The sequence below is a fragment of the Phocaeicola sp. HCN-40430 genome (genome assembly GCF_037890285.1).
GTDB lineage: Bacteria > Bacteroidota > Bacteroidia > Bacteroidales > Bacteroidaceae > Phocaeicola > Phocaeicola acetigenes.
Genome location: NZ_JBBKBS010000022.1, coordinates 1 through 57,671 on the forward strand (window position 1 = coordinate 1; position 57,671 = coordinate 57,671).

Annotated in this window: 56 protein-coding genes, 3 tRNA genes and 1 pseudogene (1 of these 60 running past the window's edge); 9 read left to right on the forward strand and 51 right to left on the reverse strand. The window is 41.6% G+C overall.

Going from position 1 to position 57,671, the window contains the following annotated elements; genetic code table 11:
• Positions 1-12: 12 nt before the first annotated feature.
• The 17 genes from WKU26_RS09795 to WKU26_RS09875 form a co-directional block, all read right to left on the reverse strand.
• Entirely contained in the window at positions 13-2,322 is a 2,310-nt protein-coding gene (locus tag WKU26_RS09795) for a type IV secretory system conjugative DNA transfer family protein (protein ID WP_340321854.1), read from the reverse strand.
• A gap of 24 nt (positions 2,323-2,346) precedes the next feature.
• The gene (locus WKU26_RS09800; protein WP_340321855.1) at positions 2,347-2,820 is read right to left on the reverse strand and encodes a hypothetical protein; all 474 of its coding nucleotides are present in this window, start codon (positions 2,818-2,820) and stop codon (positions 2,347-2,349) included.
• 3 nt (positions 2,821-2,823) lie between these two features.
• Complete coding sequence (gene traN, locus WKU26_RS09805; RefSeq protein WP_340321857.1) at positions 2,824-3,711, reverse strand: conjugative transposon protein TraN; 888 nt, start codon at positions 3,709-3,711, stop codon at positions 2,824-2,826.
• A gap of 50 nt (positions 3,712-3,761) precedes the next feature.
• Complete coding sequence (traM, locus tag WKU26_RS09810) at positions 3,762-4,973, reverse strand: conjugative transposon protein TraM (protein ID WP_340321858.1); 1,212 nt, start codon at positions 4,971-4,973, stop codon at positions 3,762-3,764.
• On the reverse strand, positions 4,970-5,458 hold the full coding sequence (locus WKU26_RS09815) for a hypothetical protein (RefSeq protein ID WP_340321859.1): 489 nt from the start codon (positions 5,456-5,458) through the stop codon (positions 4,970-4,972). The genes traM and WKU26_RS09815 overlap by 4 nt, the downstream gene beginning before the upstream one ends.
• Positions 5,459-5,470: 12 nt before the next feature.
• On the reverse strand, positions 5,471-6,067 hold the full coding sequence (gene traK / locus WKU26_RS09820; protein ID WP_005649285.1) for a conjugative transposon protein TraK: 597 nt from the start codon (positions 6,065-6,067) through the stop codon (positions 5,471-5,473).
• Positions 6,068-6,086: 19 nt separating this feature from the next.
• Positions 6,087-7,214, reverse strand: coding sequence for a hypothetical protein (locus tag WKU26_RS09825; protein WP_340321860.1), 1,128 nt, complete (start codon positions 7,212-7,214; stop codon positions 6,087-6,089).
• Between the two features lie 32 nt (positions 7,215-7,246).
• Positions 7,247-7,933 (reverse strand): DUF5045 domain-containing protein, encoded by a 687-nt coding sequence (locus tag WKU26_RS09830; RefSeq protein WP_117695355.1) that lies wholly within the window; start codon positions 7,931-7,933, stop codon positions 7,247-7,249.
• Positions 7,923-8,576, reverse strand: coding sequence for a hypothetical protein (locus WKU26_RS09835; protein WP_340321904.1), 654 nt, complete (start codon positions 8,574-8,576; stop codon positions 7,923-7,925). Before WKU26_RS09835 ends, WKU26_RS09830 begins: the two co-directional genes overlap by 11 nt.
• A gap of 61 nt (positions 8,577-8,637) precedes the next feature.
• Complete coding sequence (locus WKU26_RS09840) at positions 8,638-9,384, reverse strand: hypothetical protein (protein ID WP_340321861.1); 747 nt, start codon at positions 9,382-9,384, stop codon at positions 8,638-8,640.
• Positions 9,378-12,212, reverse strand: coding sequence for a TraG family conjugative transposon ATPase (locus WKU26_RS09845; RefSeq protein WP_340321862.1), 2,835 nt, complete (start codon positions 12,210-12,212; stop codon positions 9,378-9,380). The genes WKU26_RS09840 and WKU26_RS09845 overlap by 7 nt, the downstream gene beginning before the upstream one ends.
• Positions 12,213-12,227: 15 nt before the next feature.
• Complete coding sequence (locus tag WKU26_RS09850) at positions 12,228-12,518, reverse strand: DUF4133 domain-containing protein (protein WP_272718882.1); 291 nt, start codon at positions 12,516-12,518, stop codon at positions 12,228-12,230.
• A 12-nt stretch (positions 12,519-12,530) separates the two neighbouring features.
• A complete protein-coding gene (locus WKU26_RS09855) occupies positions 12,531-12,887 on the reverse strand; it encodes a DUF4134 domain-containing protein (RefSeq protein ID WP_270653920.1) in 357 nt (118 codons plus the stop codon).
• Between the two features lie 66 nt (positions 12,888-12,953).
• Entirely contained in the window at positions 12,954-13,388 is a 435-nt protein-coding gene (locus tag WKU26_RS09860; protein WP_340321864.1) for a hypothetical protein, read from the reverse strand.
• Entirely contained in the window at positions 13,370-13,987 is a 618-nt protein-coding gene (locus WKU26_RS09865; protein ID WP_340321865.1) for a MarR family transcriptional regulator, read from the reverse strand. Before WKU26_RS09865 ends, WKU26_RS09860 begins: the two co-directional genes overlap by 19 nt.
• Before the next feature lie 3 nt (positions 13,988-13,990).
• Positions 13,991-14,389, reverse strand: a complete 399-nt coding sequence (locus tag WKU26_RS09870) for a hypothetical protein (protein WP_340321866.1) — start codon at positions 14,387-14,389, stop codon at positions 13,991-13,993.
• A 27-nt stretch (positions 14,390-14,416) separates the two neighbouring features.
• Positions 14,417-15,277, reverse strand: a complete 861-nt coding sequence (locus WKU26_RS09875; protein WP_340321867.1) for a ParA family protein — start codon at positions 15,275-15,277, stop codon at positions 14,417-14,419.
• 343 nt (positions 15,278-15,620) lie between these two features.
• Between WKU26_RS09875 and WKU26_RS09880 the strand changes: the two genes are divergently transcribed.
• Both WKU26_RS09880 and WKU26_RS09885 read left to right on the forward strand, forming a co-directional pair.
• Positions 15,621-15,773 carry a hypothetical protein gene (locus WKU26_RS09880; protein ID WP_153816365.1) on the forward strand — a complete coding sequence of 51 codons (153 nt, stop codon included), beginning with the start codon at positions 15,621-15,623 and terminating at the stop codon, positions 15,771-15,773.
• 14 nt (positions 15,774-15,787) lie between these two features.
• Positions 15,788-18,175, forward strand: a complete 2,388-nt coding sequence (locus WKU26_RS09885; protein ID WP_340321868.1) for a HesA/MoeB/ThiF family protein — start codon at positions 15,788-15,790, stop codon at positions 18,173-18,175.
• Here the strand turns inward: WKU26_RS09885 and WKU26_RS09890 are convergent.
• The 4 genes from WKU26_RS09890 to WKU26_RS09905 form a co-directional block, all read right to left on the reverse strand.
• Positions 18,172-20,814 carry a preprotein translocase subunit SecA gene (locus WKU26_RS09890; protein ID WP_340321869.1) on the reverse strand — a complete coding sequence of 881 codons (2,643 nt, stop codon included), beginning with the start codon at positions 20,812-20,814 and terminating at the stop codon, positions 18,172-18,174. The two genes, WKU26_RS09885 and WKU26_RS09890, sit on opposite strands and share 4 nt — an antisense overlap.
• Complete coding sequence (locus WKU26_RS09895) at positions 20,807-21,769, reverse strand: phospholipase D-like domain-containing protein (RefSeq protein WP_340321870.1); 963 nt, start codon at positions 21,767-21,769, stop codon at positions 20,807-20,809. The genes WKU26_RS09890 and WKU26_RS09895 overlap by 8 nt, the downstream gene beginning before the upstream one ends.
• A 204-nt stretch (positions 21,770-21,973) precedes the next feature.
• Positions 21,974-23,548, reverse strand: coding sequence for a relaxase/mobilization nuclease domain-containing protein (locus WKU26_RS09900; protein WP_340321871.1), 1,575 nt, complete (start codon positions 23,546-23,548; stop codon positions 21,974-21,976).
• A gap of 118 nt (positions 23,549-23,666) precedes the next feature.
• Positions 23,667-24,053, reverse strand: coding sequence for a plasmid mobilization protein (locus WKU26_RS09905; RefSeq protein ID WP_340321872.1), 387 nt, complete (start codon positions 24,051-24,053; stop codon positions 23,667-23,669).
• 876 nt (positions 24,054-24,929) lie between these two features.
• On the opposite strand from WKU26_RS09905, the gene WKU26_RS09910 reads away from it, so the two are divergent.
• On the forward strand, positions 24,930-25,142 hold the full coding sequence (locus tag WKU26_RS09910; RefSeq protein ID WP_340321873.1) for a hypothetical protein: 213 nt from the start codon (positions 24,930-24,932) through the stop codon (positions 25,140-25,142).
• Positions 25,143-25,214: 72 nt separating this feature from the next.
• On the opposite strand, the gene WKU26_RS09915 is transcribed toward WKU26_RS09910, so the two are convergent.
• Positions 25,215-26,711, reverse strand: coding sequence for a phage integrase SAM-like domain-containing protein (locus WKU26_RS09915; protein ID WP_340321874.1), 1,497 nt, complete (start codon positions 26,709-26,711; stop codon positions 25,215-25,217).
• Between the two features lie 213 nt (positions 26,712-26,924).
• Positions 26,925-29,645 (reverse strand): pyruvate, phosphate dikinase, encoded by a 2,721-nt coding sequence (ppdK, locus tag WKU26_RS09920; protein WP_340321875.1) that lies wholly within the window; start codon positions 29,643-29,645, stop codon positions 26,925-26,927.
• Between the two features lie 187 nt (positions 29,646-29,832).
• On the opposite strand from ppdK, the gene rlmD reads away from it, so the two are divergent.
• From rlmD to WKU26_RS09935, 3 genes and pseudogenes are all read left to right on the forward strand, one after another.
• Positions 29,833-31,251 (forward strand): 23S rRNA (uracil(1939)-C(5))-methyltransferase RlmD, encoded by a 1,419-nt coding sequence (gene rlmD / locus WKU26_RS09925; RefSeq protein WP_340321876.1) that lies wholly within the window; start codon positions 29,833-29,835, stop codon positions 31,249-31,251.
• A 21-nt stretch (positions 31,252-31,272) separates the two neighbouring features.
• Positions 31,273-32,196 (forward strand): RluA family pseudouridine synthase, encoded by a 924-nt coding sequence (locus WKU26_RS09930; protein WP_178265524.1) that lies wholly within the window; start codon positions 31,273-31,275, stop codon positions 32,194-32,196.
• A gap of 220 nt (positions 32,197-32,416) precedes the next feature.
• Positions 32,417-33,041 (forward strand): annotated as a pseudogene (locus WKU26_RS09935) (IS982 family transposase).
• 148 nt (positions 33,042-33,189) lie between these two features.
• On the opposite strand, the gene WKU26_RS09940 reads toward WKU26_RS09935, so the two are convergent.
• The 14 genes from WKU26_RS09940 to WKU26_RS10000 form a co-directional block, all read right to left on the reverse strand.
• A complete protein-coding gene (locus WKU26_RS09940) occupies positions 33,190-35,037 on the reverse strand; it encodes a fimbrillin family protein (protein ID WP_340321878.1) in 1,848 nt (615 codons plus the stop codon).
• Between the two features lie 135 nt (positions 35,038-35,172).
• Complete coding sequence (locus tag WKU26_RS09945; RefSeq protein WP_340321879.1) at positions 35,173-35,331, reverse strand: hypothetical protein; 159 nt, start codon at positions 35,329-35,331, stop codon at positions 35,173-35,175.
• 342 nt (positions 35,332-35,673) lie between these two features.
• Positions 35,674-36,552 (reverse strand): type I restriction endonuclease subunit R, EcoR124 family, encoded by an 879-nt coding sequence (locus WKU26_RS09950; protein ID WP_340321880.1) that lies wholly within the window; start codon positions 36,550-36,552, stop codon positions 35,674-35,676.
• Positions 36,500-37,150: a type I restriction enzyme subunit R domain-containing protein gene (locus tag WKU26_RS09955; protein ID WP_340321881.1), complete on the reverse strand. Its 651-nt coding sequence runs from the start codon at positions 37,148-37,150 to the stop codon at positions 36,500-36,502. The genes WKU26_RS09950 and WKU26_RS09955 overlap by 53 nt, the downstream gene beginning before the upstream one ends.
• Positions 37,063-37,251 carry a DEAD/DEAH box helicase family protein gene (locus WKU26_RS12755; RefSeq protein ID WP_445323236.1) on the reverse strand — a complete coding sequence of 63 codons (189 nt, stop codon included), beginning with the start codon at positions 37,249-37,251 and terminating at the stop codon, positions 37,063-37,065. The genes WKU26_RS09955 and WKU26_RS12755 overlap by 88 nt, the downstream gene beginning before the upstream one ends.
• Positions 37,252-37,355: 104 nt before the next feature.
• Complete coding sequence (locus WKU26_RS09960; protein WP_340321882.1) at positions 37,356-37,928, reverse strand: type I restriction endonuclease; 573 nt, start codon at positions 37,926-37,928, stop codon at positions 37,356-37,358.
• A 25-nt stretch (positions 37,929-37,953) separates the two neighbouring features.
• The gene (locus tag WKU26_RS09965) at positions 37,954-38,187 is read right to left on the reverse strand and encodes a DUF3791 domain-containing protein (RefSeq protein ID WP_340321883.1); all 234 of its coding nucleotides are present in this window, start codon (positions 38,185-38,187) and stop codon (positions 37,954-37,956) included.
• Positions 38,184-38,654 (reverse strand): DUF3990 domain-containing protein, encoded by a 471-nt coding sequence (locus tag WKU26_RS09970; protein ID WP_235339599.1) that lies wholly within the window; start codon positions 38,652-38,654, stop codon positions 38,184-38,186. Before WKU26_RS09970 ends, WKU26_RS09965 begins: the two co-directional genes overlap by 4 nt.
• A gap of 2 nt (positions 38,655-38,656) precedes the next feature.
• Positions 38,657-38,869, reverse strand: coding sequence for a DUF3791 domain-containing protein (locus WKU26_RS09975; protein ID WP_340321884.1), 213 nt, complete (start codon positions 38,867-38,869; stop codon positions 38,657-38,659).
• A 440-nt stretch (positions 38,870-39,309) separates the two neighbouring features.
• The gene (locus WKU26_RS09980; RefSeq protein ID WP_340321885.1) at positions 39,310-39,564 is read right to left on the reverse strand and encodes a hypothetical protein; all 255 of its coding nucleotides are present in this window, start codon (positions 39,562-39,564) and stop codon (positions 39,310-39,312) included.
• Between the two features lie 153 nt (positions 39,565-39,717).
• A complete protein-coding gene (locus WKU26_RS09985; protein WP_340321886.1) occupies positions 39,718-40,599 on the reverse strand; it encodes a DNA-methyltransferase in 882 nt (293 codons plus the stop codon).
• Complete coding sequence (locus tag WKU26_RS09990) at positions 40,600-41,457, reverse strand: type II restriction endonuclease (protein WP_340321887.1); 858 nt, start codon at positions 41,455-41,457, stop codon at positions 40,600-40,602.
• Entirely contained in the window at positions 41,444-42,370 is a 927-nt protein-coding gene (locus WKU26_RS09995) for a DNA adenine methylase (protein WP_340321888.1), read from the reverse strand. Before WKU26_RS09995 ends, WKU26_RS09990 begins: the two co-directional genes overlap by 14 nt.
• A gap of 516 nt (positions 42,371-42,886) precedes the next feature.
• On the reverse strand, positions 42,887-43,459 hold the full coding sequence (locus tag WKU26_RS10000) for a hypothetical protein (RefSeq protein ID WP_340321889.1): 573 nt from the start codon (positions 43,457-43,459) through the stop codon (positions 42,887-42,889).
• A gap of 288 nt (positions 43,460-43,747) precedes the next feature.
• On the opposite strand from WKU26_RS10000, the gene WKU26_RS10005 reads away from it, so the two are divergent.
• The 3 genes from WKU26_RS10005 (at position 43,748) to WKU26_RS10015 (ending at position 44,038) form a co-directional block, all read left to right on the forward strand.
• A tRNA-Pro gene (locus WKU26_RS10005) sits at positions 43,748-43,822 on the forward strand.
• A 31-nt stretch (positions 43,823-43,853) separates the two neighbouring features.
• Positions 43,854-43,928 (forward strand) — tRNA-Pro (locus WKU26_RS10010).
• Positions 43,929-43,963: 35 nt separating this feature from the next.
• Positions 43,964-44,038, forward strand: a tRNA-Pro gene (locus WKU26_RS10015).
• 572 nt (positions 44,039-44,610) lie between these two features.
• Here WKU26_RS10015 and WKU26_RS10020 read toward each other — a convergent pair.
• The 14 genes from WKU26_RS10020 to WKU26_RS10085 form a co-directional block, all read right to left on the reverse strand.
• Positions 44,611-45,492, reverse strand: coding sequence for a F0F1 ATP synthase subunit gamma (locus tag WKU26_RS10020; protein WP_269876462.1), 882 nt, complete (start codon positions 45,490-45,492; stop codon positions 44,611-44,613).
• 5 nt (positions 45,493-45,497) lie between these two features.
• On the reverse strand, positions 45,498-47,090 hold the full coding sequence (atpA, locus tag WKU26_RS10025; protein WP_340321890.1) for a F0F1 ATP synthase subunit alpha: 1,593 nt from the start codon (positions 47,088-47,090) through the stop codon (positions 45,498-45,500).
• Between the two features lie 24 nt (positions 47,091-47,114).
• On the reverse strand, positions 47,115-47,669 hold the full coding sequence (locus WKU26_RS10030; RefSeq protein WP_340321891.1) for a F0F1 ATP synthase subunit delta: 555 nt from the start codon (positions 47,667-47,669) through the stop codon (positions 47,115-47,117).
• Between the two features lie 5 nt (positions 47,670-47,674).
• The gene (gene atpF, locus WKU26_RS10035) at positions 47,675-48,178 is read right to left on the reverse strand and encodes a F0F1 ATP synthase subunit B (RefSeq protein ID WP_340321892.1); all 504 of its coding nucleotides are present in this window, start codon (positions 48,176-48,178) and stop codon (positions 47,675-47,677) included.
• A gap of 102 nt (positions 48,179-48,280) precedes the next feature.
• On the reverse strand, positions 48,281-48,535 hold the full coding sequence (gene atpE / locus WKU26_RS10040; protein WP_178266650.1) for an ATP synthase F0 subunit C: 255 nt from the start codon (positions 48,533-48,535) through the stop codon (positions 48,281-48,283).
• A 46-nt stretch (positions 48,536-48,581) separates the two neighbouring features.
• A complete protein-coding gene (gene atpB, locus WKU26_RS10045; protein ID WP_445323237.1) occupies positions 48,582-49,613 on the reverse strand; it encodes a F0F1 ATP synthase subunit A in 1,032 nt (343 codons plus the stop codon).
• 1 nt (position 49,614) lies between these two features.
• Positions 49,615-50,067: a hypothetical protein gene (locus tag WKU26_RS10050; RefSeq protein WP_340321894.1), complete on the reverse strand. Its 453-nt coding sequence runs from the start codon at positions 50,065-50,067 to the stop codon at positions 49,615-49,617.
• 68 nt (positions 50,068-50,135) lie between these two features.
• Positions 50,136-50,381: an ATP synthase F1 subunit epsilon gene (gene atpC, locus WKU26_RS10055; RefSeq protein WP_340321895.1), complete on the reverse strand. Its 246-nt coding sequence runs from the start codon at positions 50,379-50,381 to the stop codon at positions 50,136-50,138.
• 43 nt (positions 50,382-50,424) lie between these two features.
• On the reverse strand, positions 50,425-51,951 hold the full coding sequence (atpD, locus tag WKU26_RS10060) for a F0F1 ATP synthase subunit beta (RefSeq protein WP_178266654.1): 1,527 nt from the start codon (positions 51,949-51,951) through the stop codon (positions 50,425-50,427).
• Positions 51,952-52,308: 357 nt separating this feature from the next.
• Positions 52,309-53,496 carry an ABC transporter permease gene (locus tag WKU26_RS10065; protein ID WP_340321896.1) on the reverse strand — a complete coding sequence of 396 codons (1,188 nt, stop codon included), beginning with the start codon at positions 53,494-53,496 and terminating at the stop codon, positions 52,309-52,311.
• Positions 53,497-53,546: 50 nt separating this feature from the next.
• Complete coding sequence (locus WKU26_RS10070; RefSeq protein ID WP_340321897.1) at positions 53,547-54,191, reverse strand: ATP-binding cassette domain-containing protein; 645 nt, start codon at positions 54,189-54,191, stop codon at positions 53,547-53,549.
• A 10-nt stretch (positions 54,192-54,201) separates the two neighbouring features.
• A complete protein-coding gene (locus WKU26_RS10075; RefSeq protein ID WP_340321898.1) occupies positions 54,202-55,752 on the reverse strand; it encodes a DUF4836 family protein in 1,551 nt (516 codons plus the stop codon).
• A 4-nt stretch (positions 55,753-55,756) separates the two neighbouring features.
• Entirely contained in the window at positions 55,757-56,455 is a 699-nt protein-coding gene (locus WKU26_RS10080) for a 16S rRNA (uracil(1498)-N(3))-methyltransferase (protein WP_340321899.1), read from the reverse strand.
• A 394-nt stretch (positions 56,456-56,849) separates the two neighbouring features.
• Positions 56,850-57,671 carry the 3' portion of a DUF4836 family protein gene (locus WKU26_RS10085; protein ID WP_340321900.1) on the reverse strand. It continues 732 nt past the right edge of the window, so 822 of the gene's 1,554 nt are visible here — the last part of the coding sequence; its start codon lies beyond the right edge, outside the window; it ends in the stop codon at positions 56,850-56,852.

Below are 57,671 nucleotides of genomic sequence, written 5' to 3' on the forward strand. Positions count from 1 at the left end.
TAGGCTATATGTTTAGCTGATACCGAGAAGTTCCTTTACCATATCCTCCACTTCCTGGTTCACACGCTTGAAGTTACGGTTGAGCAGGATTTCCTTCTCTTTATCATTCCTGAACTCATATATTTTAGGAAGAGGAACATAGTGCTTTTCCTCGTCCTTAATCTTCTTCATGTCAAAGTGCGTCTTGCAGAAATACTTGGTGGTCTTGAACTCTTCCGACTGCTCGATGTCAAAATGGTCAAGCATACTGTCATCGGTAGCCGTAAAGTCACGTGCCGCCTGTCCGGCCAGCCAGCCTGTTGCCATATCCGCAATCTTGGCTGCAGGAACCAGAAAGTCCATCTTCTCAGAGATTGTGGTTGATACCTTGTGGTCATTGATGGAAATGGAGCGTGAAGTTTGCTTTGCCTTTCCGAATACATCATTCTGTGCCCACTCCAGTGTCTCCTTGTTACGTGCCGCACCCATGAAGATATTACCGCAGGTGGTGATAATCTTCTGCATACCGACCTTGCCGTAGTCTGCTTCCAGCTGTGGAAGCTCCTGGAAACCTAAAGTCACGGCAACCTTATTGGAACGAGCCGTACCGATAAGACGGTCTATCTTGTGAAAATACAGCGTCGGAAGCTCATCCACGATAATGCTCACCGGGATATTGCCCTTTGAGTTCACCCTTGTAATCAGTCGGTTCAGAACCAGCGCATTAAGAGAACCGATAACCTGTTCCTTTTCCGGGTCATTGGCTATTACCAGATAGCTCGGATTAGCTTTGTCAGAAATCTTCAGGTCGAAATCATCCCCGGTGAATACCCAGTATGCTTCCGGAGACACAAGACGTGCGGCGTTCACACGAAGCGTACCGACCATACCTTCCAGCTGGTCATTCGCCTTGTTTTCATAAGCACTCTTGAAAGGAGCCATCAGCGAAGCAATCCTGTCATCCTGCATCAGGATATTGAATACCTGGTCGTATGGTCTTCCAAGAAATGAAAGCACATGCGGCATGTCCGAGAACTCGCCGGTTACGGTATCCGGTTCCACTTCATTGCCATGCTCGTCCTCATACCAGCACCTTTGAATCAGAATCTTCCTGCCGGTCCTGTCCTTATAGCTGTATCCGTTCAGGTCCACAAACATACGGTCCTCGTCAGTCGATACGTCATTACCGTTCTCATCCACGAAGTCAAGCACCACATTGCCGTCCTTGTCTATGGCATTGAAGTCATCCCAGTTGCGTATGACAATCTCCAGCTTCTTTCCCTCCAGTGATATGAAACGCTTCAGTTTCCTGCCGTTCCTGAATCCGACCGGATGGAAGTTTACAAAGAAATAGATGATGGCAGCCAGGAAGTTTTCCGCAGAGTTGGTGAAGAATGCTTCCGAACCGCCCTTCTTGTCTCCACCTCCCTTGTTGAGTGAGGCCAGCAGGGTAGCCGCCGTTTCAGAAGCTGCAGCCAGATCCGGAATATATTTCCGCTGAATCGGATTGATGCGGTTGGAGTATTCCACATCGGTAAAGTTGATGGTACGGAATCCGCAGTTCTGTGGTAGTTTCCCTGCCTTCCTGTTCTTGCAGTACTGGTAGAAAAGCGTCTTGGCCAGTGTCGGATATTTGAAATCATATACCATCATGGCAAAACCCTTTGCTGAATGCTGCCTGATGAACGGGTCAATGATACCGAAAGACTTACCGGAACCCGGTGTACCCAGAACAATCGTACCACGGAAAGGATTGATGATATTGATCCATCCTTTGTGCATTTTCTTCTTCCAGTAGTATATCATCGGAATGTTCACCGAATAATCATTGCTGACCAGCGTTTCCGACTGCTGGAACGATTCGTTCTCAAAATTGAAACGGTCCTCACCGACCTTGTAGTTGTAATACTTGGCAATACCGTCCAGTCCCTGATGTACCAGCATGGTACCCACCACCGAACATACCGCATACAGAAGACGGTTGGCAGGAAATCCCAGCCAGCTGAATCCGAAACTCATGCCATGAAATACAAAACAAAGTCCCACAAGTGTCAGACCGGCCAGTACCGGATAGATGACCATTGTCCTTACATTGAACTTCAGGGACTTTTCTGCTTTTGTGCCGATACAGACAATACAGATGCATATCAGTTCGGCCACCTTGCATCCCGATACGGAATTGAAAACCCTGAACCGTGCCAGCAGGTCGAGTACGAACTGCGTAACCCTGTTGTCAGCCGTAACTGGCAGGTTCATGATAATTTCAATAATCAGAAAGATATAGATGCAGCTCCTGAAGTAGTTGTATATCTGCTGCTGTTCCCTTGTCTCCTCAAATGCCATACGCTCTAACTGTATATGAATTTACTAAAATGGAACCTTTATACCCAACAGCAGACCGTTGCGGAAGGTATCCCCATGCAGGAAGTTCACATTGTTCTTCTGGATTATTGAAAACTCCAGTCCGCTGCGGAACACATAGCTGTATTCAAATCCGGCCTCCAGCCCGAAGAAGAACTTCTTCTGTACCGCACCGAACTGAGACCCAAGACGAAGGCGCATCATGCCGTTCTTGTACCGTGCCAGACGGTGCTTGTAAACCATACCTCCATCCCAGAAATATCCTTTCCGGAAATTGTGACATACCGGCTTCTGCCAGTGATTCCCGACCTCACCATATACTTCGACCGCATTTCCGTATGAAAGCGGATACTCATAACCCAAAGTGGCATTCAGCGTACTTGGAAAAAGGAATCCGGCATTGACGGAAACCTTTCCGGTCTGTGCCGATGCACCGATGAATGCAACCGGGCAAAACAGAATGAACAGAATCTTCTTCATGGCCTATTTTTTTATGGAATGATCAATATAATAGTAGGGGTAATAGTCTGCACCGTCCAGAATATCCGAGTCGAAGCCGTCTGCATTGAGAATGTCCTCATACTCGATGGTGAGTACCACCACACGTCCGCTTATCTGGTTCTCGGAAATCTCCAGACGAAGCTCCTTCTCTTCAGGGAAAGTGAGCTTCGGAATCACAAGCACGTTCCTGTAGTCCTTCCTGAACTTACGGGTGTTGTTCATGGAAAATACAGGGGTAAGCTCTATGGTCTGTGAATTGGTTGCCTTTGTCTCCTTTTTGTCAGTAAGTTTTACCCTGATTTCCTCTATATCGTATGCAATCCTTGTCTTGTTCTTCAGTGTATAGTCCAGAAAGAAATAGTCACCGATGGAATAGATATTGTTGATGTATGCCCTGATTCCATTTTTGTTTGATACAATCTGGTTGAATTTTCTTCTGCTTCCATAGACAGCCCAAGCATATCGTGCAATCTCAGCCATCGGCATGGAAACCTCCGGATTGATATAGGACTGTGTCTCATTGTAGGATACATTGTAGATGGTAGAAGCATATTTGGGTGATTCGGTATAGAGGATGTCATACTGTGCGATATGACGCTCACCGATAATGGTGAGTGTACCCAGCAGTTCGTTTTCCCTGTAACCTTCAGATGATATGGAATCATTCTCCAGATAAGGTTTGATACGGACGATATTGTCTGTACACTGGTTGCCTATAATTTTAGTAGTGGAAATATCCACCATTTTGATGTTCTCGGGCATGACAATGTGCGTAGTCACTTCCCGGTTGATGTATATCTTCTCATTGGCCGACAGATGTACGGCTATGCCTGTGATAAGGCATATTATCAGAATAATTCTGGTTTTCATATTGAAATATTAAAATGTTACTATAATTTTCTTTGCTGTATTCAGATATATCAGCGTGCATCCTCCGAGTTTATCAGATAAACAATGGTATTGTACTTGATTTTCGCCTTGTTCTTTCTGATATTGGAAGATATGGCAGACGTGGCAGAGTTATACATATTCTGCAGTGACTGGAGGGCAATGGCCTCCGTAGAAATACCGGTACCGTAACCGTCACTGGATTCAAAACTGATATTCTGCTGTACCGTATTGGAACCTGCATCCTTCATAAAATCACGGAATGCCGATTCAGGAACATAGAAACCTTCCATACCGTCATTGTCAAATACAGAAAGCTTGACCTTGATGAACCTGTCGCCGATAAGGATACTGGTTATGGAAGCCCTGACACGCTGCTGTCCGAAACCTGTTACCGTTCCATAGAGGTAAGTTCCCTTTTTTAGCCTTGTACCGCTTACCGTCACATCGTCCAGAAGCTTGAACCGCAGACGTGTGCCTTCATGCGCCTTTGTAGTCTGGTCAATCATGGCACGTATCAGCTTGTTCTCGGCAAATTCATCCGGAGCAGTAACTGTATTGAACCTGTCAGCATTGGTGTCATCAGACTTGATTACCAGACTCGGACGGTTGCGTTCCCTTTCCTCCTGACGTACTTTAGCTATGGAATCAGCCCTGTGCTTTCTTTCAGCTTCCTCTGCTTCCGGGTCTTTGATACCCAGTCCGCTTTCAATAGCTTTCTGCCGTTCATAGCTCCTTCGCTGAATCTCTTCAAGGTCACGTGCAAACTCGTCCTGTGAGGAATATCCCATACCTCCGTAACCCGTTTCACTGTTTTCCGAAGGAGCGTTTCCGTAAGCATATGCATTGATATGCTTTCTTGATTCGGCAAGGGAACGTTCCAGTTCTTCAAGTTCCCTCTGCTGCCGCTGTCTTTCAGCTTCAGCAGCATCCAGACGGTTCAGTTCCTCCTCGCTGTAGCCGTGTTCCAGTTCCTCCTTCTTCTGTTCTTCCTCCCCGATACCGCTGACGGCTGTGAAGGCATCCTCGTCGCCGAAACGTCTGGACATCTCATACATCTTGTCTCCGGCTTCCTCGGCATTGGCCTGGGGAAGCTCCATGTTGATACGGTCTGTAGCTACCGTTCCGGCAGTCTCCTCACCGCCGGAGAAAGTCTGCATCACAAAGTATACCAGTGCGCACAGCGGAACGAATATGACCAGCGGAAAGATATACTTGGGCTGTTTGAAATTAATCTTAATCATGGGTTATCATTGTTTTTAATGGATTTGACTATATTTTCCAGCTGCCGGTATTTGAGGATGATCCGCAAGGAATCCTCACGGCTCTTTACAGGTATGGCAATCATGGAGTCCAGTTCATGACGCAGTAACTGTCCCTTCACCGTCATGTCCGTCAATACACTGCGGTGAATGTCCTTGTTTGCCTGGATGGTACGGAATCCCTGAAACACCGGTTCCATACCGGCAATCGAACTGACATCCGGTTCACTCTGTTTTCCGTTGCCGGAATCTATGGCAACAGTACTGACAAGTAGCAGAAGCAGTGTCCCTGCCACACCTGCGAATGTCGTTTTCGGATGCTTTGCCGCCCATCTGTTGGCCAGTCTGATTCTTGCGGCCAGACGGTATCTTGCTCTGATGACACCCAGTTTGGGCTGCAACCACGACCTGACAAGCAGATGCGTTTTCAGACGGCTTTCCCGTATCTTTTTTCTGAATGATTTCATAATATCAGTATATCAATAGTCCAAATCCCTGTTTTCAAGAGTCCTCCAGCCGGTAATGAGCAGACCGTGGGGATTGTTCCTTGTCCTCGGTACGGACTCGATGTAACCTGTTGTCACCATCGAGCGTCTGATGTCCCTGGTCCTGCGCTTGATAAGCTGCGTACCGTAATAGGTAAACTTCCGTTCATGTTCGTCAAACTGAATGGAGTCGCACATGATGGTGCAGACAGCCGAAGAGGAAATGATGTCCGAGTAGAAACCGTTCTCGTCCATGGCCTGTTTCTGTTTCAGCGCAGTCCCGTCAGCCATATACATCGCTTTCCCTACCGTCCATTTGATATAGTCGTTGTCGGGCGGCAGGTTGAAGAAATACTGGTGGAACAGCTGTATGTGCGCCTTGGCCTCCATGGTGAAGTTGGCTTCCAGCCGTGCACGCTCGGCAAGAAACGGAATGTCTCCGTCAAGTACATAAATCTGCTGCCTTTCCTCGTTGACAAGTGAAATGCAGCACCAGACCGTAAAGGCACAGATGACGGTGCAGCCTCCGATTACCGCAAATACTGTCATCATTGCCAGTCTGGTTTTCTGTGCAAGGGATTCAATAAGCATATTGTAAAAAGATTTGAAGTTATTTGACTAATGATTTGACAACCGAACCCGTTCCTTTCATGGCAGAACTGGCCATACTTCCGGCCATACCACCTGCAGCCGAAGTGATGCCCATTGCAGCCGAACCGGCAACTGAACCCGTACCCGAACTTACACCTCCCGGAATCAGCCATGAAGCCACTTCAGGAACGAAGCGTATAATATAGGCACCCACGAGCATACCCATGGCGTACATACAGTTGGAGCCTATTCCCTGCAGTCCCAGTGCACCAATCTGTTCCCATGAGTTGACCGAGCCATGAAGCAGATGGTCGTATGCCACCAGATCCTGCTGCAGGTTATAAAGAAGGATGAAGTCTATATAATAGATGCACATATAGGTCACGAATCCCCATAACGAGAGGGAAAGGAACTTGGACATCCACTGGCTCCAGGCTGAGTTCCATGGCGGTGCCAGCGAGAGAGCAAACATTATCGGACAGAATATCATCATGATGGCCATGAAAATCCTCTGTGCCACGAGCATCCCGTAATACGACATCTGGAAAATCAGTTCCCCGACAAAGCGTATTACATCGTTTATCCATTCACTGACCTTCGTCTCAGCCGCCACGGCAGCCCTCTGTGCGTAGTTGTTGATGGTCGAGCCCAGATTCTCCACATTATATATCAGTTTGTCCCACCAGGCAGCATCCTGACCGATTTCGGCCACCTGCTTTGCCGTGGCAATGGAGTCCTGCACGGTTCTCAGCCTGTCGAGATATTCACTCTGTTTCTGTGCAACCTTCAGCTCAAAGGCCGCCACTTCCTTATTCTTGGCCTTGGCCATAGCCCATGTAGCGGATTCCAGACTCTTTCCCGGAACCTGCAGAGCCGAGCATATCCATGAAGAGGATGAAATACACAGGGAAATGCCGATGATGCGCAACAGCTTCATGACATCTATACCACGCCTTCCGAGCATCATCATCCAGCATTCGTATGAACCGACACACAGGGCCAGGCACAGACCGAGAGCCTTTGCCATTGAAACGGCATCACCGAGAACGGCCACATTGGGAAATGTCTCCATGGCCGTCAGCAGCTTTTCCAGACTTTCGTCAATGGCCGGAAGTCCTATTGTCAGCGGAATAAACAATAAATCCATATCTTAAAATGTTATTTGTTTTTACTTGTTTTTCAATAATGCGTAGCGGCAACGGCACAAAGGTGTGCAGTCCTGTTGACCAGTTCTGCCATCCTGGATTTGGCTTCCTCATATGCCTTCTGCCGCTTGGCGTTCTCCAGTCCATAGCCGACACCGGTTTTGTGTATATAGGCTATATCCGCACAGAGTATTTCGTTCTGACGGCTCAGCTCGTCCACCTGATAGCGGAGCTTGCCGTCACTCTTCTGCATACAGTAGAGCAGTCCGTCCGTGATACAGTCCTGCATACGGTTGAATTCGTCCTTGTATGTGGCATACATCAGATCAACGTTCCTGTCAGCCTCCCTTGCCAGTTCTTCCTTATACAGTTCCTCGATATATTTGCGCTCACTCTCCACTTTCTTGATTTTCTGCCTCTGCGTCTCTTCGGCAGTCACACGCACCGGCATGATACGCTTCACATCAGACTTTGGTTCCTTGAAACGGACACGGAATCCGGAGTTGAACCAGTCCCATTTCCAGTACATTTCCGCACCGGAATATTTCTTATGCAGGAAAAAGTAATACCAGTCCGGAGCAAAATCCCACGGACCGTTTTCCATAGACTTCCACTGCTTCTGCTTTTCACTGTCACTGACTATGCTTTGGGCATTGGATGTAAATATGATACATGATACTGCCAGACACATGATTATTGTAAATATTCTTCTAACCTGCATATCCCTGATTCCATTTATTGATTACACGCTCAGCTATCTCATTCTTCACATTGGAGTTCAGTATCTCCCAGATATAGTCCGGCTTCCATCCGCAGTCCGTGACAAGGAAACAATACAGATTAGCATTGTCTATTATGTACCTTGCCCTGTCGATGGAAGCCTTCAGTGTCATTACCAGATTCAGCTTCTCATCCATGGAAGCCTTCATCAGGTTTATACCCGAAGCGGCCACGGATGCATACAGTCTGTAGCAGTGCTGTATCTCCCTTGATATTGCCACGTTGGCATCGGCATAATACCAGGCCACGAAAGGCTTCTTTGATACATGACTGAAAGTATTACCGGTAAAGTCCTTGTATTCCGTTACCAGCTGATACAGTGAGTTGGCCATTGAAGAAATGGCACCGGCCAGTACCAGATACGAATAGGCATTGTTCAGCCTTGTATCCAGAGTGGTCCGGACATCATTGAACTTTTCCGCACCCTTCTCAATGAGCGACTGCTCGCCATAGCTTGTGGCCACTCTTGTAAGAGCCTTGTCCTCGTCCTTCTTTATGGCCTTGTGCAGGGCAATGAGTGCCTCGATGGTCGGCAGGTCTTTGGGTATTATGAAAGCGGAAGCCTTTACAGGCAGCAACAGCATTATAATACAGGCTGATATGATACTTATATTTCTGATTTTCATGACAGAGATATATGAAAGGTTAATAATTTGAAGCAACCAGTCCGTTCCAGTCCTGTACAAGATTCCCCACATGATTCTTCATGGTCACCACATTTGCCCATCCTTCCGGGTCTATGGCAAAGAAGAGGTCGTTTGCAGTGGCGTACTGTGCCATCAGAACCATCCCTTCCACCTTATAGCGTATCCTGTTCAGGTCAGTATAGATGCTATTTGCCAGTGTCAGCCTTTCATACCTGTCCAGCAAGTTGTAGCCGTCATTCTTTTTCTCGGCAGTTGCCTGTCCCTGCAACGGATTGGGAATTTTTGCATTGTTCACGATATTGACGAAGTTGCCGACCAGCTGCTGGGTTTCCGCTACAAGGTTGCCGAGTTCGTTCAGACAGAGCAGCCTGTTTGAAAATTTGGCCCTGTTTACCGTACTGACAAGTACCGGAACATTTCGCAGAATATCCAAAGCGCACAGACCTATTTCCTTGTAATAAAGACTTTCAGTCCCGAAACCGGATATGTTCTCCATGCTCAGCTTGTAGAGTTCCTTCATGGTAGCCATACTCACCGTATAGAGTTCCACCTTCTGTTTCTTGGCTGCAATGGTATCCACACGCTGGTTGTGCTGTTCCTCGATAAGCTTCTGTGAAGCGGTATTGGCCATGACAATCTTCAGACAGTTGCGGTCGAATACGATTCTCCAAGCAGCATGTGCATTAATACAGACAAATGCAGAAAGCATTATAACCGATATGATTCTTAATACTGTTCTTACCATAGTGACATAACTTTTTGATGTTGGTTGACTTTTCTTGCAAACTCCAGATACAGAAGCCCTCCATCCGCCTTGCGGTCTTCCTCAATACGGGTGATGGCCTCCTGCAGCGTACCGTACCGGGCAAGATAAATTTTCAGTGCCTCCTTTTCGGTACGTTCTGTAGTGTATGCCCAGTAGCATTCAGGTGCTTCCTCCACGCCGTACACATCCGAGTGCTGTCCCCGGCAAATCCACACCTCCTTGAAGTAGCTTCTTCCCTCATGGTTGTTCAGCGCATTGATGGTGAAAATCTGCTGACGCTGTATGTCAGTGAGTCCCAGAATGGCAGCAATATCCTCATACCTGTCCTTGAACTTGGTCTGGTCAAGCAGAATCTTCACGTCCGAGTTGTTGATGATGGCCTCCTTCACAATAGGGGAATCAATCACGTCATTAAGTTCCTGTGTGACCACACCGGCAATGCCGTGGAACTTCCTGACGGTCTTATACAAATACTTTATATATTCTGCCATGGTAGGTGATGCTATTGCCTTCCATGCCTCTTCGATGATAAGAGCCTTCCGTCCCTTCTTGATACGCATCTTCTGCAGGAACACGTCCATGATAATCAGCACCACAATCGGAAAAAGCACCGGATCATCCTTTATTTTATCTATTTCGAACACAATGAACCGCTCGTCAAACAGGTTGATGTCCAGGTCGGAGTTCAGTGTCATCTCCAGCTCGCCGCCACGGTAGAACTGTTTCAGTATGGCTGCAAAGTCATGTATATTGAAACTGATTTTCTCCAGCTGCGTAATTTGCGGTATGCGTTCCAGGGCAAACTCATAATAGGAATTGAACGAGAGTTCCTGAACCTTCAGCCTGCGCTTCTGTTCCTCCATGTGGTCAATCTGCCTGTCTATCTTAATCAGCATGGAATTGTTATAAAGTTCCCTTTTGTATTTTTCTATGATGGCAAGTGCACGTTCCTTTTCCGATTCTGTGGCCGCTTCATCATTGATCAGGGCGGTCAGTGAACGGCACTGTCGTATCAGCTTCAGACGGCGTACTTCTGAAGGCAGCAGCAGTGCACGGTTTTCCGGCTTTTCCTGCGCCTCTTCCGCATTTATCTGCCTGTCGATGTCCTCCATGCTGTGCGTGAACTGTTCATAGTCATCCTCCATCTTGGCGGCTACCAGCAGTTTCTGTCTCAATGCCTCACGCTCACTGTCGCTGAACCCTTCAAAAGGATTGAAATAGGCTTCGTAATATTCCACGATGGTCTGGTTTATCAGCATGTCCTCAATCTTTGTAGGAAATGCGTTACCCTTGAATATCAGGAATATCAGTGATTTGAGGAAATTCTTCTTCTCACCGAAATTAAGTTCATACTCCTCCTTCGTGACCTTGAACGGATTCATGGAAATGGGTTTCTCCTTCGAGTAGGCTATGTATGTACCCTTGTAATATCCGCATATGCCTTCGTAGGAATCACCCGTGTCCACCATGACCACATCCGTATTCTGTTCCAGCAGCTGACGTACCACACTGTTCATGTGGAAGGACTTGCCGGAACCTGAAGGACCGATACAGAAGAAGTTGACATTGTCTGTCATTTTCTTCTTGCCTTCCTTGCCGGTAATGTCAATGCATACAGGCAGTCCCTGACGGTCGGTGTAGTATGTAGTCAGCGGTGTATTCTCAGATTCTTTCATGTGTTCCTTGAAGAAAAAGCAAAGTGCAGCATCCGAAAGCGTCAGGAACAGGTCATAGTCCGGGTTGAAGGCATAGCCGTTACCGGGAAAACAGTCCATGAAAAGCTCCAGCTGGTTGTAGGCCGTTCTTGACGGCATGATACCGCACTCGTACAGCTTCGTTTCCAGAAATGAAGTTACCGGAGTTACTTTGTCAGGGGGACAGCTCACCAGAATGTTGAAGTTGCAGTACACAAGCATGGTACTGTCAATGGCCAGCCTGTCCAGCACTTCCTCAATGTCGGCCTTGGCAATACGGTTGCTCGGGTCCGGCATGGAACCGTGACGCTTCGCCTTGGCCTGTAGCTTGCGCAGCAGCTTCCTCTGTCCCGGTATCTGAATGACCTGGTTGAACACCACACAGTCTGAGTAGGGGACGCCGGTAAGGAAAGAAAGCAGGTCGGTTGCGATACCGTAGCCGTTGATGTTCATCTGCGTGTACGGCTTTATCATGGAAGGCAGATTAATCTCGTCAATATCCACCAGCGGATAGGAACGGATAATCCGGTCACCTGTCCTGAGATATTCGTCCGAAGCCTTGAAGTTGGTCATCGAGAACGGTCCGTGCCGGAACTGGAATGCCATGAAACGGTGGCAGTATTCGCTGACTTCCTCCTTGCCGAGCTTTCTGTGCCGGATATGCTTTTCCGTCAGAATATCATCCGTCTTTGATACCTTGGAATGGAAATCGAGCCATCTCTTCGGGTCATACTGGATGAACTGGCTTCTCTGAGCCTCCTGGGTGAGGATAAGAAAAGTCCTTATCTCTGTGAACTCCCTTCCCTCGAAGTATCTGAAATAGCTCCTTGTCAGGAACTCCGCATCATCCGGCACGTCATGGTGATATGCCTGTCTGCACAGAATATCCTGCTTCTGCAGTGCATATCCCTCACCGATGGTCTGAAGGATATTGGACAGCACGTCATGAAACAGCATGTACTGCTGCGCATCCGTACAGAGCTGCTGGACCGGATTGGTTATCTCGAAGATAACTGACGGCTCGCCCCTGGCCGAGAACAGCACGACATTGCCGTCCGTCTCCTCCAGCTGCGCATAGAGTCCGTCAAATATTCTTTTCCTTTTGTGTGCCATACTGTATAAAGTGATTTACTGTTCTTTTCTCAGGCTTCTGTAGATATAGATGCCTTTTGCCCTTTTCTTGTTGTGTAGTCCACCACGCTGCTTGATGTAGATGGTTATCAGTCCCGCCAGTGCCATGACCATCATGGCTATGAATCCTGCAACCTTTCCCAAAGCGATTGAGAAACCGATGAAGCCTACGAATGATACGCCTATGGCTGCCGCTGCCAGAGTAAGGAAACGGCCACGTATGCCCATAAACTCCAGCGGTTTCTGCAATCCCTTGAACACAGGGTAACCTTCCTGATTCATTGTCATGCCGGAAAAGGATTACTGGAAGAACAGCGGAAGAGCTTCCGAAAGTGCGATGAATGCGATACAGCCTCCGATGGTAAGCATGATGGTCTTCTTCACGTCCTGGTCTCCGTTCTGCATCTTGAAATAGACGTTGAAGGCACCGACCAGAACGATAACGGCAGCAATGGCCTTCATCAGGTTCGATACCGGAGTCTGGTAGGAACTGACTTCCTGGGTGGCCTTGGTAAAACCAGCTGCACCCTTGCTTCCTGCCATTACGTTTGATGTGGAAATAACGAGTGCAATGGCCGCCACCACACACTTCTGTCCAAAACTTGAACCGATGAAACGCTCCGTAAGATTCCGGGCATTTTTCTTTATTATCTGCATTTCTGAATAATGTTAAAGGATTTCATCGCCAAAGAAACAGATGTCACTAAAGGAACGGTATATATATCAGGCATTCTCACAGCTGAAGATAACGGCACCGAGGTCACTGGTACCGGTCTCTGCCAGCCGGTTTATTTCCTGAATGATATTCTCAACCAGAATGCCGTCAGTCATGATGGCCTCCCGGTAAACGTGTCTGGAAGATTCTGATTGGGATGCAGATTTCTCTGTACCGTCAGAATCAGTTTTGTCATTTTCAGGTTCGGGATTCTCAGTATTATTCTGTTCTGAACTTTCTTCTTTGGATTCAGGTTCATTCCGGTTTATTCTTATCGGCCTGAAGCTTCGTGCTTCTTCCGATATGTCAATGTCCTCTTCTTTTTGGCTGTCCTGTTCGGCATTCTGTGCGGCCTTTGCCCTCTGGAAGTCCATGAAAATCATTGCCGCATAGTAGAATACCATTGCCACGAAGAGAAGGAATACTATCTGTCCGTACTGCATGGCTGTTGTAATATGATATTGGATGAAAGAGCGGAACTGTCCTCCGGAAGCGGAAGGATATGCAGTCCCAGTCTGATGCCCCAGCTTTCCAGACGTTCCCTGCGTTCCGTACTGCCGGTATAATAAATCACGTTGTGTTCCTCACTGATGATGTATCCGTTTGACTTCATGTTTGAGCGTACCCTTACCTTTGCTCTGTTTGAAATGACACGGATACCGGTTATGGGTTCCAGTCCGAAGACGATACGCCGTCTTTCCCTCTTTACCATCTGGGTACGGATACGTGAGGAAATCTGGTGTTTCTCTTCACTGCTGCGTTTCAGTCCGAGTGCAGCGGCTATGCGTCCGACACTCATCCGGGTAATGCCGAGAGCTTTCCCTATCTCAGAGAATGAACACTCCTGAAAGTGGTTTCTGATATAGTCGGCACGCTCCATCCATCTGGATTTGGCCATTTTAACAAGTCCAAGCTCACGGGCTTTCAACTTGACGGTCGATTCGCTCAGATTGAGAACGGCAGCTGTATAGGCCGTGGTTTCTACCGGATACAGTTCGATAAGAGCGGCAAGCATCCTGTCAGTCCAGTCAGTCTTTTTCATAACCTACAGATTGTAACTGTTAAACAATGATTTCTTTTCCCTTCTGTATTCTGCCAGACGTGGCAGGTAGGACTTGAAGAATGCCCTTACAATGGCATTCACCAGGTCAGAGCGGCACCTGCCATGTATATCGCAGTCGTCCAGTGAATCCGCAAGGTCACGGTCAAGCTTGCAGACAGGCCTTTCTGTTTTGTCCGTTCCGGAACTGTCCGATTGAAGGATTTCCATGAAGTCATCCCAGCATCCTGTATCCGAAAGGGAAACAGAAATATCCTTTTCCTGTGCTTCATTATTATTTTCTTTTTGCTCAACCTGTGTTCCTGCGGTATCTTGCGTCAATATAAGTTCTGAATCATTGATGCCTCTTGTCAGGTCATCTATTTCCGGTATATCCTTACTCATAATGCTATGGTTATTGAAGTTTACTGATTATTCTGGTTCTTTATTCTGATTGCTGTTGCCATTTTCTGAAGGTTGGGTTTCTGATTGGTTGGTAATGTCCTGTGAAGCTTCATCAGACGGCTGTGCCTTCTTTTTCTTCTTAGGCTTGGGATTCAGATTTTCCGTCAGCTGTATGCCTTTGAGTTCTTTTTCCCTTATCGGTTGAAGTGTATCGAAGATACTCTGATAGACCTTGTCAAAGACCGGTGTAACGATAGCGGCCTGCATATCCAATGCCGCCATGGTGCTGAACCGTTCCATATCAGCACGTTTTGGAATCTTCGCAGTGACGTATCCATAGTTGGAGAAGGTATCCCTTGCATTGTCCCAGATAAGCAGTTCGGAACGCTTGCCGATTCTTCCGTCATTCAAATTGGGAATGATGAAGAGTCTGGCTTTCATCCTTTCACCGACAGCCTTTTTCAGCCGGTCAACAAACATGAGGAAACTTGCTGTGGACGGAACGGTTACCAGGTCATAATGAAATGGAACAATAATGATATCCGAGTTGACGAACATGGGTATCAGCCCTTCCGCTTTCAGACTGCCGGGAGAGTCCATAAGCACAACGTCAATTTCAGGATCGTTGTGCAGTTTCTCCATAAGGGAAGTCATCATTGCCTTGTCATTGGCTTCATATGCCCATACCTCGTAGGGCATTTCCTGTTCGCCGTATTTCCTGATGTCGGCCTTTCGACATTTCATGATGGAGTGCTGGAAGTCGCAGTCTATCACCACAACTCTTGCACCCTTTGTCACCAGATAGTTAGCAAAGGTGACGTAAAGGGTAGTCTTTCCAACGCCTCCCTTCTGATTGGCAAATGTCACTATAACCGGAGTTTGTATCATTTCAAGTATTGATTGATTTTGTGACAAATGTATTAACCAAGATTTTCAGGTAAGAAATGCACAACAGTTTTATAATATTGGTTGGATTAACCGGAATATTCAGAGAAATTTTATTAGGTTAATCGGGGTGTTTAGACTAAAAAAGTTACAGATAAATCTATTTCTATTCTACGGAGTAGTAACTTAATTAGAATAGATATGTAGATTATTGTATGAGTTTGCCTTCAAAGAAATATCCTATTCAACAAATCTTTTTTAAAGTTGTAATGCATTTATAATCAAAGAAAGAACTAATACATAAAAAAGAATACCTATATTTGTAGAAACAATAAATAAGATAATTATGGAAAATAAACCTTCATTCAACGGAATTGGTTCTTCTAAGAAAATCACATTACGTACAACACCAAATAAGCCAGAAATAAAAAAACAAGAAACTACCGTTTCAACACAACGTCCAACAACAACAATTCCTTCACCAAGAGGACATGCTTAATTTCTTCTAATATTATGTTTGACTATAAAGATGCTTTATTTTTTACCTCATACTTTCAAAATCATCCTGACTTTAATTTAGTTGAGGTATTTAAGGAGTCTGATGATGAGGACGAAAAAAATATATATGTTGGTTTGGTAGAAGTTAAGAATACGATTCATCCTCTTATCATAAGAGTAGAAATACCCTTTACTTTTCCACATAGTAAATTAACATTTAGAACTAAGTCTTTAAGTGGTTATCCTCATTTAATTCATAATGGAAAAATAAAATATGGTGATTGGTTTTGTTTAAATACTCCTTTCGCTGAGAGTGTAGTTGAACAGCTTAATCAAGAAATATCGCGTCTTAAAGAATGGATAACTAGACAGATGCGTGCTGATCTTCCTGCCGTAATAGAAGATCCTTCTGTTCGTAGTGCTTTAGCATTAGCTAATGCATATGAATGGGAGAATCCTGATGAAGTAAAAGAATTCAGGTCGAATGCAACTTTTACTTTTGTGGGAGATTTTGAAAAGAATGCTGATAATTTCCCCGATAAACTAGGTTATCTACACTGCATTAAGACTCCGGATAATCGGTTTTATGCATTCAATGGTAAACAATCTTTTACAAACTATAAGTTACCATACATTATTGTTGATGAATTTCCTAAATCATTTGATGTATTAGATGACTTTCTTAAACTAAAAGAGAATTATGCTTGGAACAATGAAATTTGTATGCATATTCTAAAAGATTTTGAAACAAGTGGTGCATGGAAAATTATAGATAATTCAAGATGGCATGGTATTAGTCTTTCAAAGGATGAAGCATTGCGAAAAATTAATGAGATTCGTGAGGAACTTGATAAAGAAGTATCTTATATAGGAAGTGCTTGTGATAATAAGAGTAAAACAAGGGTTTTTCCTATTCATAAGAACTTAATTTTATCTTATTTAGATAAAATAGAACCGTCTATCCATAATAACAATGGTGTGAAAATAGAACCAATGAAAGTTGGTGATTGTTATGATGATGAAGAAGAGAACATAAATGAGTCATATCGGTTTAAGCACTTTGCTTTTGGATTTAAAGATGGTAATGAGATTAAATGGCTTGTCTTCTACACTAATTATATTGCAGTTAAGGCAGAGTCTATAGATTATAATTTAGGGGTAAGACATATTTCAGTTAGTCGTGATGTCAGAATACCTCTTAGATATATGAGTGTACAATCGATAGACTCATATATGTTTTTTGGTCGTGGCTGCTTATGTAATAATTTAAGAGAAAAACGTATAGCCATTGTTGGTCTTGGAGCAATTGGCTCAATGGTCGCCGAAAGTCTTGTTCATAGCGGAATAAATAAAATTGGGCTATGGGATAGTGATATTATTGAACCAGGAAATATATGTCGTAGCACATACTCTTTGGCTGATTTAGGTGAAAGTAAAGTTCAAGCAATAGCAAAAAAGATAAGATCTATTAACCCTTTTATTGAAGCCAAAGAAATTAAAGCACATGGTTATTGGTTTATGCATAATGTCAATTATAATGAATATGTAGAAGGCTCATTTTATGATAATGTAAACTATAAAAGTCAAGAAGAATCCTTAAAGGAAATTCAAGACTTTGATATGATTATAGATTGTACTGGAAGTAATGAAATGCTACATTTTCTAAGTTATGCAGTTCCTGAAAAAGAACTTATAAGTTTATGCATCACAAATCATGCAAATGAACTGGTATGTACCACAAACGCTGATGGAAATGCTTTTGAACTGAGAAAAGCTTATTTGTCACGTATTGAACAGGATACAAAAAACTTTTATGTTGAAGGTAGCGGATGTTATTCTCCTACATTCTTAGCTAAATATTTTGATATTGCATCTCTTGTCAACTGTTGTATCAGGAGATTGGATAGTACCATTAATGATGGAAAAATTATGCATAGTTATGTTCTTAGTCATTGTAATAATGGAATACTCATTGATTATATCCATACATACAAACTGAAAGATTACAATATATATTTGAATATTCCGGAAGAAACTATTTTGGATACCAAAGAAATGACTAAGACAGATGGTAGTTATTTGGGTTATGTTTTAGGGTGCTATAGCGCTGACGGTAAACAAATTATGATTACCCACATAGTAGAATATTCATCTGCTAAGGAAAAATTGAATGATGCTTACAGTACCTCCAAAGGCATTATCGACTACATAGGAGATTATGCATATTCTGATTATGAAAATGATTCATATTCATCGGATTTGTTTGACTCAATAGCTGCAAAATCAGCTGATGATGAAATCAACACAAATAATCCGTTATTGATAATAAAGAAAAAAGATGGTTCTCTATCTTTTTTACTATTTATCAATAACGAATTAGTTCCGTTTGAAGAGATGAATTAAATTCTACGTCTTCTGATATTGCGAATGTTGCCTCCGTGACATTCGCAATATTTTTTCCCACTTCCACATGGGCATGGAGAGTCTTTGGTGATAGCCATATTCTTCAGCTGCTCAGTATTTACCTGATTGGAATTAATAATAGCTGAAGGAATTGGGGTTTCCTCAATAAAATTAAAGACTATTGAAGAAGATTGTAATCTGCTGATAATATTTTGATGTACATTTTTTATCATACGGACATAATCTCCGTCAAGTTCGTCTATTTCTTTTTGGTCAAGGTCTTGCATCATATGTAATACCAGTTCTTTCCAAGACTCGTCATATATTTGTAGTATACTCTGTCGTTTAAACTCACTCATAAAATATTGCAAACTTGTTTGTATTAAGTTTACATCATATTTAATCGTAAACGGATGCTGGTTATCAGAAAATGGTATTAATATTTGCTGTCGGTTAGAATTGTTTCTTCTAGCTCTTAGTGTCAGTTCCTTTGCCTTATCATATAGTGACAAAAGATGTTTCTCAATTTCATTAATCTTGATATTGTATTCAGTGATAATATCATTAATAAGTTCATCTGCATAGATTGCATCAAACAAGACCTTATTACGTTGTTTGTAAAATTTTGACCTATGAGGAGCAATAATATCATCTTTTCTTGCTTGTTTTGCTCTTTTAATCTTAAATATATTTTCTCTGTTGGTTTGTGCCAGCTTAAAATAATATCTTACATTATCGTATGATAAATCATCGCTATTAATATTTGAAATAATATCATCCAATTCTTTTCTTTCTTCTGTAGAAAGATATTTTAATATATGATCTTCAAGCGAAGCAAAAAACATTGAAGAACCCGGATCCCCTTGTCTACCTGTCCTACCTTTTAATTGGAGGTCAGTTCGTATGGATGTAAAAAGATCTGTACCAATAACACAGAGACCACCATTAATAAGAGCGTCATGCGACGGTTTTATATCCGTACCTCTTCCTGCTACACTTGTTGAAAGAGTGATGGTATTTCCTATTCCAGCTTTTGAAACAGTTAATGATTCATCTTTAGTTGTCTTTGCATCAAGTCTATTAAAGTTCAACTTTCTTTGCGACAACAACTTTTCAATAGCATCAGCTCTTTTTATAGATAGACTTCCAATAAGTGTTGGCCTTCCTTTATGAACATTCTCTACTACCTTATTTAAAATGGCTTCGTCTTTTTGAATAGAAGTACGGAATATATATAGAGGATTGTCTATTCTTATTATAGGATTGTGCGTAGGGATTTGTGAACAGTCCAAATTATACATTTCCCTTAATTCATCTTTTGCAGTCATTATCGTTCCTGACATTCCTGCAATCTTATTATATAGTTTGAAGAAATTCTTTAAAGAAATAACAGCAATGCCATCAGAATCATCCTGAACTTTTACTTTTTCTTTAATTTCAATAGCCGTATGTAATCCGTGTTCCCATCTGTGAGTTTCTTTGATTCTACCAGTATATGGATCTACAATCTTTACAGCTTCATTTTGAATAACGTAGTCAACATCTTTTTCAAATACAGTATATGCCCTTAAAAGTTGGTGCAATACATTCTGAAGATAGATATTATTCATGATTTGCTTTCTCTGTTCTTCAGAAAGCAAATTATAATTCTTTAATTCATACTTTTTCCTTATTTTAAATAAATCCTTATTATTTAATCTATTGGAAATGTAAGATTCTCCTTCCGATGTAAAGGCTGCATCTTTGTTAAGAAGATCAATAGTATAATATTTTTTCGAGCTGTCTTTAATAATATCCTCTATTAGAGATAAATGCTTTTTATAAATATCTTCATTATTGTAATACATTCCACCAGACACTATATGAGGAGTGTCAGCTTCATCAATAAGAATGGAGTCAAGCTCATCTATAATTGCAAAATTATGATGCTCTTGTACACATTCCTTTGGATCTGTTGCCAAATGGTCGAATAGATAATCGAAAACAAAGCCTGAATTAGTACCAAATGTAATATCGCAATTATAGGCATATTTTCGTCTTTCATCGTAACGCTCATATTGTTCAATGCATTCAACGGTTAATCCATGAAAAGCATAAATAGGATGAGTAAGATGATAATCCCGTTTTGATAAATAATCATTAACTGTCATCAGATGAACCCCCTGATGTGTCAAGGCATTTAAAAAAACTGGTAGTGTCGCTACAAGTGTTTTCCCCTCACCGGTAGCCATCTCAATGGCATAGCCATAATGTAATAAAATACCACCTAATAATTGTTCGTCATAATGAACCATGTTCCATTCAAATGGAACACCACCTGCATCCCACTTATTATGGTATATTGCCTTATTCCCATTTATTTCTACAAAATCATAATTAGAAGCAAGCCAGATGTCATATTTATTTGCCATAACAACAACTTGTCCTAATGAAAACCTCCGTGCAGTTTCTTTTACCAAAGCATAGACTTCTGGTAAGGCTTTGTTTAGAGTCTCGTTCTTATCAGAAGAATTACTAACTGTTATTTTTATTTGAATTCCTTTTTCTCTCAGTTCATCATTTGTCAAGTTCTCATATGAGTGAAATATCTCATTAATATGGGAAATTTGACGTTTGAAAATTTCTATAGAATCATTCATATCGTACTAAATTTTTATCCAAAGTACTAATGGTCATATATTGCCCTGAAATTTCACATGAAACATCAACTCTTAAGCTTCCATTGTCATCCAACCTCATTGAAAATCTTATTGGAAGATTAGGATTGTTTGTACCTTTGGCAATTCTCAATATATCTTCCTCTTTTACAAGGCTGGCATTGTTTCCGTCATATTTAATGATTTTACAGGGACATTCATGTTCCGAATGACTGTCAAAATACATTGTTACAGTATTTGTAATAGGCAACTTACTGCCAGCTTTAATAAAAACTTCGGCATCAAGACTAACTTCATCATCAGAGTTTAATATCCCAATATTATATTTAGAGACAGGAGAACTTTTTATCTCATTCATTATCACCTGTGTATGAGTCTCGAAGATACGTTTTACCGGTCTATTTTGTACTCGACAGATATTTTCAATTTCATTATTAAGTTCATGGAAATCAATATTGTCAAGAGCTTCAATATCAGTCATAGCAAGACGTGGTGAAGATTTTGCCATGCTAATTAGTCCAGCTAAATGATTAAATTCCTCTTGATAAGCAGATATTACAGAAGAATCATCTGTAAAAAAAACATTCTCCAAATTACGGCTTTCAGCGTAATATGTCCAATTATATGATCCACTAACTATTATTTTATTATCAACTATGCAGAACTTATGATGCATAAACCCAATATTAGCAGATGCTATATATAAATTTCCACCACATTCTATCAATCTGTTAAAATCAGGAGCATATTCCATGAAATTTATAGGGTTATCAAGTAATATCAGGCGAACTTTTACGCCTCTTCTAATACACTCTTCTAAAGTATAAAATAAATCAGCATTTGTAAACCATGCCATTGCTATATCTACGGTATTATTAGCCTTGGTTAATAGTTCCTTCAGTTTGTTGCATATATTTTTAAAATGTGCTTCTTGCATATCTGTATGATTTTTGTTTTATAATAGTTCTTGAAAAGCTTATTATAGAGCATCTTTATTGCAATATGCTAACAAAAGTAAAGAATTTAAATTAGTTCTTGAAGTCTTTAAGTATAAAAAGCAAAATATATTATGCAACCATATATTTGATATTGTTTCATTGCATGATCATGATGATGTCCTTAGAAAACTTTATAACTTGATTTATCTTTTAATTGAACATTCATCATCAACATTATCATAGTTTCCTTTCTGACCTACTTCCCACTCACGTTTCTCCCCATGACTGCCACCGCCAAAATCACTCAATTTACCTTTGCTAGAGAAAAGTGCAGTAGATTTCTTTCTTTGCAGGCGTTTTAGTTGATCCAATTGCTTGACAGGCTGCTTTATTGGTTTTCTTAACAGTTCAAGATTGAAGTCCTTTTCTGAAAGATTTATAATGATATGCTGCTTGAAATTTATAGCATAAGTTACATCTTCTTCCTGACGGATGGTGAATCCCTCTTCATGCAATCTGCTTCTGACAGAGGAAACATTTTCGTCATTGAATATCTCACGCAGACGGTTCACTGCATCTGTGTAGTAGTGAGTTCTTTCCGGAGATATATCTACTAAATCTTTCCGGGATACCTTGAAGATTTTGCAGAGCAGATCACGTTCAGCCTCAGTAGCCGGATTGAACATTTCTACCATAGCTATACGGTTGTTACGGTCAATAGCTTCTGCCATAAAAGGTTTTAACGGGCGGCTTTGGCCATCAAAATAGATGATACCTTTCTTGATATAGGCACGCTGCTTCCTGATTTTACTGTATATTTCACCCTGGGTAATCTTCGGATTGAGTGTCAGTAACCGGTCAATATAGTCCTCAATCCGATTGAACCGTTCTTCAGGAGTAGCGAAGTCCAGAAGTTCCTCTGCAGCCAGAACTCTTGCACCATGAATGACGGTCTTGTTTGCATGATCAACCAGCATATATCCGTATGGTGCATCCTTCTTGCCGAAGAACACAATGTCAATACCGAACTTCGTTTTCAGTTCCTTCTGTAGTTCCTCCTTGTTGGAACTTACATCACGGTATTTCTTTAATATGCTTCTTAGCTGACGGCAACGTGTCCTTTCCCGATAACCGCTCTTGAAAAGACTTTCTATTTCAGAAAAAGGGATTTCCTTCTGAACCTTTCCACCATGCTTGACGAATACATTCTCATCTTTCTGATAGACCTCATATCCCATGGAAACCATGATTGCCTTGAACTGGGCAAAGGAAGAGAATGTATATTGTTTGGCAGCATCAATATCATTTTCTGTTTTCTTTTTCCTGTCATTCCCAAGAATATGGTCAATGACTTCTTGAGAACGTCTGCGTTCATGGCTGTGCTGAATCTTTCTTCCATCAGGTGCCACTCTCGAAGTAATAATATGAAGATGGGTATTCTCCGTGTCATAATGGGAGTAAACAAGCAACGGCTGACGGGATTCTCCGTATCCCATTTTCTTGAGATACTGGTGAGCAAAATCCAACAACTCATCTTCCGACATTTCATGTCCCTTACATGATATGGCTACATGAAACTGCGGTTTCCTGATTCTGCTGTTCTGTGAACTGTACTTCTGGAGATAACCGACCAATTCACTTGGGGTAGGTTTGTGAAATGTTCCGAGTGAACCGAAATTCTGAATCTCGATAAGCCGTGCAACACCTTTCGAGACTTTATGTTCATTGTAACCGACAGCATGGAAGTTCGTACTTCCCGGTAATATGGTTGCTATCATATTGAATCTTTATTTATCAAGGTTTAAGTGACTGAGTAACCGAAATACTTCAAGCTCATTAATCTACGGTTACACAATAATTATATCTGAAATGATTGAATACCGTGTAACTAATAACTCAGATTCTGATAGCTTTCTGTGTCAGAAAATCAAGGTCTTTATTTATTCGGTTCAATGCTTCCTGAGTTTCGAGGATAACAGGTAACAGAACTTCCTGAATATAGCTGGGTGCGAGTAATCCGGCTACCGCAAGTTCATTGGCACGTTTAACCGACTGATTAAGGTTTCCTCCTGCCCAGGAAAGTTCATTCTGATATTTACGATAAAACAAACCCAAATCATTCATCAGTTCGAGTTGCCTTTTGGTTCCGATATTTGAATACTCTGCCAGTGCCGAGCGTATATAATGGCTCACGGATGAATAGGAGGCAGATTTCTCCTTAAACTGTTGTACTTCCTCCGGTGTCATTCTGACCTTGATGTACTTGGTTCTCTGATTCTTCATACTTGGATACATTGGTGGTTAGGTTCCCCGGACCATCTTTCGCCATGCGAAACAGTGGCCAGCCGCTCCGATGCGCCAGCATTCGGCAAGTTACTTTTGTGAGTACGAAACGGAGTTTTGTGGCCACAAAAGTACAACTTGCTTGGAAAACTCTGCACGGCAGAACGATGCCTTCCGGGAATGATTATTACACCCAAATTTACCGGAGAAAGCCGTTGCAAACCGAAATCAACAACACAATTCTTTGGAGGCGTATTCCTGTTAACCGTCTGCTGTAGCATCCGGTTGTCTTGGAATATCCATATAGCGGAATATTGTTGTATAGAGTCCTAGAACTTATCAAACCAATTTTCGTGTATTCAGAAACAGATGCTATAAGTATTATTCGATTTTAGAACCATAAAAATCGTAGTAATAAGAAAATAATGTTTCGATATATATGGTTGGATAAACCAAAGTCTCAAAGACACACAAGATGTCGTTATATGGGATAGATGGTTATTGTTCTCATAAAACCTATATCCAATATAATATGTAGTCCCGATACCATGATAGTATGGTAAAAGTAACCTGCTTATCTAAGTTATTGGAATCCCAATAAAGGGAAAATATAATCATGTAGCTGATTCAGCTGATGAAATGGCTATCGGGAAATCTTATTTTATCTGAACTGTATTGCAGAAACATTCAGGTAGAATAACCCCTATAATCAGAGTCTAGAGATACCTTGTTATCATGGTGATATTACACTGATAGTCAGTAGAAAATCTACTCGAATAACAAGAAAATAGTGTTGTGTAAATTTCTGTATCTCATTGATTTTTAGTATATTTATATAATAAACAAGCTATTATATATCACTAAATATTACACGTTATGTTTGAATTGTTGTTGATTATATATCTGTTGCCGGTATTTATTATCGGTATGTTGCTCCTGAAGCTGGTGTTCTGGCTTTTGAGGATTGCCATACATCTTGCAGTCTGGTTGGTCAAGAAAACTTTCATCCTTATATGGAAGCTTATCGTACTTGTCTTTGCCATACTTATAGACCGTGAAGTATTGCCCTGGAATCAACCGGACAAATAGAAAGAACCGCACCAATATGAGAAATGGTACGGTTCTGAAATAAATGGGCTGATTTCCCCTATATGTTCAAATTTAGAATCCCTTGCCTTTGCTTCTGACATATACTGCTTCTTTTTGAGAATCACAGTTTGTCAATCGGAACTGTACATTACATCCTATGGGGATGTCATTAGGAAGTTGATTGGCAAGTGCTGAAATGACATCATCAACGGTATCAAAACCTATGTCTGTAACTTCGGCAATAACTTCGCCTTTGAAATATGCTCTTCCATATATCATCATCTTTTTTGTAATACGAAACATTTTCTCTGCAGGTGATTCAAAGTTACGAACCAAACTCTGTTTACTGTTTTTATTACTGAAAAATATGAAGTCTATGATTTTTGCATTAAGTTCCCATGCTGGAGTAAAGTCTATTTTTACATAGCCTCTTGTTATATTAAATCCATGGCTATGGTTCATACCAAATGCTACCTCATACATATTTGCTCCACAATCGTTTTGAGCAATAGTTGCCCAGGTATGACGAAACGTATAAAAGCAATAATATTCCTCCTTGGACATTCCCATATCTTGGCATATTCGCCTGATTCCCATATTTATATTGGCATTGAAACTATCGGAATTACTATAACGACTATGAAAATTAAACAGATATTCATCTGTCTGGTCCGTAGATAGATATTTATTAAATGTATCCTGTATAAACGGTTCAATACGAATCTCCATGTATGCTTCATCCCTACGACTATGTCTTGTTTTCGCTCTCTTATATCCTATAATACCATTTTTATAATCTCTCTTTTTCAGTTCGTAAAGGTCTATCGTGTTAATACCACCCATACATAATGAAAGCAGGGCTATATCTCTGCCGAGTTCAGGAAGGGGAGATACCATTTTACTTTGTGGCAGAGGACGATTAAAGAATTCACGACAAGCTTCTGCACTGATTGCTCTTTTCAGTGTATTGTCTGATTTTGGGATTATAATTTTTAGCCATGGATTGTATTTTATACGCAAAATACCACGTTCTTCGTCATTCAATTCTATGATTGCTTTCTTAAAAATCTGTCTGATACAAGTGGGATACATTTCTTTTGCTCTGCTGGTCTTATACAATGTGTCAATCCATTGTGTTAAAACAGAAGTCGTAAGAATGCTAAACATGATTTTGGTAGTACCTATATACCGTTCTAAATGATTGACTGCAAGTTTATAGTTTTTTGCATTACGTTCATGCCCTTCTGATTCCATCTTCGAAATAAACTTTCTCGCATAATCACTGAAGCATGTCTCTTCATCATTTTTGTGAAGGAATTCTATGACATCCTTAAGTTCCCAAAATGTAGCGTCAACACGATTCAGTTTGTCTGTATATTGGCGTATGATTATGGCACAATATTCATTCACTACCGGGTCTGTTAACTCACCACTACTGGTTATATGAGCCGGATCAATAATCTTGTTAGTCTTGATGTAACTTGTTTTGCGCTGATGTGTGACTCTAATGTAAACTGTATAGAATCCATCTGATCTTGGCTTTTTTACCGTTGCTTTGAATGTTGTCATACCTACTATATTTTAATGATAAAACAATGGGGAAAACTTTGGGGTAAACGGGGTAAACATGGCCATTTTTGGGGTAAACATAGAGTAAAACAAATACGTTTATTTGGCTCATTTTTTGCGGTCAAATGTACGAACCGTCTAAGCGCAAATCAGGCTGTAACTACCGTAAAACGGTGAATTACAGCCTGATATAAAAATAATATTTTTAAGAGATTATTCCTCTATTGCAGCCTGCGCCGCAGCCAAACGAGCAATAGGCACGCGGAATGGAGAACAAGATACATAGTTCAAACCTACACGGTGACAGAACTTCACAGAAGAAGGTTCACCACCATGCTCACCGCAAATACCACACTTGAGTTCCGGACGTACAGAGCGACCTTTTTCTACAGCCATTTCTACCAACTGTCCTACTCCATTCTGGTCTAATACTTGGAACGGATCGACTTTCAAAATCTTCTTTTCAAGATATACCGGCAAGAACGAAGCAATGTCATCGCGAGAATAGCCGAAAGTCATCTGTGTCAAGTCGTTAGTTCCGAATGAGAAGTATTCGGCACGTGATGCAATACGATTAGCAGTAAGAGCTGCACGCGGAATTTCAATCATAGTACCAACTTTAAACGGTATTTCTACACCTTCTTCCTTGAACAACTGAGCCGCTGTATCACGAATCACTTTTTCCTGTGCTTCAAACTCATATAAAATACCAGTTAACGGCACCATAATTTCAGGCTGAGGATTGAACCCTTCTTTCTTCAATTCAACCGCTGCACCCAAAATCGCACGTGTCTGCATTTCTGTAATTTCCGGATAAGTATTACCTAAACGGCATCCACGATGGCCTAACATCGGGTTATGTTCACATAAACTTTCTACACGCTGGCGGATATATTCTACAGTTACACCCATAGCCTGAGCCATTTCTTCCTGTCCTTTCAAATCATGAGGAACAAATTCATGCAAAGGAGGATCAAGCAAACGTACATTTACCGGATGACCGTCCATTGCTTTGAAAATTCCCTTAAAGTCAGCTTTCTGATACGGCAAGAGTTTAGCAAGAGCTTTCTTACGTCCTTCTACATCAGTAGCCAGAATCATTTCACGCATGGCTACAATCTTCTGATTATCGAAGAACATATGTTCGGTGCGACACAATCCGATGCCCACTGCTCCAAAGCTACGTGCCACTTCAGCATCGTGAGGAGTATCTGCATTTGTACGTACCTGCAAACGAGTATATTTGTTGCAGAGATCCATCAATTTAGCAAAATCACCTGATAATTCGGCTGCCTTTGTAGGTACCTGTCCCTGATATACTTCTCCGGTACTTCCGTTCAATGAGATGTAATCACCTTCTTTCAGTACTACACCATCTATTTCTATAGTACGAGCCTTATAGTCTACATTAATAGCACCAGCACCCGATACACAACATTTACCCATACCACGAGCCACAACAGCTGCATGCGAAGTCATACCGCCACGTGCTGTCAAGATACCTTCTGCAGCACTCATACCAGCCAAATCTTCAGGTGAAGTTTCGATACGCACCAAGATTACACGACGGCCATCTGCACGCCATTCTGCAGCATCATCGGCAAAGAACACCACCTGTCCGCAAGCTGCTCCCGGAGATGCAGGAAGACCGCGGGTCAGAACCTTTGCCTGACGCAATGCAGCCTTGTCGAATACCGGATGAAGCAGTTCGTCCAATTTATTAGGTTCGCAACGCAAAACTGCAGTCTTTTCATCAATAATACCCTGCTGAAGCATTTCCATGGCAATACGTACCATAGCAGCTCCTGTACGCTTACCGTTACGAGTCTGCAAGAACCACAATTTACCTTCCTGAACAGTAAATTCCATATCCTGCATATCGTGATAATGATTTTCCAGCTTGGTTTGCAAAGCATCCAGTTCCTTATAGATTTCTGGCATTGCTTCTTCCATAGAAGGATATTTTGCCACACGTTCTTCTTCAGAAATACCCTGCAGTTCAGCCCAACGCTGAGAGCCTATCTTTGTAATCTGCTGCGGAGTACGAATACCTGCCACTACGTCTTCACCTTGTGCATTGATAAGGTATTCACCATTGAACAAATCCTCACCAGTTGCCGCATCACGAGAGAAACATACACCTGTAGCCGATGTATCGCCCATATTTCCAAAGACCATCGCCTGCACATTGACAGCAGTACCCCATTCTGCCGGAATACCTTCCATCTTGCGGTAAAGTATGGCACGTTCGTTCATCCATGAATCGAACACGGCACAAATAGCTCCCCACAACTGTTCATAAGCACAACTTGGGAAATCTTTTCCTGTCTGCGCTTTTACAGCAGCCTTAAAGCGTACTACCAACTCTTTCAAATCGGCTACATCCAATTCGTTGTCCAAGCGTACACCTTTATTTTTCTTTACATCTTCTATGATTGCTTCAAACGGGTCGATATCTTCTTTATTAGTCGGTTTCATACCCAATACTACATCACCGTACATCTGTACAAAACGACGGTATGAATCCCACGCAAAACGTTCGTTTCCGGTTTTTCTGGCCAAACCTTCCACTACATCATCATTCAAACCCAGATTCAGAATGGTATCCATCATTCCCGGCATAGATGCACGGGCTCCGGAACGTACAGAAACAAGTAAAGGATTTTCTACATCACCAAATTTAGATTTCATCAGTTCTTCTACCCCGGCAATGGCCTTTTCCACATCAGCCTTAAGTAGAGCTACTACATCATCTTTTCCTTTTTCAAAATATTCATTACAAACATCGGTAGTAATTGTGAAACCCGGAGGAACGGGAACTCCAATCAAATTCATTTCAGCCAAATTGGCACCTTTTCCTCCCAGAAGATTTCTCATATCTGCTTTACCTTCAGCTTTTCCATTTCCAAAAGTATAGACTCTTTTTGTTTCCATTTTTTTATAGATTTAAGTTTAGTAGCCGCAAAACTATGGATATTTTATAAATAAGCAAATAAAAAGAATGTTTTTTACAACATGTTTTGCAATATCGAGTTTGCAAAATGAAGTTCTTTTGAAATAATAAAAGAATGTCGGAAATTATTCTTATTTTTGTCCCAAATTCGATTTATAAAAAAAGGACGTGGCAAGAAAGAAAAAAGAACTTCCTCTATTAGAGAAGATAACAATCACAGATGTAGCAGCAGAAGGTAAGGCCTTGGCCAAAGTAAATGATTTGGTGATATTCGTCCCCTACGTAGTACCGGGCGATGTAGTAGACTTACAGATTAAACGTAAGAAAAATCATTATGCCGAAGCCGTAGCTGTAAAAGTTCATGAAAAATCTCCAATGCGTACAGAGCCGTTCTGCCAGCACTATGGCGTATGCGGTGGCTGTAAGTGGCAATGTCTTTCGTACGAAGACCAGATCAGATACAAGCAGAAACAGGTATTCGACAATCTTACCCGTATCGGTAAAGTAGAATTGCCGGAATTTATGCCAATCTTGGGGTCAGAAAAAACAAAATTCTATCGTAACAAACTGGAGTTTACTTTTTCCAATAAACGTTGGCTGACAGAAGAAGAAGTAAAGCAGGATGTGAAATATGACCAGATGAATGCAGTAGGATTCCACATTCCGGGAGCATTCGACAAGGTATTGGCCATTGAGAAATGCTGGTTACAAGATGATATTTCCAACCAGATTCGCAATGCCATCCGCAATTATGCTTACGAGCACAATTATGAATTCTTCAACCTGCGTACACAGGAAGGTATGCTGAGAAACATGATGGTGCGTACTTCATCGACTGGCGAACTGATGGTTTTGCTGCAGTGCAAAATTACTAAAGACGAAGAGCTGGAACAGATGAAAGCACTTCTGCAGTTTGTCGCAGATAAGTTTCCACAAATCACTTCCCTGCTTTACGTCATCAACAATAAATGTAACGACACCATCGGCGATCTGGAAGTAGAAGTATTCAAAGGAAATGACCACATCTTCGAAGAGATGGAAGGACTCCGCTTTAAGGTTGGACCAAAATCATTCTATCAAACCAATTCCGAGCAGGCATACAACCTGTATAAGGTTGCGCGTAATTTCGCCGGACTGACAGGAAACGAACTGGTATACGACCTTTATACAGGTACAGGAACTATCGCCAACTTCGTATCGCGTCAGGCTAAGAAGGTAATCGGTATAGAATATGTACCCGAAGCAATTGAGGATGCAAAGGTAAATTCACAAATAAATGGTATTGAAAACACTCTTTTCTATGCCGGCGACATGAAGGATATCTTGACTCAAGACTTCATCAACGAACACGGTCGTCCGGATGTGATTATTACCGACCCACCCCGTGCCGGTATGCACAACGATGTAATTGATGTTATTCTGTTTGCCGAACCACGCCGTATCGTATACGTAAGCTGTAATCCGGCTACACAGGCTCGCGACCTACAGTTACTTGACAGCAAATACAAGGTAACAGCCGTACAACCGGTAGACATGTTCCCGCACACTCATCATGTAGAAAATGTAGTTTTGCTGGAAAAACGATAATTTTATATACCACCAACCCTTATGGCAAGAAATGACAGAAAACCAAGCGGACGTCCCCGTGCACGGGCTGCCGCTCAATATACAATATATAATGTAAACGAACCTGCCGAACTCATGGAGTTTCTGATGAAGAAAATGGCAGGTATCAGCCGTACACGCGTAAAAGCATTGCTGAGCAACCGTGTAGTACTGGTAGACAACAACATACAGACACAATACAACTATCCGCTGAAGCCGGGCATGAAGGTTCAGATCAGCAAGGAAAAGAACAAGCATGAGTTCCGTCATCCTCTGCTGAAAATTCTGTACGAAGATGCATACCTCATTGTGGTAGAGAAGAAAGAAGGACTGCTTTCTGTGGCTACCGACAAACAGAAAGAACGTACCGCACAGCATATCCTGAACGAGTATGTAAAACGCCAGCACCGTAATAACCGCGTGTTTGTTGTGCACCGTCTGGACCGCGAAACTTCAGGTATCATGATGTACGCCAAAGACGAAAAGACCCAGCACACTCTACGCGACAACTGGCACGATATCGTGTGTGACCGCCGCTATGTGTCAATCGTTGTGGGAGACATGGAAAAAGATCAAGGCACCGTACAATCATGGCTTACCGACCGTAAACTGTATGTCAGCTCTTCTCCTGTAGATGATGGTGGTAAATTTTCTGTAACACATTACCGCACTATCAAACGAGCTAATGGCTTTTCTCTGATAGAGTTGCAACTTGAAACCGGACGGAAGAACCAGATTCGTGTACACATGCAGTCGCTTGGCCACCCGGTAGTAGGCGATATACGCTACGGTTCCGAAGTAGATCCGTTGGGACGTTTGGCTCTTCATGCCTTCAAGCTTTGCTTTTATCATCCCGTTACAGGCGAATTGATGGAGTTTGAAACCCCCTATCCTACTCCATTCAAAACCTTAATGCTGAGAAAATAAGAACATCTATTGCATATATAGAAAATAGTGCCGGATACACGAGTTGACAAGTTGTATCCGGCACTGTCCGTATTGTATGATTGTATCTTGGCATCCAGTCATAACTACTATTAACGTGAGTTCGAAATAAGAATCAATATAATCTATTGCAAATTAGTAATATAGCGATAAAAGTATTAAATTTATAGTGCTGAATTATAATATTCAAACGATTACCACTATGTTTCCAGAGTCTAAAGTTACAGAGATATTGTATGGCTGATGATTTTTGCAAGGAATTTGCGTTACAACAGGAAAAATATATGATTGAAGACAGTAAAAAGAAGCATCGCAACAAGCCCAACCGCATGAGTGATGCTGAGATTATGGTTCTTCTTATTCTGTTCCATTCTGGCGGTTTCCGCTGTTATCTGATAATCAATGATAAGGGTGAAATTCTCAATTTCATGTTTACACCTGCAAATGTAGATGATCGTGAGCCATTGAAACAGGGTAAGTTCGTGGAAAACATTAAGGGAAAACTATGTGCAGATAAAGGATATATTGGGCAGGCTTTGTTTGAAAATCTCTTCCTAAACGGTATTCAGCTTGTTACAAAGGTTAAAAGCAACATGAAGAATTCACTCATGAGTATAGCTGATAAGATTCTGCTTAGGAAAAAAGCATTGATTGAAACGGTCAATGACGAACTGAAGAATATTGCTCAGATAGAACACTCCAGACATCGTTCTTTTAACAACTTTATAGCAAACTCCTTGTCGGCTATTGCGGCATACTGCTTTTTTGAAAAGAAGCCCGCCATTGATGTAAATTTTGTCAATGACGGACAACTGTCTATTTTCTAATCTTATATCGAACTCACGTTAATATAAATAAAAAGATATTGATACCAGAGTTTCTTAACATAAAGATAAGAAACTTGCAGATTTATCAAAGACTTTTAATAGTACTGAATACCAGCAGATGAAGATATTCTTAAGGGGAGATTATGTATTATTTTTCTACAACTACATTCGGATATTTCTTTTTCCATACATCTCTGCCGAGATCAGCAGAAAATACAGAGGTAATCAGGAATTTCCCCACTCTAGTATCCGGATCCTCCGGTTTTAACTGTTGTAGATAAGTACATTCTTTCCCATAACTATCGACAGCATATACTATCTGCTGTCTGATAATCACCGCACCATTAGGATCCTGTTCCGCATAGTTGTTGTCGCAATAGTATATATAGGCAATATCCCCTGCTTCATCATATTCGACTCCCCAAGCTGTCATAGCATGATTTCCAGTTTTGGGACCGGCAACATCAAACACATTTAGACCGATAGCCCTCTTATTGAGGAGGGCATCTGTAACAAATGTATTGAACTGCTCTTTGTCTGGGTTGTGCGGGCACCTTGCCGTCAAGGCATTATTTTTCGTGAATACTTCCGGAAAGAACCCTTTAAAACCATTGATATCGCCACCAAGATAAGCCCCGGTAAAAAACCATTCAACTCCTTTAGGATCATCGTTGCCAAAATTCGGGAAATGATCTTTGAAGAACTGGAAAACTTCCGACCTGTTGACTGTGACATTATTGGGTTCCGGAAGAGAACCATCCCAACTGCCAACCCCATTAGGGTAAAGCGGCTTGAAGTCATAGGACGGACGCTCAAAAGTACCTGAACCAGTCGTCACCGAAGAACCATAATCTCTATCGTATGCCGCAAGATATTCTTTATTCAAGCACATCCACCACGACACTACATTTGATGCAGATGCCGCCCAGCACATTTGGGAATCGTCTTCATAGTTTCCATGTGACTTGTTGCAGTCATACCAGCCACACCCTTCAGCCCATGTAAGATATTGCTCCTCATAGTAACGATTGTCATATCTCAACCACTGGCCTTCAGGCAAACCATACTTATTACCGAGTTTATATGTAGGAAGATTCTCCTTACCTGGGAAATCAGGTACATTCAATCCATATACCCACAATGTCTTTCCTGCAAGTTCAGGATTGCCCGATTTCAGAGTAAGGCTTATCGAAATCTGCTTTCCAGACTCGAAAAATGTAAGATCATTATTCTCTTCTGTCTTTTCAGGAGCATTGAAATACGCTGTCTTACCCTCTGCAACGATCTGCAAAAGTCCGTCATCGTCCCTGTAAGGGATCGCACTTTGAGGAATAATCACAGCGGCAAAATTTCCTTCTCCATCCTTGAATGGGGTAATCCATTTGAAATCGGTTCCACTCACTTCAACTTCACCGGTAAGCAGATTAAAATTACCCTGTGTCAGACTCCTGACTTTAACCTCTGGCGAAGTCATACTGCCAGAGATAGAAATCCTGATTCTGTGAAGAGCATGCGCGAAATTCATATCAGCTTCGTATACACCTGATCCGACGACTGTTTTTGAAAACAGCAAATCTGAATTATAAAAACCGTCTCCAGTCTGGTCTAATGCCATATCCAGCTGATAAGTCTTTGGATTCTGTTGTTCTCCGGTTGCCGGATAATGAGCAGACAAAGATATTGGCCCCTCACCAAAATCATTACGCTTCAGACGTGGAAGCCACTGTCCTCCCGAATATGTAAGTTCACGATAAGAAAGACCTTTATCTCCTTGAAGGTAAAGCCCAATTTTATCGCCCTCTGTAAAACTTCCGGAACCATCATTTGCAAGGTCAGCCCTTGTCTCCTTTTTAGAAAAAACGATATCCAGATATCCGTCATCCCTGTCCTGGTAATTATCCTGAAATTCGGAAGAACAAGAAAAGAAAGATAAAGACAAAATGCTGATAAAGATACTAATGTATATACCTTTAAATATAGAAAAACATTTAACCATAAAAAAATAATATAAATGCAATATAGATAATGTTTCATTTAGTGGGTCTGAAGTAAGTCTTCAGACCTATTAATTTTGCAAAGATATTAATTTATCTGTTAATTCATCGGCAGACTAGCCTACCGATGAGAATTTTTATTCGTCCGGAAGCAGATTACTGTCAAAATCGATCCCAGAGACCTGAGACAGGCAAGATTTCTCATCCATTGCTGTTTTTCTCATAAACAGGATAACCGATTCCTTGTTGAGCATGGCCAGTATGTGGGGATGGAAGTTACCGTATTTACCACACAAGGTATCTTGGCTTAAATGGCCAACACCTTTATGTCAGCCAACCTTCTGGTGGGCCAAATGGCAAAGTAGCACCTCAGAATTAAGAAGTTTGGGAGTACTACGGAAACGCTATCCAAATCCCAATCAATCCTTCAGCTATTGCCTTGTTGCTAATAGTTCAACATGACATAAAACTGGAATGATCAATATATGAAATTCTACAAATCCTAAGTATTTCTCTTACGGACAAAACACACCTTAAAGAGTTGTTTGAGAAGACTAATTTCAACGATGTCAAAAAGTTAAATTCTTCCTTTTTTCAGGCTTGTTTGATTAACAATTTTAACGGGACACTAATGATAATTATAAATCTCCTCCTGAAATATCAAAGAAACGTTCAAAGAATACCTTCAGTTTTTCCAGCACAGTCTTCTTCTTCATTTCTCTTGTCTTGTCGAAGATAGACATAGGAGGAAGAATTTTCGCTATACCCGTACCGGACTCCTGTATTCCCCCATCCTTAAAAGACTGGTTCACGAAATGATATGTTTCCTCCGGTTTCAGTTGTTCCTCCGAAATAATATCATCCAACTGTCTGCGCTGTTGTTCCTTCACATACTTCTGCCAGTCATCACTGACATTCTTGTCAGGCGTAAGCTGGTCTATAAAGTTCTCTATAAGCTCCCTTTTATTTCTCAGATCAGGACTTGCCCCGATAGCTTTCTGTATGGTGATGCGTATCTCCTTATCACCCGTGTTGCCGTCATGCATCTGCTCTATCAGATACAGAATATAGTCAATATTTATCTCCACCTGTTTGATCAGCTCCATCTCGAAAATAATATCATCATTCACATTCACCGCATCACCTTGCCTGTTCCTTCTGTACTTCTCATACAGGTCAATATAAAGACTGTGATAATCCTGCACATCCCTTTCGGAAAGGATTTCCATGCCGGCAAACTGGTCAAACGTAGACAATATGTTTGTAGCCTTCAGTATAGCTCCATACAGACGGATGAATTTCTTTTCCAAGTCCTCGCCCATAATGCGTGTTTCCAACGGATAGTCTTCCAGCAGTGTATTCACCAGTTCCATGTACCTCGGCTGATGCTTGCCATTCTCATCCTCATAACCGTTGTAATACTCATCGAAAGTCTTCAGCAGCACCAGTCCTCCAGCTTCCTTGTCACCAAACAGGGCGATACTCTCGTTTGTGGCATGTTCCAGATTCCGGAACATCCTTATAGTAGTTCTGGAATTTCTCGGAACTTGTATCGTAGTTGGTAGCGAACATTTTGTTATAGTCCACAATCGCACTTTCAAGAAAATCGCGCGAACTCTTATCCAGTCCGTCGGTATTGTCAGAGTTCTCATCATCAGGTATTCCGCTGAAATCCTCTTCAGCCTCATTGGCTCCATAGCTGTATATGATGGCAACATTCAGCTTCCTGTCAGGCGACAGTTCCTCCATCTGACGCTTGAACTCCAGATAATATAGTTTGGCAGCCTCAATGGAAGAAACGGCAAATATAGAGTTAAAACCCTGCATACGCACCTTCTGTTTCTGCTCCTTAACCTCATTCTTACCTTTCTTTCCCCCTTCAGCCACTTCCGATATATTGGTCAGCTTATTAAAAGTAAACGACTTTCCGTTTCTTTTGGTCTTCTGTGCGAAATGTTCCAATATATAAGCCACAATATGACTTATGCGTTCGGGAGCCATAAGCGCCTTCTCGCGGTCTATGTTCCTCACCTGCTCGTCGCGTATATCCTCCTGCTCGCGAGTCGTGCCGTCTTGAATGAAGTCAGCGTTTTTCCGCTTCCCGTGGTGTGCCATACGAAGCCACCGCCTTCCACTGTTCCATATTTCTTATAGTTGGTAGACACACGTACCTGTTGCAGAATACTTTCCGTAGCCGCAATCTGATAAGGCCTCATCACGAGGAGAAGCTTTTCCGAAGTAAACACACAATATTTAGTCAGGATATTCAGCAGCGTATGTTTGGCAAAGAACGTAGCCGTAAAGTCCACCAAATCCGGAATTATCTGATTATCCCTCCTTGCCCGAAACTATCGCGGCTATATCTTCTTATCTGGTTGAATGCCTCCTTTATATCTACTCCCCTGCGTTTCAACTCCACATGCACCAAGGGCAGCCCATTCACCAATATAGTCACGTCGTAGCGATTCTCATGATTCCCTCCTTCCGGCACATACTGGTTGATAACCTGAAGGCTGTTGTTATGAATATTATCCTTGTCTATCAGATATATATTCTTCACCGTACCGTCCTCGCGGGTGAGCAGCTGTATATGGTCCTCCTGAACAATGGCTGTTTTCTCTACTATGCCGTTATTTTGGTTTGCTATTTTTTCCTTGAAGAAAGTCGTCCACTCCCTGTCAGTAAAACGGTAGTCATTCAGTCTTTCCAGCTGAGCACGAAGATTTTCCACCAGTTCCTTTTCAGAAGTGATTGGAAGATAATCATACGCCTGTGTACGGAGCTGCTCTATAAACTCCTTCTCCATTTCCGCCTCACTCTGATACTGCTTAGCCGAGCGATACCGCGGTTCATAGTCTGCTACTACTGTGCTCAGCGGATTTTCCGCTACCATTTTATATTGGTCTGCACATTTTATGTTATAGTTCCCGTTTTTGTTTCTGATTTATATAATCGTCCCAGATTTCTGTAGCAAGATATTTGTCACTTCTACAATGAAGATCAGCAATACCTTCCTCTATCAAATCAGCGATACTTGAATTATAATATATATCTGTTGCTTCTTCAATTGTAATATTATACATTTGGCTCAAAGCAGCTATCACATTAGCACACTTTATTCCTTTATATATCTGTTTTGAAACTTCAGTCATAATTTTACGCTCTCTATATATTTCAAACATTCATCCAACATCTGTTGCGAACGGATACAAAACTGAATATTGGGCTTCTCGTACATTAACAAGCCCAAAGCCTGTTCTTTAGACAATTCACCTTCGAAATATCTGTCTAAAGTCAAAATAACACGATCATTGGCAATACCTCCAATAATCATGTCATAAAACTCGACAGGCTCACCTGAACGGCATTTTGCAACATAATCCAACCATTCGTTATTATACGAATCGAATCGGAGTAATTTCCATTTATTTAAGTCGTCACTAAGTTCATAAATATTGAGCACAGCCGATTCACCTCGTCTTAAAAAGCGTAATGCATATTTCTCTGCCTGTTCACGTAATGTTGTGATATAGAAGCCACGGCCGAAATCAAGATACTCTCTTGAATGTATAGTGTCAGGATTTTCCACCACAATACTTGAAGCATGATAAACTTTCATTACTACAATACTCCTTTCTTTTTCATATACTCCGTCAGGTCTTCTATCAAATAGCGTGAGCCGAAGGTATGCAACACATCGTATGAAGGAACTATGTATCCATATAAAATACCAGAGTCTTTGAGTTTTCTGTAAATTTCTTTTTGCGTCAAGTTAAGATGCAATGACAATGAACTAATACAGTATGTTACAAATTCCAGAACTTTTCTATCCATCGTAAATTGTATTATTGTTGGTTTATCGTATCAAATATAAGATGTTTAAGTTCATATATGCAAATATATGCCTTTTTCCTTAGATCACAGAGTTTTGCACGAGATGATTTTTCAGATAATAGCATCAGGAGGAATGTTTTTGGCTACGTACAGAACAACCGACTAACGGAGGTTCATTGAACATAATACGAGCTTTTATTATTTACTGAATGCCCCAGGAATAAAACTGATAAAGCAGCATGACATGATTTTATTCACAAGGGGCAAAAGAGATCATCAGATTTCTTCCGGAATATCATGTCCTGCCGGATAAGATTATGTGAGAGAACACGGAAAAATGACAATAATAATGGCATATGAAGATGATAGAACATAATCTCTTCATATGCCATATTATGTGGTAGAGACATTACTGAATATCCCTATATAAATGAGAAATATTACTTGTAAGAATCTCTGACCCCAGCAAGATAACCTGCCGCATATGCAGCATGAGGACTTTTGTGTCTCACTGTCCCAGCTTGACTCTCTGGTAATGAATCTAGATTTAAATCTAATTGTTCTTTACGCTTCAAACCATCTTCATAGCCCCTTTCGTAAGCACATCCTGCACATCGATGTCTTCCTTCTCCTCCTTGATCCACAGGCAAATCATTATATTGCGGATTATAGCGATGTTCTTTTTTACAAATCATAAATCTTAAAATTTTAGAGTTTGAATAATATTAATGTGATATTTAATTTAAAAATAGTAAATATAATCGTTTAATATCATGTTTTGCTAAAATTGAACTTCTACCACATAGCCCAGAAGCATATTTTTTTATATTACAGTCATAAATATTTACCTAGAACGGCAAATCCTGCCCATATTCCGCACAAGGATCATAAAGGATTTGAATTTCATTATCTTCAAATAGCTGTGCTTGCTTTTGAAGCTTCTCCAAATACAAAGTACGTTTTGAGTGATCGTTGATTTCTTCTCGGCGGGCCTTACTTAGTTCCAAGAATTCATCATTTTGATCTACGCCAAGAAATCGACGCCCCAATAGACTTGCCGCGATACCGGTTGTACTGCTACCAGTAAATGGATCTAAAATCCATGCACCTGGAAGAGTTGAAGCCTGAATGATTCGTGATAAAACGCACAATGGTTTCTGAGTAGGGTGTTTACCACAAGACTTTTCCCATCGTGCAATAGCTGGCAATCGCCATACGTCACGCATCTGAGTACCTCCATTTATCTTTTTCATCAAATCATAATTGAAAAAATGAGAAACTTTTGGCTCTTTACGAGCCCAAAGAATATACTCAGCAGAGTATGTAAAATATTTACAAGACAAATTTGGTGGCGGATTTGTTTTCTCCCATGTAATACAGTTCAATATCTTGAAGCCCAATTCTGTCAGGCATCTAGCGACCAAGAAAATATTATGATAAGTCCCGCTTATCCAAATAGTTCCATTACTTTTTAATTTGTTTCTGCAGGCTGCAATCCAAGCTTTATCAAACAGATAATCCTCTTCATATCCTTTGGACTTGTCCCAATCGCCTTTATTGACAGAAACCATTTTACCACTCTGAACGCTTATGCCTCCATTTGAAAGATGGTAAGGAGGATCTGCGAAAATCATATCAAACTTGAAATCAAACGAATTCAGAAGTTCAATACAATCTCCTTTAAGAAGAGTAAAGTCTCTATTTTCTGACTTATAATAGGCAACTGGCATTTAAATAAGTACTTTTGATATTATTCCACCTTCAAGATCTGCAATATTATATAAATGTTCCAAAACATCAAACGTTTCCTTCAGATTATTCTTTGCACTGCGCCAACCACAACCATCGGTAAACCAAACAAATTTGAAATATCCCAAATCTTTAGTCTCCATAGTGATAGTTTTGTAACTACGTGCCGTTTCATTCAACTTTGAACCACTACTGGTATAAAAGTTAGTTTCTATTCCATAAATGGTATTCTTTCCTTTTACCACAAAATCAAATCTTTTCTCTGCGTCACCATTATTGGAAATCGAAGACAGATCTACTCCCCATTTGGTCTCTATTTCATGAATATACATTTCCTTGAAATAATCAACATCTTTCACAAGTCCAGCTTTACAAAGAAAGCCCTCTACAAGATTCTCCATAAGATGGCCACCTCGATTCTTGCGTCCATTTGAGTCAAGTCCTGTTTCTATACCGGTCACGTAATCTACAAGATTGTTGACAATATGATTCTCCATCAAATCGAAAAGACCAGTCTTTCGCATGAATTTGACATAATCTTCATTCGTACAATTTGGCTTATCAAAATGAAAATCAATCTGCCCTTCTTCGTCCATAGCCATAACATCAAGCTCACGCTTAGCTAAAAGAATAGGAATGCATCTTAACGTTTCTGGATATTGTTCCAAAATATTTCTGAATTCATTCTCTATATTCTTGGAGCCAATAAGCGAATTCAAAATATTGAGTGGAATTTTAATAGCTTCCACATTATTGAAAACCTTATCGAAATCAACGTAATATTTATAATCGGCAATAGAAGGTCTAAAACCAGCTAGCCATGTATCAAAATTTCTCATATTGGTAAGCATTGGCAACATTAGAAATCATTATTTCGGAAATCGCTCCACGCCCATTTCCCTTTGAATTTATCATCCTTGAAGCAGCAACTCGTTTAATGGAGAATCTTTTGTAAAGATGATCAAAAAAATCATCTCCATTATCTACATTTTGAGGGTCTGAATTACTTGCCACAAATAAAGATTTGTGTGCTGCTATCTGCTCGCAAAAATCGCGTAAACGTGTCTGTTCAGCGTCATCAAAACCATCTTTTGCATAAGAAGTAAATGCAGAAGTCTTTGTTAAAGGACGATATGGTGGATCAAAATAATACAAGACATTATTATCTGCATATTTACCCGTTTGTGCAAAATCACCACAAAGAATCTCAACACGTTGTAGAATAGTAGAATCCGCTCTCAATGTTTCTTCATCGCAAATTTTAGGATTTGTATATCTTCCATGTGGAACATTAAACTTTCCTTGAGAATTTACACGATACAGCCCATTAAAGCAAGTCCGATTTAAGAAAATAAATAATGCAGCTGTTTCAACATCTGAATTATTTCTTTCATTATAACGAACACGTTGAGACAAAAAATATTCTTTTCTTGCAATATCATCCAGTGCAAGATACTCTGTTTGAATTCGTGTCAATTCAAGAATCAATTTTTCAACATCTGATTTTATTACACGATATGTACAAATTAACTCTTCATTTATATCATTGATTATTGCCCTAGTTATATTCGGATACTCTTGTAGAATCCAAAATAAAACAGCTCCTCCACCAACAAATGGCTCAATATAAGTCACATCTTTTATCTGGGATAAATTGTGAGGCAGAGTTTTCTTTATATCGTCAAGAAGTTGCGTTTTACCTCCAACCCATTTAACAAAGGGTTTTGCCGGATATGTATATAATCTTTTCATATACTTTATAATTCAAAGTCTTACGGTAGCATTCATCTGCCGTAAGATTTTGCAAAAATAGTAATAACAGCTTATTTTGCCAATAAATAAAATAATAAGACCAAGATTTTCTTGATTTTATCTTCTATAATTCCTACTTCTATTATATCTCTTTACTACTCCAATCGCAAACATCAGACATTTCCTTCGATAAACCTTTCCTTTGATTTACATTCACCCCAAGGAAACCATGAGTTTTAAATTATGTAGCTGCTAGTTACACAATTTGTCCAATTTATGATTGGACAAATATAATAGACTATAAAGTCTGAACACTATAAGTTTGTCGTGACTCAATTTAATAATATAAAATTAAGCGTTGACTAGAAAACCGATTCGCAAATACAACAGAAGAAATACAATTTACTATATATAACATAACACGACAAACAAATCACTCTTGTTCATCGTGTTGACATTCCGCTTTATATCTGAAAACAATTAGTATTCACTCTCTTTCAAATGAACCCTTCCTCTTTAGTTCAATAACGTACGATCAGACAAGTCCACCTTCGTAAACTTATATCCAAGACGTTTCAGGCCCAATGCGGCTCCAATATTATACATTACCTCACAGGCACGCGAAAAAGCATAATACGCCAGCGGGCTTTGCGGTTCTATCTGCTCATGACGAATCATATCGACAGCTGCCTGCGCACAACGGCGAATCATTTCTTCCAGACTCTTTGCTTCTTCTCCATCGAGCGGCATTCCCAAGATATCACGCACAATATGCTCATCCATATCGTCGAATCCCTGCTCTCCGTAAAAGAACTTGTATTCTGCCTTGGAAAACACTTCCCAGCTCATATCCCATCCATAAGCCATAGCCAAGCCTAAATAAGCTGCCCAAGCCACCGATACGGTAGGATAATCGCGTACCTGCTCTACTGCATCAGCCAAATATTCGGGTGCCAGCTTTTGCCAGTGTTCTGTTATATCATCTGTAGCCAACAATACACCCTCCAACTGATGATAAGAAGTACATAAACGTAAAAGTGTTTGCTGCATTTTATCTTCAAAACGATCTAAGTATTCTTTATCTCCCATAATAATTATAATAATATTTCAAGTTTCGGTATCCGACCTCCTGCCGCATACATATCGCAAAAGTAACAAATTCCATCCAAAACTTTATCTTCCCTTTGCTTCAATTCTACAAGAACCTCAAAAGGCCATTCGCTACTCATTCGACAAATCGCCACAGTTTCCTGAAACACAGGGAGAAAGTATTTCGCCGAATAATTTATTGAATAAAAAAGATAAAAAAACACCCCGAATACTTGCATATTTAAATATAAACCCATACCTTTGCAGCGCTTTTAAGGAAAACCTCTTCGGGGTGTAGCGCAGTCCGGTTAGCGCACCTGCTTTGGGAGCAGGGGGTCGTGGGTTCGAATCCCGCTACCCCGACGAGTAAACCTAAAAAGAGAGAATGATTGTTCGGGGTGTAGCGCAGTCCGGTTAGCGCACCTGCTTTGGGAGCAGGGGGTCGTGGGTTCGAATCCCGCTACCCCGACAATGTAAACTTTAAAAAGAGAGAAAATATTTGTTCGGGGTGTAGCGCAGTCCGGTTAGCGCACCTGCTTTGGGAGCAGGGGGTCGTGGGTTCGAATCCCGCTACCCCGACAGAAAATCAGCAATCTATCTTCTTAGTTTATCTGACTTAAGATGATAGATTTTGTTTTTTATAGCAACTTCCCCATAAGTTGCACTTCCACTATCTAAAATTCACTCGATTTTATACCCAAATATTCATTTTTTTACACAACTCGTGAACAAAACGCGTATCTGTGTTGTTTATGAAGTAAATACAAGTGAAATTCTTTTTTAAGATAATTAATTTTTTAGTTTATTCGAGAGTTAAAAGGCCAGCTCATAACCACAAATGAGAGGGCCTTTATCTTTTTCTGATAAGATTTACCCAACCCAATTTACCTGAAAGAAAGAGATTCATCAGCATCAATATAATGTCATGCTTCTATCCGCTGATTTAAGCCGACGACGTCGGCTGCACAATCGACGGCGCCGACTATACAGCCAACGACGCCAACTCTGTAACCAACGACGGCGATTAAAGTCTCCAACACGTTCCACTCCCCTTCTATTCCTGTCACATTATACGCCTGTCAGGAAATGCATAAAAAAAGGCCATCTCAAAGTATTTTGAGACAGCCCTCTTTCCTATAGTATCAACAGTCTTATGCCATACTTCCTCCGACAATGTCCAGCAATTCGTTTGTAATTGCCTGCTGACGACTCTTGTTATAAATCAAAGTCAGCTCCTGAATTAAATCATTTGCATTGTCTGTTGCAATTTGCATAGCCATGGTTCGTGCAGCATGCTCTGCCGCATTCGAATCAAGCAAAACTGTATAAATCTTCATACGTAGCACCTTAGGCAACAATTCCTGCATCACTTCTTCGGCAGACGGCTCTATGATATAATCAGCTTGCACGTTGCTTTCCCCTGCTTCATCTGCTGTTTGAGCAGCAGACAAGTCGATAGGCAAATAGGTCTCTTGTGTCAGAACTTGTGTAGAAGTCGACTTAAAATGATTATACAGCAACTCTACCTGTTGTATTTCCCCGCTTAAGAAACGGTTTATCAAATCGGTCGATAAGTCAGATGCTTCCTTGTAATTCGGTTTTCCGCTCATATGCTGGAAATCACCCATCGGCTGAAATCCCATTTTCTTCACGGCATCGGCCACCTTACGCCCTACCGGATATACCAGGATATTCTCCTTACCAATCTTTGCACTGTATTTTTCTATGATTTCAGTCAAATGACGAATCACATTCATATTAAATCCACCGCACAAGCTACTGTTCGAAGCAAACACAACAACGGCAATCTTTTTCACATCACGTTTCACAATGAAAGGTGACTCTACACTAAGCCCCGCACTCAGAAAGTTGGTAAGCATACGATGCAGTCGTCGTTCGTAAGGAAGCATGTTTTCTATTGCCTCCTGAGCCTTATGTAGCTTCGACGAGGCCACCATCTTCATAGCCGAAGTAATCTTCAGCGTACCTTGAATTGAATTTATTCTTCCTTTTACTTCTTTCAGTGATGCCATGACAATTATCTTTCTTTAAATTGGCCTGCTGTATCAGCTGCCACCTTTTCTATTACTGCAGTAATTTCATCGCTGATCTTTCCGCTGGCCAGTACATCCAGTACATCAGCCTGATGGTTTGCACGCATAGTGGTCAGGAAGGCATCCTGGAAAGCACGAACCTTACTGATAGGCACTTCACGCATCAATCCGTGTGTACCGCAATACAAGATTGCAACCTGTTCTCCTACAGGCATCGGTGAATATTGAGGCTGAATCAGCAACTGGTTATTCTTACGTCCTCTGTCGATAGCCATTGCTGTAACAGGGTCCATATCACTACTGAATTTAGAGAAGGCTTCCAATTCACGATATTGTGCCTGATCTATCTTCAATGTACCGGCCACTTTCTTCATACTCTTAATCTGTGCACTACCACCTACACGAGATACCGAGATACCTACGTTGATAGCCGGACGGAATCCCTGGTTAAACAAGTCTGTTTCCAGGAAGATCTGACCATCGGTAATAGAAATCACGTTAGTAGGAATATAAGCAGATACGTCTCCAGCCTGTGTTTCGATAATAGGCAAAGCAGTCAACGATCCTCCTGCTTTTACCTTTCCCTTCAGGCTTGGTGGCAAATCGTTCATCTGTTCGGCCACTTCCTGCTGAGAAATAATCTTAGCTGCACGTTCCAGCAAACGTGAATGCAAATAGAAAATATCGCCCGGATATGCTTCACGTCCGGAAGGACGACGAAGAATCAAAGATACTTCACGATATGCAACCGCTTGTTTAGACAAGTCATCGTAAACTACCAAAGCATGACGGCCGGTATCGCGGAAGTATTCTCCGATGGCAGCTCCCGCAAACGGAGCAAAATACTGCATGGCTGCAGGGTCTGAAGCTGTTGCAGCTACCACAATGGTATAATCCATTGCTCCCTTTTCACGCAAGGCGTTTACCAGACTAGCCACTGTAGAGCCTTTCTGTCCTACTGCCACATAAATACAGTATACCGGATTCCCAGCCTCATAGTTAGCACGCTGATTAATAATGGTATCAATGGCAATTGCTGTCTTTCCGGTCTGACGGTCACCGATAATCAACTCACGCTGTCCGCGACCGATAGGAATCATGGCATCGATAGCTTTCAATCCTGTCTGCAGAGGTTCAGCCACCGGCTGACGGAAAATAACTCCCGGTGCCTTACGTTCCAAAGGCATTTCATACAGTTCACCGCCAATTTCGCCACGTCCGTCCAAAGGAACACCCAGTGGGTCGATTACACGTCCCAGCATACTTTCGCCTACATTAATAGATGCAATACGCTTTGTACGTTTTACAATCATCCCCTCTTTGATCTGGTCTGTAGGTCCCAACAATACGGCACCCACATTATCCTCTTCCAGATTCATCACAGTACCCATGATACCGTTTTCAAACTGCAGCAATTCGTTGGCTTCGGCATTTCGCAATCCGTAGATACGCGCCACACCATCGCTCACTTGCAATACAGTTCCCACTTCATCGAATTTCAAGGAAGTATCAATACCCTGCAACTGCTGCAGCAATACTTCCGAAACTTCGCTGGGTTTTATTGTATTTTCTGGCATATTTTATATCTCCAACTTCTAATATTAAACTATTCTTCTATTTCTCGCCATAAACTGACGCTTCACCCTCTTGAGCTGATTGGCCACACTGGCGTCCATACGGAAGCCGGCCAGTTCGATGATATAACCTCCAATGAGAGCAGGATCTACTTTCGCTTCCAGCTCTACATTTCCTTTGGTTTTTTCGCTTGCCAATTCTTCCAGATGTTTTACCAGCTTAGGTGAAGAAATCGCAGTTGTTAATTTTCCGATGAGGATATGCTTGTCTTCCCTGTACAGATCAATATACGACCAAGTCATGAATTGCAGGAATTTCTCTCTTTTTTCCTCCAGCACCAAATTAAAGAAACGCATCAGTTCCTCAGAAACAGTCTTACCTCCTGCGGCTTCGCAGAGCAGATTCAGTTTTTGTTTCACATCCAGTACCGGATTCTCTATGGCCCGACGCAATTCCGGCACCTCCGCATAATGTACAGCAAGTGTTTTCACTTCTTCGTACACTACATCTTCTTTACCTTGTGCCTTTGCATACGCCAGCAATGCCTTTGCATAACGCATAGAAACAACTCCAGTATTCATAACATTTATTTTTTAGAAGATTCAAGCATTTCATCCAGCATACGGTCAATCAACTCCATCTGCTCTTTTTCATCAGCCAGTTTACTGCGCATGATCTTTTCTGCAATATCTACTGACAAGACTGCTACCTGACGTCGGATATCACGAATTGCACTTTCTTTTTCAGTTTCAATTTGTTTTTTCATTTCATCCATCAGGCGCTGTCCTTCCAGCATGGCACGCTCCTGTGCATCTTTAATGATACGGTCGCGTGTAGCAGAAGCTTCATTCAGTATCCGTGCCTGTTCCTCACGAGCCTGAGCAAGCACTTTTTCGCCTTCGGCCTTCACATTTGCCAATTGTTCGTTGGCCTCACGTGCCGCCTTCAGCGAATCGTCAATGTATGCTTTCCGATCCTCAACCATGCCGATGATTACAGGGAAGCCATACTTTGCCAATACAAAGAAAACAGCTCCAAATACTATAATCATCCAGAACATCAATCCCGGATCTGGAGTTAATAATCCCATAGTTTTTAAAGTTTTAAAGGTTTCAGGTGACGAGTCGACAAGTTCCTTGAAAAGATATTTAAAGCCTTGTGCCCTATTACCTGATACCTCGTCATCTGAAAATTACAAAAACAAAGTCAACAAACAAACTACAATGGCAATCAAAGCCACACCTTCTACCAAAGCAGCAGCGATAATCATACTCATTCGGATATCGCCTGATGCTTCCGGCTGACGTGCAATACCTTCCATAGCCGAGCTACCGATACGGCCAATACCAAGGCCAGCACCTACAACTGCAATACCTGCACCAATAGCAGCACCCAATTTACTAATACCTACACCTGCAGCAGCCTGCAATAAAATTGACAATAACATAATCTTACAATTTTTAAATGGTTATACTTTCCTATTTTTTTAATCTCTATTTGCTTGCTTCGTGTTCCTTTACTCTCGACAGACCGATAAATACAGCCGAAAGCATTGTAAACACATAAGCTTGAATGAATGCTACCAGTACTTCCAGCGCATCCATAAAAATACCGAATATCACTGCCACTGCCGTCATCGAACCATTAATAACTGGTCCCACTTTTGCAGTAATAAAGATGATGGCTATCAAACTCAGAATAGCCGCATGTCCTGCCATAATATTAGCAAAAAGACGAATCATCAGTGCAAACGGTTTCGTAAATATACCGAAGAACTCAATCAACGGCATCATAGGTATCGGAGCTTTCAGCCAGGTAGGCACCTCCGGCCAGAAAATTTCTTTCCAATAAGCCTTCGTAGCATACACATTCGTAAAGATAAACGTGCAAATGGCCAACACCAAAGTAACAGCTATGTTACCTGTTATATTAGCTCCTCCCGGGAAAAACGGCACCAGCCCCATCAAGTTATTTACCAATACAAAGAAAAATGCAGTCAGCAGATACGGAGCATATCGCTTATAGTCTTCTCCGATGCAACCTTTTATCACATCGTCGTACACCATCAGCACCAATGCCTCAATCATACCTACTCCTCCTTTGGGAGCTCCCTGTTCTACCGGATGTTTTTTATACCAGCGTACACAACTCATCAGGATGACAAGCAGCAACGCACTGTTTATAAACAGCCCCAGCACATTCTTCGTAATGGAAATATCAAAAGGGCGAACCTCTTCACCAGCATCATTTCGTTCTACTATCTTACCGTCGTATGCCCCACCTTTGGCAATATATAATCCTTCGTATGCCCCCTCTTCCAGGCGGGAAGAAGAAAACACATGCCATCCGGTGCTGCTTTTTACAATAACCGGCAGTGGAATACTGAGTTCTGTCTTTCCCAGCGTCACGATATGCCATTCGTATGCATCGCCAATATGTCCGAACACCAGTTCATTCACATTGAGTTCCTCTTCACTTTCCGGTGAAGCCGTTCCCGCAGACTGAGCACATACCATTCCCGGCATACTAACCAGCAGAAGCAGAATTATTGCTATGTACCGAAGTTTTTTCATTGTTTTTTTTCTCTTGTTTAAGTTTCTCTTCAAACAGAAGGAAGAAGCGTGTCTCAAAAATCAGAAAGGCAAAATAAAAGAAGATAAATGTACCGACGAAAGCTACAATCTCGTGCCTTACCAGAAAGCCATAAGCAATCATGACAAACGCACTCAATATAAACTTTATAGCCTTACATACCATGTAAGTCATGGCTATTTTATCTTGCCCCAGCCGGATACTGAACGTAAACATACCTATATAAAATAAGCCGAAAAGATAGAAGAATATCGGTATGGCAGGAAACCACAGAAAATACCGTTCCGGTATAAACAGATGGTATACTAAGGCCACAATCCCCGTCAGAACAATTCCTGCAAGAGTATGTTCTACTACAAACTTTTTCTTTACGGCTAACATTAACATAGTATTATGTAGTTTTTTCAACCGGAAACTACCAAAACGTTTTTAGTTCAGCGTCCACTTCACTTTTCTCAAAGTTCAGCACAGACTGATATCTGATTGTCTCTAACTTCCACAAATCCTTCAGTAATCGGCAAAACTTGTGTTTCTTTTCCGGCAACATATTTCACCTCCCCTTTCACAAGCGACGAAATGAGCGGAGCATGATCGGGCAATACCTGAAACTCTCCGAGTTCTCCCGGCAATGTAACCGACTCTGCCATACCATCGAACACGATTCGTTCGGGTGAAACAATTACCAAATGAAGTTCTTTCATATTATTCTATTTTAATTGACAAGCCTTTCTGTTCCGGTCCGGCTTATCCCTGAGCAGCTTCCAGCAATTTCTTACCTTTTGCTATGGCATCTTCTATCGTACCTACATTCAGGAAAGCCTGTTCCGGCAAATAGTCTACCTCACCATCCAGAATCATCTTGAATCCCTTAATTGTATCTTCAATAGATACCATCACTCCGGGAACTCCAGTAAACTGTTCGGCTACAGCAAATGGCTGCGACAAGAAACGCTGTACTCTACGTGCACGGTTCACAGTCAGACGGTCTTCATCCGAAAGTTCATCCATACCCAAAATAGAGATAATATCTTGCAATTCCTTATTACGTTGCAGAATTTGTTTTACGCGCTGAGCAGTTTCATAATGTTCTTTGCCAACAATCAGCGGGTCAAGAATACGAGAAGTTGATTCCAACGGATCCACAGCCGGATAAATACCCAACTCGGTAATCTTACGGCTCAATACCGTAGTCGCATCCAAGTGTGTAAAGGTAGTAGCCGGAGCAGGGTCTGTCAAGTCGTCTGCCGGCACATATACGGCCTGTACAGAAGTAATAGATCCGTTTTTGGTAGAAGTGATTCGTTCCTGCATCTGTCCCATTTCTGTAGCCAGAGTAGGCTGATATCCTACAGCCGAAGGCATACGTCCCAACAAGGCAGATACCTCAGAACCGGCCTGAGTAAAACGGAAGATATTATCGATAAAGAACAAGATATCACGCGGTCCATTTTCTCCGGTTTGTCTGTCTCTGAAAGATTCTGCCAAGGTCAAACCGGAAAGAGCTACAGACTGACGTGCACCAGGAGGTTCGTTCATCTGACCGAAAACCATTGCTACCTGCGATTTTTCCACTTCATTATAATCTACTTTGGAAAGATCCCAATTTCCTTCCTCCATACTCTTCAGAAATTCATCGCCATAACGGATTACCCCTGACTCAATCATTTCACGCAGCAGGTCATTACCCTCACGAGTACGTTCTCCTACTCCCGCAAACACAGAGAAGCCGTTGTGTTTCTTCGCAATGTTGTTAATCAACTCTTTGATAAGCACTGTTTTACCTACACCAGCGCCACCAAACAATCCAATTTTACCTCCTTTTAGATAAGGTTCCAAAAGGTCAATTACCTTAATACCTGTAAAAAGGACTTCCTGAGTAGTAGCCAGATCTTCAAATTTAGGCGGCTCACGATGAATAGGGAAACCGTCCGTTTTGTCCAGTTCCTTCATGCCGTCAATAGTTTCACCGACAACGTTCATTACTCGTCCTTTAATCTGAGTACCGACCGGCATTGTAATTGCCTGACCGGTTGGCACGACTTCCATTCCGCGCTGCAATCCATCCGTGCTGTCCATTGCCACGGTACGAACAGTATCTTCACCAATGTGCTGCTGCACTTCCACCACCAATGTGCGGCCATCGTGTCTTACGATAGTCATCGCATCGTGGATCTTCGGCAAAGCATGTTCCGCATCCTTACCTTCAAGTTTGAAGTGTACATCGACTACCGGACCGATTACCTGCGAAATGTGTCCAACGATTTTTGACATAAGCTATACTTTTAAATTTTAAAAGTCTCCCTTCACAAAAGTTCCAATAAAGTTGGTCATTCAATTGTTAAAAGTTTGACTATTTGTGTTACGCAAATTTATAGAATAATCTTGCATGGGTGTAACTCCATATAACATTTTTTAGCCTTAAAACTATGTTATAAGACACAAATCAACTAATATTGAACATTCCATTTTACAATAGAGAACACGAATAAACATTTATTCACATATATACGATTTCATTCCCCTTCATAGCCTTAAAAAAATAACGCTACCCTCCATACAAAGTACTCCTCTGTACAGAAAGTAGCGTATTTTTCAACTTTCAATGAGAAAACTCTTTTTAAGATTTACTCATTTTCTCATCCATATCTCATTAATTTTCCGGCGTACAATAATAGCATTCAGTATCGTAACAGCCACAAACAATATTCCTCCTACCAGACAAGATGGAAGAAGCCCACCAGGGTTCAAATCCGGGAATAATCCATTCACTACATCCAGATACTCTCCCCGTATGAGGCATACCACAACAAGACTCAATATAAGTACCAGTAAATTGACCGCGGCAGACAACACCTGATAAGGTCGTGCCACACGTGCAGGACTATATCCTATCAACAACAGATTTTCCAGCTTTTTCGTATTCTTTTGCAATAAAAGATAAATACTGAGAATCAGAATATAAAATGAAAGTATACTGATAATCAACCCTACAGACATCACTATACCCACAATCAGTTTCAAGAACCAGGCAGTTTTTCCGGCATCGGCCTTGTCACCTTCGGTTTCATATCCTTTTTCTTTCAGGAAACGTGCAATTCTCTCATCTGCCGGATTGTGTACCTCTACAATCAGTCTCGACGGTTCAGTCTGCTGTCCAGTCCCATACACTTTATTAGCCCAATCCACAAAAGTCTCCGGCACCAGAATTGTATTCAATCTGTCAGAAAATCCTACAATATTCCCTTTCATCACTTTCACCTGTCCGTTACCCATCAATCGGATATTCAAATTTACCATACCCACAAGTCCCTCCGATATCTTAGGCAAGTTTCTGCTTTGCGCAAACCCGAAGTTATACAGATTCAGATAATTACGTGGTACGATGATAGGAATCACCTCTTGCGAAGCATCAAATTTCCAGCGATCCAGTTTTGCATCTACAAAGCGGTCGGGCACCGATTCAAAAAACATATCGGTAGACATCTGCATCCCCTGTACTCCCATTCCTGCCGATACACGAAACTGAGTCGGCTTAAAAGCTCCGACCTCTGCCGTAAAAGGCTGTTTCTTAATTTCATCCACATCACCAGCCGAGAACGTATTACTTTTTCCCACCAGCGACCCCAATGTGCTTACCTTTTTACTCAGAATCAAATAATCCTTCGTCATAAAGCTATCCCCCTGCGTAAACACAGGCAAGACATCCTTATAAAACTGCACGCTCAGCAGCACAATCACCATTCCACACAAATTAGCCAGAAAGAATCCAGCCAATTGCGCCACGCTAATATGCTGTTTCAATAATTTCCAAAGCATGATTTGTTTAATTTTTTATTTTGAATTTTTAGTTTCAAAGTCATCTTCTTCTACAGTTTCAATACCCTGTCATAATTCATCTCCAGATGCTTTCCTATGGAAGTCAGAATTGCGCCGGCTCCACGTTTGTCTACTTCTTCCTTCAGAATATCAGCCATTATCCGGGCATTTCCATCGTCCAGATGACTGATAGGCTCATCCAGAAAAATAAAATCGAAAGGTTGGCACAAAGCTCTTACAAAAGCCACTCTCTGTTGCTGACCGTACGACATTTGTCCGATTTTCTGATTCCATTTGTCCGCAATTCCAAGCCGGTCAAACCACTCCTCCATCTGCTTTCGGCTGGCATACTTTGTCAACCCATTTTTCAAGACTACATTTTCTCCCGCCGTCAGCTCCGGAAACAAGCGCAACTCCTGAAAAAGCATGCTCAATTCTCTTTTCCTGATATTCACCCACCGGTCCACCGTAAACTTTCTGACATTTTCTCCATCAAAAGAAATAATTCCCTGATAGTCTTTTCTGTATCCATACACAAAGCTGCAGAGCGAAGATTTTCCCGTCCCCGAAGCAGCTTCCACCAAACAAATTTGTCCTTTCTGAAACGCAATCTGTTTGTGCCATATATCCGACACGACACAATCTCTGCCCATAAAAACCACAGGCAAAGTCTGTTGCAATTCTATTGTATTCATTTTTCCAATTTTATTTTCCGGTTGTCAGATTTACCAATGCCGTCATCTGCTCCAGCACGTTTCTGTTCCGATCTTTAAAGAGCAGTTCCATATGCACCATTTTATCCTCTTCTCTCATCTCCACTGTCATCCTGTCCAGTCTGTCCAAGCCTATAAACACGGGGGGCATCTGCTGCTTGCGAAGTGTAGACGATACGGCCTGCATCAAAGAAATGAAGTTCACTACAGAGAATACTCTCTTTCCTTCTACTTCTTTTCCCCATTCCGTATTCTTCATCGACAACCCCAGCACTTTTCTCTCTACCAGATTCTCCCTATTGGTAAAATACATTTTACCATCCTTTACTCCAAACCACACATGAACCGGACCAGGACGCAAATTCAGTGCACTACCATCCATCATATAAAATTCATACGCATGTTCTCCACGATTCATCAAGCGCATTTGTCCTCCAGTCATGGCAATCATCGGTTTCAGGTCCTCAACAGTCTGCAGAAAATCCGTACTTACCACATCCGCCAATAAAATATAATCTCCATACAGCGGATTAGTCACAGTAAACGACACGTCACCTTTTACAGCAGAGAAAATGGCATGAAAATCAAGCGGAATCATCGAATGCTCAAACATACGCTTCACAGCAGGATTGCTATTCAACCATTTATATAACTTTGCTCCGTCTACGGACAATGTACTCCAACCGAACGTATTGGCAGGAAAATCATCCAAATGGTCTCCTTTTACCGGTGATGTAGCATTAAAATATTCTTCCGCCACCTTCATCATCACCTTATCGATGGTAAGCGAACGTACATCACACACCAGCTTACCTGTCTCGAAATTCATTGTAGCCAAGGCCTTCACGTCCTCCCCTTTCAGTTCAGCCGACCCTCCCATTGTCAATGGATAAATCGCACGTTCCGGCAGCAAAGCCATTGAAGCCCAAACAGAAATATCTCCTTTTGCATCCTGAATACTTTGATAATCTTCAGTTTCAGCAAAGCTATCCTCCCGTTTCTGTCTCAACCATTTTGCAGCCGAATGTTGCATATCACCGGCATTCCTTCCCGAAGGATCCATCACCAACAGAAAAGCATCTTCATTATAAGCGATCAGCATCTTTCCCATCAGCGTCCAAGTACATCCGTCGCTTTCACGTAACGCCTCACACACGCCCTGCTCTTTCAGCATCTCCAGCAAATCTGTCAGTTTTCCCTCATCAGTTACCCGCATCAGCACACCAGCAGACACCGAGCGTTTTTCTACAAACAAATACAGCCTGTCTTTCAAAGACAATCCGCTTTCATCTGGATCTGCCACAATTCTGTCAATCAGATTCTCCGAATCAGTCAGCCCACTTTTCAACAAGTCAGCCAGCCGGTTCATCGCCACCTGTCCTTCACTATTCTGTAAGCCAGCTTTAGCAGCCATCGCTTTCAGATCGACAGTCGCTACCGCAGCAGCATCCTTCGGCAACACACGTTCATAGTCTGCACCTCCCGAACAAGCCGTCAGTACCCATACAGCAGCTGCCCCTATCCAATATTTCAGTGTTTTCATTACTTTAAGAATTAAATAAATTCATCATATGCACAGCAACCAGCGCAGCCGTTTCTGTCCGCAGTCTCGATTTACCCAGACTGATTGGCTGAAAGCCCAGTGCTTCAGCTTTCTGAACCTCCTCCGGACTAAAATCACCTTCCGGTCCAATCAAAACCAGTGCATCTTCCCCAGGTTTCAAAACCTCTTTCAGCAAAGGCTTCTCTCCCTCGTAACAGTGAGCGATAAATTTCTGTCCCTGAAAATCCCGTTGCATAAATTTAGCAAAGTCCGTCATTTCATTCACAATCGGCTTACGTGCCTTCAACGACTGCTTCATGGCCGACACCACAATCTTCTCAATACGTTCCGTCTTGATAACCTTCCGTTCAGAAAAACGGCAATTCAAAAAGCTCAATTCATCAAAGCCTATTTCCGTAGCTTTTTCTGCAAACCACTCTATACGGTCCATATTCTTGGTAGGAGCCATAGCCAGATGCAAATGCCTTTTCCAGAACTTCTCCTGTTCCATTTTCTCCACCACTTTCACCTGACACCGTTTTCCCGTAGCCGCACTGATGACTGCCTTATAAAAAAATCCTTTCCCGTCTGTCAGCATCACTTCGTCGCCTACACCCAAGCGTAATACTCTCAGACAGTGTCCGGCTTCTTCTTCGGGAAGCTCCAGACAAATATCAATATCCGGTGTATAAAATACATGCATATTTTTTCCTTTTAAAATTTCACTCATGCAAAGATAATGAAAGGCGAGAGCAGAGGCAAACGAAAACACAGTTTTCAAGTTTGAACTATGCCGAGCCGCATCCTATCTTCTAGAAAGATAGTGAAAGGCGAGAGCAGAGGCAAACGAAAACATAGTTTTCAAGTTTGAACTATGCCGAGCCGCATCCTATCTTCTGAAAAGATAGTGAAAGGCGAGAGCAGAGGCAAACGAAAACATAGTTTTCAAGTTTGAACTATGCCAAGCCGCATCCTATCTTCTGAAAAGATAGTGAAAGGCGAGAGCAGAGACAAACGAAAATAAAAAAGTTATGTCCGAACAGCAGCACCATTCCATGCAACCATTCGGACATAACTACAAGATATCAAGACCTCAATTAGCGGACAGCAAGCTCCTTACCCAACGCAATCCACTGCTTCAAGACATTTGTTTCCTTATCCTTCATACCCAGTTCCATACGTCCGTGAGTATCATCCTCTGCCTCTACTGTCATGTAATCCATAACACTCAGCATCCGCTGTGTCAACTGATCTTTCGAACTATAAACCTGATGATTAGCATTCATTATCTCATTCAGTGAATAACAGTTCATCACAAAGAAGCACCGTTTACCCGGCACATTACCAGCCCACGATTCATTCTTCATTGAGTTATCGGCCTCTTTCTGTTCGGCACACATCTTATCATTAGTCAGATAAAATACTCCATCTTTTACACCTATATATATAGACACGTTGCCTTGCACACCCATCATACGTCCGTCTGCCATCTGCAGCTCATACGCATTCTTTCCGGTTTCCACCAGCTTCATCTGTCCTCTGGTCATGTCCAACATCGGCTTCAAACTTTCAAAACTCTGCATAAAATCCGAGTTCTCCACCTCAGCCATCAATGCAAACGACAAAGGTTCCAGATTAGAAATACAGATTACTGTTTCTCCATCAATCGCGCTCAATGCCGACTTCAAGTCAAACATGGTCTGTACACCACCCAGCTGTGCTGCCATAGCAGGTTCCTTCATCAATGTTTCATACAATTTATCTCCTTTCAAGCCCATATCTACCCACATGAACGAACCTTTCGGGAACATCTTCAAGAACTTATCAGTAGTTTCTTTCGAATAAATAGGACGAATCTTTTCGTATTCCTTTTTCAGGGCATCATTGATAAGGGTTTCAATGTCAAGAACCATACGTCC

Coding starts and splice junctions, on each gene's coding strand:
- atpF (WP_340321892.1), bottom strand. CDS start 48,178: ATGGGATTATTAACTCCAGATCCGGGATTGATGTTCTGGATGATTATA.
- WKU26_RS09795 (WP_340321854.1), bottom strand. CDS start 2,322: ATGGCATTTGAGGAGACAAGGGAACAGCAGCAGATATACAACTACTTC.
- WKU26_RS09880 (WP_153816365.1), top strand. CDS start 15,621: ATGGAAAATAAACCTTCATTCAACGGAATTGGTTCTTCTAAGAAAATC.
- WKU26_RS10070 (WP_340321897.1), bottom strand. CDS start 54,191: ATGAATACAATAGAATTGCAACAGACTTTGCCTGTGGTTTTTATGGGC.
- WKU26_RS10030 (WP_340321891.1), bottom strand. CDS start 47,669: ATGAATACTGGAGTTGTTTCTATGCGTTATGCAAAGGCATTGCTGGCG.
- WKU26_RS09885 (WP_340321868.1), top strand. CDS start 15,788: ATGTTTGACTATAAAGATGCTTTATTTTTTACCTCATACTTTCAAAAT.
- WKU26_RS10020 (WP_269876462.1), bottom strand. CDS start 45,492: ATGGCATCACTGAAAGAAGTAAAAGGAAGAATAAATTCAATTCAAGGT.
- WKU26_RS09835 (WP_340321904.1), bottom strand. CDS start 8,576: ATGCTGTTGCTGCCTGTAAAGGCTTCCGCTTTCATAATACCCAAAGAC.
- WKU26_RS09830 (WP_117695355.1), bottom strand. CDS start 7,933: ATGCAGGTTAGAAGAATATTTACAATAATCATGTGTCTGGCAGTATCA.
- atpE (WP_178266650.1), bottom strand. CDS start 48,535: ATGTTATTGTCAATTTTATTGCAGGCTGCTGCAGGTGTAGGTATTAGT.
- WKU26_RS09825 (WP_340321860.1), bottom strand. CDS start 7,214: ATGGATTTATTGTTTATTCCGCTGACAATAGGACTTCCGGCCATTGAC.
- WKU26_RS09870 (WP_340321866.1), bottom strand. CDS start 14,389: ATGAGTAAGGATATACCGGAAATAGATGACCTGACAAGAGGCATCAAT.
- WKU26_RS09995 (WP_340321888.1), bottom strand. CDS start 42,370: ATGAAAAGATTATATACATATCCGGCAAAACCCTTTGTTAAATGGGTT.
- WKU26_RS09960 (WP_340321882.1), bottom strand. CDS start 37,928: ATGGTAGCGGAAAATCCGCTGAGCACAGTAGTAGCAGACTATGAACCG.
- atpB (WP_445323237.1), bottom strand. CDS start 49,613: ATGCCGGGAATGGTATGTGCTCAGTCTGCGGGAACGGCTTCACCGGAA.
- ppdK (WP_340321875.1), bottom strand. CDS start 29,645: ATGGAAACAAAAAGAGTCTATACTTTTGGAAATGGAAAAGCTGAAGGT.
- atpA (WP_340321890.1), bottom strand. CDS start 47,090: ATGCCAGAAAATACAATAAAACCCAGCGAAGTTTCGGAAGTATTGCTG.
- WKU26_RS09900 (WP_340321871.1), bottom strand. CDS start 23,548: ATGATAGCAACCATATTACCGGGAAGTACGAACTTCCATGCTGTCGGT.
- WKU26_RS09910 (WP_340321873.1), top strand. CDS start 24,930: ATGTTTGAATTGTTGTTGATTATATATCTGTTGCCGGTATTTATTATC.
- WKU26_RS09875 (WP_340321867.1), bottom strand. CDS start 15,277: ATGATACAAACTCCGGTTATAGTGACATTTGCCAATCAGAAGGGAGGC.
- WKU26_RS09990 (WP_340321887.1), bottom strand. CDS start 41,457: ATGAGAAATTTTGATACATGGCTAGCTGGTTTTAGACCTTCTATTGCC.
- WKU26_RS09890 (WP_340321869.1), bottom strand. CDS start 20,814: ATGAATGATTCTATAGAAATTTTCAAACGTCAAATTTCCCATATTAAT.
- traN (WP_340321857.1), bottom strand. CDS start 3,711: ATGAAAACCAGAATTATTCTGATAATATGCCTTATCACAGGCATAGCC.
- atpD (WP_178266654.1), bottom strand. CDS start 51,951: ATGTCAAAAATCGTTGGACACATTTCGCAGGTAATCGGTCCGGTAGTC.
- WKU26_RS09970 (WP_235339599.1), bottom strand. CDS start 38,654: ATGAAAGTTTATCATGCTTCAAGTATTGTGGTGGAAAATCCTGACACT.
- WKU26_RS09850 (WP_272718882.1), bottom strand. CDS start 12,518: ATGACAATGAATCAGGAAGGTTACCCTGTGTTCAAGGGATTGCAGAAA.
- WKU26_RS09930 (WP_178265524.1), top strand. CDS start 31,273: ATGGCAAGAAATGACAGAAAACCAAGCGGACGTCCCCGTGCACGGGCT.
- WKU26_RS09950 (WP_340321880.1), bottom strand. CDS start 36,552: ATGTTCCGGAATCTGGAACATGCCACAAACGAGAGTATCGCCCTGTTT.
- WKU26_RS10050 (WP_340321894.1), bottom strand. CDS start 50,067: ATGTTAATGTTAGCCGTAAAGAAAAAGTTTGTAGTAGAACATACTCTT.
- traK (WP_005649285.1), bottom strand. CDS start 6,067: ATGCTTATTGAATCCCTTGCACAGAAAACCAGACTGGCAATGATGACA.
- WKU26_RS09855 (WP_270653920.1), bottom strand. CDS start 12,887: ATGCAGATAATAAAGAAAAATGCCCGGAATCTTACGGAGCGTTTCATC.
- WKU26_RS09895 (WP_340321870.1), bottom strand. CDS start 21,769: ATGCAAGAAGCACATTTTAAAAATATATGCAACAAACTGAAGGAACTA.
- WKU26_RS09845 (WP_340321862.1), bottom strand. CDS start 12,212: ATGGCACACAAAAGGAAAAGAATATTTGACGGACTCTATGCGCAGCTG.
- WKU26_RS09955 (WP_340321881.1), bottom strand. CDS start 37,150: ATGGCACACCACGGGAAGCGGAAAAACGCTGACTTCATTCAAGACGGC.
- traM (WP_340321858.1), bottom strand. CDS start 4,973: ATGATTAAGATTAATTTCAAACAGCCCAAGTATATCTTTCCGCTGGTC.
- WKU26_RS09975 (WP_340321884.1), bottom strand. CDS start 38,869: ATGGATAGAAAAGTTCTGGAATTTGTAACATACTGTATTAGTTCATTG.
- WKU26_RS10080 (WP_340321899.1), bottom strand. CDS start 56,455: ATGCATGTATTTTATACACCGGATATTGATATTTGTCTGGAGCTTCCC.
- atpC (WP_340321895.1), bottom strand. CDS start 50,381: ATGAAAGAACTTCATTTGGTAATTGTTTCACCCGAACGAATCGTGTTC.
- WKU26_RS09940 (WP_340321878.1), bottom strand. CDS start 35,037: ATGGTTAAATGTTTTTCTATATTTAAAGGTATATACATTAGTATCTTT.
- WKU26_RS09865 (WP_340321865.1), bottom strand. CDS start 13,987: ATGAAAAAGACTGACTGGACTGACAGGATGCTTGCCGCTCTTATCGAA.
- WKU26_RS10065 (WP_340321896.1), bottom strand. CDS start 53,496: ATGCTTTGGAAATTATTGAAACAGCATATTAGCGTGGCGCAATTGGCT.
- WKU26_RS09965 (WP_340321883.1), bottom strand. CDS start 38,187: ATGACTGAAGTTTCAAAACAGATATATAAAGGAATAAAGTGTGCTAAT.
- WKU26_RS09905 (WP_340321872.1), bottom strand. CDS start 24,053: ATGAAGAATCAGAGAACCAAGTACATCAAGGTCAGAATGACACCGGAG.
- WKU26_RS09840 (WP_340321861.1), bottom strand. CDS start 9,384: ATGGTAAGAACAGTATTAAGAATCATATCGGTTATAATGCTTTCTGCA.
- WKU26_RS09860 (WP_340321864.1), bottom strand. CDS start 13,388: ATGCAGTACGGACAGATAGTATTCCTTCTCTTCGTGGCAATGGTATTC.
- WKU26_RS09815 (WP_340321859.1), bottom strand. CDS start 5,458: ATGAAATCATTCAGAAAAAAGATACGGGAAAGCCGTCTGAAAACGCAT.
- WKU26_RS10075 (WP_340321898.1), bottom strand. CDS start 55,752: ATGAAAACACTGAAATATTGGATAGGGGCAGCTGCTGTATGGGTACTG.
- WKU26_RS10000 (WP_340321889.1), bottom strand. CDS start 43,459: ATGGGAGATAAAGAATACTTAGATCGTTTTGAAGATAAAATGCAGCAA.
- WKU26_RS09985 (WP_340321886.1), bottom strand. CDS start 40,599: ATGCCAGTTGCCTATTATAAGTCAGAAAATAGAGACTTTACTCTTCTT.
- WKU26_RS12755 (WP_445323236.1), bottom strand. CDS start 37,251: ATGAGGCCTTATCAGATTGCGGCTACGGAAAGTATTCTGCAACAGGTA.
- WKU26_RS09915 (WP_340321874.1), bottom strand. CDS start 26,711: ATGACAACATTCAAAGCAACGGTAAAAAAGCCAAGATCAGATGGATTC.
- WKU26_RS09800 (WP_340321855.1), bottom strand. CDS start 2,820: ATGAAGAAGATTCTGTTCATTCTGTTTTGCCCGGTTGCATTCATCGGT.
- WKU26_RS09980 (WP_340321885.1), bottom strand. CDS start 39,564: ATGATTTGTAAAAAAGAACATCGCTATAATCCGCAATATAATGATTTG.